Origin of the sequence: Ferrovum myxofaciens, assembly GCF_000735045.1 — a bacterium.
Taxonomy (GTDB): Bacteria; Pseudomonadota; Gammaproteobacteria; order Burkholderiales; family Ferrovaceae; genus Ferrovum; species Ferrovum myxofaciens.
In genome coordinates, this window is record NZ_JPOQ01000035.1 from 1 (window position 1) to 57,671 (window position 57,671).

44 protein-coding genes (1 of these 44 running past the window's edge) are annotated in these 57,671 nt (G+C 53.2%); 16 read left to right on the forward strand and 28 right to left on the reverse strand.

Features of this window, described 5'->3' with window-relative positions; all coding sequences use genetic code 11:
- Positions 1-186: hypothetical protein (locus IV91_RS19105; protein WP_233418408.1), on the forward strand; the 186-nt coding region annotated here is incomplete at its 5' end.
- 134 nt (positions 187-320) lie between these two features.
- Here the strand turns inward: IV91_RS19105 and IV91_RS0106380 are convergent.
- Entirely contained in the window at positions 321-3,281 is a 2,961-nt protein-coding gene (locus IV91_RS0106380) for a transglycosylase domain-containing protein (protein WP_160171533.1), read from the reverse strand.
- Between the two features lie 220 nt (positions 3,282-3,501).
- Here IV91_RS0106380 and IV91_RS0106385 point away from each other — a divergent pair, with 220 nt between their 5' ends.
- Genes IV91_RS0106385 through IV91_RS0106395 form a run of 3 tightly spaced genes read left to right on the forward strand, consistent with a single transcriptional unit; the run spans position 3,502 to position 7,925 of the window.
- Positions 3,502-4,320 carry a polysaccharide deacetylase family protein gene (locus IV91_RS0106385; RefSeq protein WP_233418409.1) on the forward strand — a complete coding sequence of 273 codons (819 nt, stop codon included), beginning with the start codon at positions 3,502-3,504 and terminating at the stop codon, positions 4,318-4,320.
- Positions 4,321-4,376: 56 nt separating this feature from the next.
- Complete coding sequence (locus IV91_RS0106390) at positions 4,377-5,567, forward strand: putative glycoside hydrolase (RefSeq protein WP_200874339.1); 1,191 nt, start codon at positions 4,377-4,379, stop codon at positions 5,565-5,567.
- 3 nt (positions 5,568-5,570) lie between these two features.
- On the forward strand, positions 5,571-7,925 hold the full coding sequence (locus IV91_RS0106395) for an exo-beta-N-acetylmuramidase NamZ domain-containing protein (protein ID WP_051862207.1): 2,355 nt from the start codon (positions 5,571-5,573) through the stop codon (positions 7,923-7,925).
- Here the strand turns inward: IV91_RS0106395 and IV91_RS0106400 are convergent.
- The 3 genes from IV91_RS0106400 to IV91_RS0106410 are packed head-to-tail and all read right to left on the reverse strand — an operon-like array spanning position 7,922 to position 10,930.
- Positions 7,922-9,136: an NAD(P)/FAD-dependent oxidoreductase gene (locus IV91_RS0106400; protein ID WP_031596943.1), complete on the reverse strand. Its 1,215-nt coding sequence runs from the start codon at positions 9,134-9,136 to the stop codon at positions 7,922-7,924. The genes IV91_RS0106395 and IV91_RS0106400 overlap by 4 nt on opposite strands.
- A complete protein-coding gene (locus IV91_RS0106405; RefSeq protein WP_200874340.1) occupies positions 9,137-9,847 on the reverse strand; it encodes a class I SAM-dependent methyltransferase in 711 nt (236 codons plus the stop codon).
- Between the two features lie 24 nt (positions 9,848-9,871).
- Positions 9,872-10,930 carry a type III polyketide synthase gene (locus IV91_RS0106410; RefSeq protein WP_031596946.1) on the reverse strand — a complete coding sequence of 353 codons (1,059 nt, stop codon included), beginning with the start codon at positions 10,928-10,930 and terminating at the stop codon, positions 9,872-9,874.
- A gap of 176 nt (positions 10,931-11,106) precedes the next feature.
- Between IV91_RS0106410 and IV91_RS0106415 the strand changes: the two genes are divergently transcribed.
- Positions 11,107-11,298, forward strand: coding sequence for a Thivi_2564 family membrane protein (locus tag IV91_RS0106415; RefSeq protein ID WP_031596947.1), 192 nt, complete (start codon positions 11,107-11,109; stop codon positions 11,296-11,298).
- Positions 11,299-11,408: 110 nt separating this feature from the next.
- Positions 11,409-11,906 (forward strand): Spy/CpxP family protein refolding chaperone, encoded by a 498-nt coding sequence (locus IV91_RS0106420; RefSeq protein WP_031596949.1) that lies wholly within the window; start codon positions 11,409-11,411, stop codon positions 11,904-11,906.
- A gap of 58 nt (positions 11,907-11,964) precedes the next feature.
- Here IV91_RS0106420 and IV91_RS0106425 read toward each other — a convergent pair whose 3' ends face one another.
- The 3 genes from IV91_RS0106425 to IV91_RS0106435 all read right to left on the reverse strand — a co-directional run bounded on the left by IV91_RS0106425 (position 11,965) and on the right by IV91_RS0106435 (position 15,641).
- Positions 11,965-12,156: a hypothetical protein gene (locus tag IV91_RS0106425; RefSeq protein ID WP_062187270.1), complete on the reverse strand. Its 192-nt coding sequence runs from the start codon at positions 12,154-12,156 to the stop codon at positions 11,965-11,967.
- Between the two features lie 17 nt (positions 12,157-12,173).
- Positions 12,174-12,467: a plasmid mobilization protein gene (locus IV91_RS0106430; RefSeq protein WP_031596955.1), complete on the reverse strand. Its 294-nt coding sequence runs from the start codon at positions 12,465-12,467 to the stop codon at positions 12,174-12,176.
- A 93-nt stretch (positions 12,468-12,560) separates the two neighbouring features.
- Entirely contained in the window at positions 12,561-15,641 is a 3,081-nt protein-coding gene (locus IV91_RS0106435) for an EAL domain-containing protein (RefSeq protein WP_051862208.1), read from the reverse strand.
- Here IV91_RS0106435 and IV91_RS19110 point away from each other — a divergent pair.
- Together IV91_RS19110 and IV91_RS0106440 are read left to right on the forward strand one after the other, a co-directional pair.
- Complete coding sequence (locus IV91_RS19110; RefSeq protein ID WP_233418415.1) at positions 15,598-15,735, forward strand: hypothetical protein; 138 nt, start codon at positions 15,598-15,600, stop codon at positions 15,733-15,735. The genes IV91_RS0106435 and IV91_RS19110 overlap by 44 nt on opposite strands.
- Positions 15,736-15,774: 39 nt before the next feature.
- Positions 15,775-16,113: a rhodanese-like domain-containing protein gene (locus IV91_RS0106440; RefSeq protein WP_197456296.1), complete on the forward strand. Its 339-nt coding sequence runs from the start codon at positions 15,775-15,777 to the stop codon at positions 16,111-16,113.
- Positions 16,114-16,217: 104 nt separating this feature from the next.
- Here the strand turns inward: IV91_RS0106440 and IV91_RS0106445 are convergent, their stop codons facing one another.
- The gene (locus IV91_RS0106445; RefSeq protein WP_031596964.1) at positions 16,218-16,814 is read right to left on the reverse strand and encodes a superoxide dismutase; all 597 of its coding nucleotides are present in this window, start codon (positions 16,812-16,814) and stop codon (positions 16,218-16,220) included.
- Between the two features lie 87 nt (positions 16,815-16,901).
- Entirely contained in the window at positions 16,902-18,125 is a 1,224-nt protein-coding gene (locus tag IV91_RS0106450) for an amino acid aminotransferase (protein ID WP_031596965.1), read from the reverse strand.
- A gap of 108 nt (positions 18,126-18,233) precedes the next feature.
- Here IV91_RS0106450 and uvrB point away from each other — a divergent pair, with 108 nt between their 5' ends.
- A complete protein-coding gene (uvrB, locus tag IV91_RS0106455) occupies positions 18,234-20,258 on the forward strand; it encodes an excinuclease ABC subunit UvrB (RefSeq protein ID WP_197456297.1) in 2,025 nt (674 codons plus the stop codon).
- On the opposite strand, the gene IV91_RS0106460 is transcribed toward uvrB, so the two are convergent.
- The 7 genes from IV91_RS0106460 to IV91_RS0106490 all read right to left on the reverse strand — a co-directional run bounded on the left by IV91_RS0106460 (position 20,255) and on the right by IV91_RS0106490 (position 33,474).
- Positions 20,255-21,670: an FAD-binding oxidoreductase gene (locus IV91_RS0106460; RefSeq protein WP_035417327.1), complete on the reverse strand. Its 1,416-nt coding sequence runs from the start codon at positions 21,668-21,670 to the stop codon at positions 20,255-20,257. The two genes, uvrB and IV91_RS0106460, sit on opposite strands and share 4 nt — an antisense overlap.
- A gap of 2 nt (positions 21,671-21,672) precedes the next feature.
- Positions 21,673-23,718, reverse strand: a complete 2,046-nt coding sequence (locus IV91_RS0106465) for an NAD(+) synthase (protein ID WP_031596971.1) — start codon at positions 23,716-23,718, stop codon at positions 21,673-21,675.
- Between the two features lie 4 nt (positions 23,719-23,722).
- Positions 23,723-25,183 carry an efflux transporter outer membrane subunit gene (locus IV91_RS0106470; protein ID WP_051862209.1) on the reverse strand — a complete coding sequence of 487 codons (1,461 nt, stop codon included), beginning with the start codon at positions 25,181-25,183 and terminating at the stop codon, positions 23,723-23,725.
- Complete coding sequence (locus tag IV91_RS0106475; protein WP_031596974.1) at positions 25,180-28,305, reverse strand: multidrug efflux RND transporter permease subunit; 3,126 nt, start codon at positions 28,303-28,305, stop codon at positions 25,180-25,182. The genes IV91_RS0106470 and IV91_RS0106475 overlap by 4 nt, the downstream gene beginning before the upstream one ends.
- Complete coding sequence (locus IV91_RS0106480) at positions 28,302-31,394, reverse strand: efflux RND transporter permease subunit (RefSeq protein WP_051862210.1); 3,093 nt, start codon at positions 31,392-31,394, stop codon at positions 28,302-28,304. Before IV91_RS0106480 ends, IV91_RS0106475 begins: the two co-directional genes overlap by 4 nt.
- Complete coding sequence (locus IV91_RS0106485; RefSeq protein WP_051862211.1) at positions 31,391-32,590, reverse strand: MdtA/MuxA family multidrug efflux RND transporter periplasmic adaptor subunit; 1,200 nt, start codon at positions 32,588-32,590, stop codon at positions 31,391-31,393. Before IV91_RS0106485 ends, IV91_RS0106480 begins: the two co-directional genes overlap by 4 nt.
- 77 nt (positions 32,591-32,667) lie before the next feature.
- Positions 32,668-33,474, reverse strand: a complete 807-nt coding sequence (locus IV91_RS0106490; protein WP_031596978.1) for an ABC transporter ATP-binding protein — start codon at positions 33,472-33,474, stop codon at positions 32,668-32,670.
- Between the two features lie 153 nt (positions 33,475-33,627).
- Here IV91_RS0106490 and IV91_RS0106495 point away from each other — a divergent pair, with 153 nt between their 5' ends.
- Positions 33,628-37,779, forward strand: a complete 4,152-nt coding sequence (locus IV91_RS0106495; protein ID WP_051862213.1) for a DEAD/DEAH box helicase — start codon at positions 33,628-33,630, stop codon at positions 37,777-37,779.
- Here IV91_RS0106495 and ettA read toward each other — a convergent pair.
- A complete protein-coding gene (gene ettA / locus IV91_RS0106500; protein ID WP_031596982.1) occupies positions 37,758-39,425 on the reverse strand; it encodes an energy-dependent translational throttle protein EttA in 1,668 nt (555 codons plus the stop codon). The two genes, IV91_RS0106495 and ettA, sit on opposite strands and share 22 nt — an antisense overlap.
- Before the next feature lie 134 nt (positions 39,426-39,559).
- On the opposite strand from ettA, the gene IV91_RS0106505 reads away from it, so the two are divergent.
- The 3 genes from IV91_RS0106505 to rfbA all read left to right on the forward strand — a co-directional run bounded on the left by IV91_RS0106505 (position 39,560) and on the right by rfbA (position 42,313).
- The gene (locus IV91_RS0106505) at positions 39,560-40,189 is read left to right on the forward strand and encodes an outer membrane lipoprotein (protein ID WP_051862215.1); all 630 of its coding nucleotides are present in this window, start codon (positions 39,560-39,562) and stop codon (positions 40,187-40,189) included.
- A 178-nt stretch (positions 40,190-40,367) separates the two neighbouring features.
- The gene (gene rfbB / locus IV91_RS0106510) at positions 40,368-41,438 is read left to right on the forward strand and encodes a dTDP-glucose 4,6-dehydratase (RefSeq protein WP_031596984.1); all 1,071 of its coding nucleotides are present in this window, start codon (positions 40,368-40,370) and stop codon (positions 41,436-41,438) included.
- Positions 41,435-42,313 (forward strand): glucose-1-phosphate thymidylyltransferase RfbA, encoded by an 879-nt coding sequence (rfbA, locus tag IV91_RS0106515; protein ID WP_031596986.1) that lies wholly within the window; start codon positions 41,435-41,437, stop codon positions 42,311-42,313. The genes rfbB and rfbA overlap by 4 nt, the downstream gene beginning before the upstream one ends.
- On the opposite strand, the gene IV91_RS0106520 is transcribed toward rfbA, so the two are convergent.
- Positions 42,314-43,018, reverse strand: a complete 705-nt coding sequence (locus IV91_RS0106520) for a response regulator transcription factor (RefSeq protein ID WP_082783066.1) — start codon at positions 43,016-43,018, stop codon at positions 42,314-42,316.
- A gap of 165 nt (positions 43,019-43,183) precedes the next feature.
- Here IV91_RS0106520 and nadB point away from each other — a divergent pair, with 165 nt between their 5' ends.
- Positions 43,184-44,770 carry an L-aspartate oxidase gene (gene nadB, locus IV91_RS0106525; protein ID WP_233418411.1) on the forward strand — a complete coding sequence of 529 codons (1,587 nt, stop codon included), beginning with the start codon at positions 43,184-43,186 and terminating at the stop codon, positions 44,768-44,770.
- A 7-nt stretch (positions 44,771-44,777) separates the two neighbouring features.
- Here nadB and nadA read toward each other — a convergent pair whose 3' ends face one another.
- Positions 44,778-45,869, reverse strand: coding sequence for a quinolinate synthase NadA (gene nadA / locus IV91_RS0106530; protein WP_031596990.1), 1,092 nt, complete (start codon positions 45,867-45,869; stop codon positions 44,778-44,780).
- A complete protein-coding gene (gene nadC, locus IV91_RS0106535; RefSeq protein ID WP_150112407.1) occupies positions 45,856-46,728 on the reverse strand; it encodes a carboxylating nicotinate-nucleotide diphosphorylase in 873 nt (290 codons plus the stop codon). Before nadC ends, nadA begins: the two co-directional genes overlap by 14 nt.
- Positions 46,729-46,884: 156 nt before the next feature.
- Here nadC and panD point away from each other — a divergent pair, with 156 nt between their 5' ends.
- Positions 46,885-47,265: an aspartate 1-decarboxylase gene (panD, locus tag IV91_RS0106540; RefSeq protein WP_031596994.1), complete on the forward strand. Its 381-nt coding sequence runs from the start codon at positions 46,885-46,887 to the stop codon at positions 47,263-47,265.
- Positions 47,266-47,277: 12 nt separating this feature from the next.
- Here the strand turns inward: panD and IV91_RS19600 are convergent, their stop codons facing one another.
- From IV91_RS19600 to IV91_RS0106560, 4 genes are read right to left on the reverse strand one after another with little or no spacing between them, the layout of a single operon-like run.
- A complete protein-coding gene (locus tag IV91_RS19600) occupies positions 47,278-48,231 on the reverse strand; it encodes an electron transfer flavoprotein subunit alpha/FixB family protein (RefSeq protein ID WP_051862217.1) in 954 nt (317 codons plus the stop codon).
- Positions 48,232-48,234: 3 nt separating this feature from the next.
- On the reverse strand, positions 48,235-48,984 hold the full coding sequence (locus IV91_RS0106550; RefSeq protein ID WP_031596996.1) for an electron transfer flavoprotein subunit beta/FixA family protein: 750 nt from the start codon (positions 48,982-48,984) through the stop codon (positions 48,235-48,237).
- Positions 48,985-49,018: 34 nt separating this feature from the next.
- Positions 49,019-50,203, reverse strand: coding sequence for an acetyl-CoA C-acyltransferase (locus IV91_RS0106555; RefSeq protein ID WP_031596999.1), 1,185 nt, complete (start codon positions 50,201-50,203; stop codon positions 49,019-49,021).
- Between the two features lie 13 nt (positions 50,204-50,216).
- The gene (locus IV91_RS0106560) at positions 50,217-52,598 is read right to left on the reverse strand and encodes a 3-hydroxyacyl-CoA dehydrogenase/enoyl-CoA hydratase family protein (RefSeq protein WP_031597000.1); all 2,382 of its coding nucleotides are present in this window, start codon (positions 52,596-52,598) and stop codon (positions 50,217-50,219) included.
- 83 nt (positions 52,599-52,681) lie between these two features.
- Between IV91_RS0106560 and pabB the strand changes: the two genes are divergently transcribed.
- Positions 52,682-54,415, forward strand: a complete 1,734-nt coding sequence (gene pabB / locus IV91_RS0106565; RefSeq protein WP_031597002.1) for an aminodeoxychorismate synthase component I — start codon at positions 52,682-52,684, stop codon at positions 54,413-54,415.
- Here pabB and IV91_RS16730 read toward each other — a convergent pair.
- The 4 genes from IV91_RS16730 to IV91_RS15680 all read right to left on the reverse strand — a co-directional run.
- Entirely contained in the window at positions 54,396-55,313 is a 918-nt protein-coding gene (locus IV91_RS16730) for a copper chaperone PCu(A)C (protein WP_051862219.1), read from the reverse strand. The two genes, pabB and IV91_RS16730, sit on opposite strands and share 20 nt — an antisense overlap.
- Before the next feature lie 62 nt (positions 55,314-55,375).
- Positions 55,376-56,164 (reverse strand): hypothetical protein, encoded by a 789-nt coding sequence (locus IV91_RS0106575; protein ID WP_160171534.1) that lies wholly within the window; start codon positions 56,162-56,164, stop codon positions 55,376-55,378.
- Between the two features lie 327 nt (positions 56,165-56,491).
- Entirely contained in the window at positions 56,492-56,890 is a 399-nt protein-coding gene (locus IV91_RS0106580) for a DUF2946 family protein (protein WP_031597007.1), read from the reverse strand.
- An 18-nt stretch (positions 56,891-56,908) separates the two neighbouring features.
- Positions 56,909-57,671 carry the 3' portion of a tetratricopeptide repeat protein gene (locus IV91_RS15680; protein WP_051862221.1) on the reverse strand. Its footprint extends 119 nt past the window's final position, so the window shows 763 of its 882 coding nt (coding positions 120-882); its start codon lies beyond the right edge, outside the window; the stop codon is at positions 56,909-56,911.

Below are 57,671 nucleotides of genomic sequence, written 5' to 3' on the forward strand. Positions count from 1 at the left end.
GTAGCGCAGCGACCTCGCAAATCGGATTTCATGTCAAGTGTTTTTTGCATTTTTTTGAAAATATTTATCGCGCAGATGGGTGCCTTCGGTATTTGGAAAAACCCGCGAATGTCTAAAGTTCAGTTAAGCCAATTCCAAGGCTTTCTACCAAGAGCGCGCCACGCTCCTTTGAACTCATCTATTTAAGTCAGCAACGCCAGCAATTCCGGCGTTATCTGTATGGTGTCTATTCCCAACATTTACCTTACCCACATTGCCACCCGATACGCCCGATTACACACACGTAAATTCACCTGATTACACCTGATTGTTGTTTTTCATCAGGAAGCAGGCATCCCCAACACCGGGAGCAAGGACTTTAATAACTGTACCGTCATGGCGCTGGTGAATTTGTAGTCTGCCGCATAGGGTTCATGAACATAGGCCGTGACGGTACCAAAGAAGCGGTCACCGATCAAAAATACGAAAGTGGCGGAACGATTCACGGCGCGCGAGGCGATCAACTTTCCATTGGGCGCATAGGAGACAAAACGCTGATCTCCGGTGCCGGTTTTCCCTCCTATCTCGATGACCTGACCATTTTTTTGCACCAATCCGTCTTTCAGACGGATTCCCGTTCCGCCCTGCACCACATCGATCAAGGAGCGCCGCACCACTTCGGTTACTTCCACAGGGAGCATCCGGACTCCGGCGGCGGGTTGACTGACAAAGTGGGTCTCATAGGGGGTCCCCTTCGCAAACTGCAATTCTTGCAATTCCACCATCGGCATCAACAGACCCTTATTGACGACGATCCCCATCAATTTCGCCAGAGAATCCGGGCGATCACCAGAGGCCCCCAATGCGGTGGCATAGGAAGGTGTCAGGGATTCGAAAGGATAACCCAAACGGCGCCAATCGGCGGCGATCATCTGAAAAGCTTCCAGTTCCAACATCTGACGAATGCGCGACTCCTGAACTTTTTTATTATGACTCTTGAACAACCACTGATAGACTTCCTGGCGTTGCTGGGCACTGGTTTCAACCAACTGCGTCAGGGTCGCTTTAGGGTGATGAAAAAGATAGCCAACCAACCATAATTCCAGGGGATGGATTCCAGCCAGATAACCCCTATCCATAAGGGAATATTTTTCAACAGCGAACTTGTCATAAAGAATCTGCAGGGATTTTTCATCGAGTTCCGCTTCGGGCAGTTGATGGTGCATGAAGGCCGTAAACTGTAAAAAACTGGCTTCAGGTTCAACACTTCGAAATATCAGGGCCAAATTCTTCGGTTTGGCATGGATCCCATCGACCAGGGTTTGTAGCATTTCGTCGGGGGATTTTCCCTTGTACTTCTTGTAAAAGCGAAACAGGAATTCGCGCCCTTCGCGGTCCGCAAAAAGCGACAGTTGGATTTGTTGGGATGGATTCACTGAAACTTCGGCTGTTCCTGTTGTACTTCCCGTGATGGGATTGTAATTTGAAGGAGTGGTCTTGACCAGGCCCACGACCCCAACACTCAAAGTCTGCGCTTCGTAATGATGCACGATGTCGCGCATCAGGCGTACAAATACCAGATTGACGGAGTGTTGAAAACCTTCTCGCACTGTCATGATGCCATCGTCTTTTTCTGGCTCAAAATTCTTGAACTTCTGTAATCCGCCGCCAGTAAAAAACGCTTCCGCTGGATTCCCGGAATAGGTCCTTGTCATGGCGGCCTCGAGCATGTCCTGCAAACGGCTATGGGGGTTTTCGACAAAATAGGTCAGCGCCCAGCGGGTCAGCGTATCCTGCGATCCCGCCTGAATTTTCTGCAAATCTTTTTGATTCATGTCTGCATAGGATTGATGCAGGCGGGTCATGATTTCCAGGTAAGTAATCAGGGTGCGTAGTTTGGAGGTCGATCCCAGGTTCAGGCGTGCCCCACTGTTGATATCAAAGGGCTGGTCCAGATCATCGGTTTGCACTCGCAACAGATTCGAATTGGAGCTGCGCTCGAACAGGGTAAAACTGAAGGACAAACGCTGGGGATTGTCATTTTCTCCCAGCATATTATGGCCATACAGTCCGGCGGCTCGTGCTCCGGCAGGGCTTTGCACCTGTCGCAACAAATTCGTGACAGCACGCTGCGCATCGCCATCAAGGGTTGTTTTGACGTTCAGATCGATCCTGTCCAGGGCATACAGATTTGTTATGTGAAGCAGTGAGAGAAGATCATTGCGTAGCAAATTTACCGCCTTGTGGGATACAAAGGAATTTGCCTGCGGGATCAGCGGACCATGGTTCAAGTGAAGCGGAAGGGAGAGTGCTGCCCTTTGTAATGCAGGAGAGATGATATGGGCTGACCCCAATAATTTCAAATAATGGTTAGTCATCTGCATCAGTACCGGTGAACCCTCCCGTAAAAAGTAAGAAGGCCGACGCTGGGCAATGATGAGAGACAACGCCTGCTTATAGGCTTCGGCTCTCTGCTGCAAGGATTCGTCACCGTGCAACTGCAACAGATGATTGACTTCCTGAAAATCGCGACCGTACCACATCCACATGCCATCGCCTAATCCGTTGACTTCACCATAGCCCATCCTTGCCGTCAGGGGCACCGTATTCAAATAGGCCAGCACGATTTGGTGGCGGTTTGCCATGTTGTCCATGCCCTGCAGGTAGGAGCGGATCGAGGCCGAATCCATTTGCAAAAATTTTTCATGAATGGATAAAGTACGGCCTTCAGGGGAGTGTCGGTATTTCTCTATCTGGGTGGCCAAGGTACTGGCACCGGGCGTGTCATGTTGACGATGAATGACATGAAGGGCCTGATCGAATAGCGCCCGGTCAAGCCGACTCCAGTTGACTGCAGGATTGCGCATCGGATAGTGGCTATTCAGTAATTCCTTATCTTCAATGAACAACAGGGTGTCGATCAAGATCTTTGGAATGCTGTCGAAACTCGCATAGGTCCGGGTCGGAGACAAGAGCGCATAGAGCAATCGTTGGTTGTGATCCAACAGCATCAATCCGGCCTGATCTTTCTCTGCATAAATCGGCGCCAGTGGCGATTCAAGCAACGCGGGCGACATGCGGACCTGTTCGGTGACAACAAACCCACGAGTGGTCAATGACTTGGTGTATTCCGGAATTTGACCATACCCTAGGCGCTCGTCATAGGGACCTGATTTCGGAAAACGAATCGAAGGACTGGGGCCCTTCTCCAGTTTATAGTCGAGCCGGCTTGCAAGCCTGAAAAAATAATGGGCTTGAAGCCAGGAGGAGCGTAGTTCATTGATGACAATCCAGCCGCTCATTGCTATCAGTATCAGCAAGATGAGCAGAGATCGGCTTTTCAGGGCATGGAAAAGGGACACCGTATATTCCCTTGAGTGGACATGATGGCACGCATGAGAGGATGAACCTTACATTGTAGTGTAACCAGAAATGGCTGCATAATACAGGCCGTAGGCGAGGATCGTTCTGTCTATGACAAAACGGAAATTGGTCACTTAATCAATGCGCAAGCAGGTGTGTGTGAAGAAAAAACGGTATGTGCGCGCGCTCCTGATAGTACTTTTACTTTTTCCACTCGTTGATTTTGCTTGGGGGGGAGGGACGGAAGACGGTAGGGTTGCCGTTCCCATTCTGTTGTATCATCGCTTTGGTCCCGTGGTTGCGGATTCGATGACGATCAAAACTTCGGTTTTGGCCTCTCAACTCGAATATCTTCATACCCATGGGTACACGGTGATTCCTTTGCGCCAGTTGATTGCCTCTCTGGCAGGGAAGGCCCCGCGGCTACCCGACCGCTCCGTCGTGATTACCGCCGACGATGGTCATGAATCCGTATTCACCGACCTGTTTCCGCTGATCCGTCGTTACCACATGCCCATCACTTTGTTCATCTACCCTTCGGCCATCTCCAACGCCAGTTATGCCCTGACCTGGTCACAATTACAGGAAATGAAGGACAGCGGCTTCGTGGATATCCAATCCCATACTTATTGGCATCCCAACTTCAAAAAAGAAAAAAAACGCCTGAGTGCACAGGAATATGAGAATTTTGTTCACCGTCAACTGTTCAAATCCAGGGAAGTTTTGCAACAGAAACTGGGGGGGACGGTGGATATGCTGGCTTGGCCCTTTGGTATTTATGATGACGAACTGATCAATGATGCCAGACAAGCCGGTTATATTGTGGCTTTTTCCATGGCCAGACATCCGGTTACCCGTTCCGATTCCATGATGGCCTTGCCCCGTTATCTGATGATCAACCCGGTCCAAGGTGTTGTGTTTGAAAAATTGCTCGCAGAATCCTCCCTTTCCCGGGAGAAAAGAGAAAACCATCCGTGAAGAATATCAAATCCCTTGTTTCCCTCCCACTTCTTCTTTGGGTTGTACTGAACCCGGTGTCCGCGATTGCGGCCGTCTATGCAGGCACAGTGCTTGATGCCAAGACCCGGAAACCCCTTGAAAATGCCTTTGTCACTTTGGGAACCACGGTGGTACGCACCGACTTCAAGGGAAAATTTATCATCAACGGCAGCGGCGACAAACTGGGCATCCGGGCCTATGGGCATACCCGTGTGGATGCTCCGTTAAGCCGTGATTCCGCCCCGATTATCTTGGCACCTTTCATTCCCAAGGCTATTTATCTTTCGTTTTACGGGATCGGAGATAAATCGTTGCGCCATGCTGCCCTCGATGTCATTCAGCGGACTGAAGTGAACGCACTGGTGATTGACCTCAAAGGCGACAGGGGAGGGGTCTCGTTCAAAAGTTCCATCCCTCTGGCCACTCAAATCGGCGCACAAAAAATCACCACCATCAAGGACGTGAGCGGACTGGTGAGCGAACTCCACGCCAAGGGCCTTTATGTCATCGGGAGAATCGTGGTGTTCAAGGATAACCCACTGGCTTCCGCACACCCTGAACTGGCACTCAAAACCAAGGGCGGAGTCACCTGGAAGGATCGGGAAGGGTTATCCTGGCCAGATCCCTTCAGCACAACGGTGTGGAACTACAATATCGATCTGGCGGTGGAGGCCGCGCGTGCCGGGTTTGATGAAATTCAGTTTGACTATGTTCGTTTCCCGGATTCCCCAGAACCGGTCTATTCGAAGCCGAACACCGAAGAAAACCGAGTCGGAGCGATTTCAGGATTTTTGGGTGAAGCCAGAAAACGGCTCATTCCTTATAATGTTTTTCTGGCCGCTGATATTTTTGGATATGTGGCATGGAATACCGACGACACCCATATTGGCCAAAAACTGCAAAATCTGAGCGAGGTTCTGGACTATCTGTGCTTCATGCTCTACCCCTCGGGATTCAAGTTCGGAATTCCGGGTTACCTCAATCCCGTACAGCACCCCCGTGAAATCGTCCTGCTTTCTTTGGAGAAAGCGCAACAGCGCAGCAGTTTGCCCGCCATTCGCTTCAGGCCTTGGCTTCAGGCGTTCAGGGACTATGCCTTCGACCGAAGGTGGTTTAAGAACGATCAAATCAGGGCGCAAATTGAGGCTTCTGACCACTTCGGCAGCGATGGATGGATGTTGTGGAACCCCCATAACCTCTATGGTGATGGTCTCCGGAGCAAATAGTCGATGAGGTTAGTTTTTCGTATTTGGCCATGGCTCTTCCTCACCTTGTGGAACATGGCCTTGGCCCAGAATTCCGCGTCATTCCCTGTAGCCGATCTGGCGCCCATCGATGGGTTGACGAACAGGGAAATCCAGCACGGGCACATCCCCGGTGCCGTTATCATGGTAGGTACCCCCAAGGAAATTTTATACCGCAAGGCATTCGGCCAGCGTTCCCTGATACCGACCCTTCTGCCGATGACGGTGGACACCCGTTTCGATCTTGCTTCTCTGACCAAAGTCGTTGCTACCACTACTGCCATTATGCAGTTGGTGGAGCGACAACGACTCCGTCTGGATGATCCGGTGGCGAACTACTGGCCGGAGTTTGGCGCGAACCACAAGGAAGCCATTACCATCCGGCAGTTGTTGACCCATTATTCCGGCTTGCGACCAGATCTGGATTTAAGCCCCCAGTGGTTCGGTTATTCCACCGCCATTAAACGAATCCTTGCGGAGAAACCTCGTTTCCCACCAGGCAGCCAATACCTCTATAGCGACATCAACTTCGAGATCCTGGGGGAATTGGTTTATCGGGTGTCCGGCTTACCCCTGGATGTCTATTGTGCTCAACATATTTTTAAGCCCCTGGGCATGATGCACACCGGGTTTAAACCCCCTTTGGAGTCAACTTCAGACATTGCCCCCACCGAGTATCTGAACGGTCAACTCCGCTGGGGTGAAGTGCATGACCCCACAGCTCACCGCATGGAAGGTGTGGCAGGGCATGCAGGACTATTTTCCACGGCAGGGGACCTGGCCATTTTTGCTCAAATGCTGCTCAACGGAGGAAATGGGAACGGGGTTCGAATTCTGAATCCGGGCACCGTGGAACAAATGACCATCCCCCAGTCACCGCCCGGCATGACCGAATTGCGCGGGCTGGGTTGGCAGTTGGCGGCACCCCTGGCCACCAATCGAGATCAACTTATTCCCTTGGGTGCCTATGGGCACCTGGGCTATACCGGTACGCTCCTATGGCTGGATCCCATCACCCATACCTTTGTCATTGTCCTGACCAACCGTGTGCACCCCCATGGACAGGGCAACGCCAACCCTTTACGCCGAGGGGTATTGGCCATTGTCTCCAATGCGCTGGGACCACAATCTAATGAAAATATCCTGATTGCCCGTCCTGCCATTGCCGCTTATACCGAACTGGCCTCCTCTAAGCCGGTAATTCACCCGGCAACCCAGGTGGCTACCGGGCTTGATGTTCTTGAGACCCAAAATTTCGCTCCTCTGAAGGGGCAACGGATCGGGATCATAACCAATCAAACTGGAGTGGATGCTGATGGAAATCGGGGAATAGACCGGTTGAACCACGCGCCCGGCATCCGTCTTACAGCGATCTTCAGTCCGGAACATGGACTTCAGGGCACTCTGGATGAGAAAATTTCCTCAGGCACGGATGCAACCACGGGGTTGCCGGTTTATAGCCTGTATGGTGAAACCAGAATACCCACGGATCAAATGCTCCAGAACATCGATGCCTTGGTCTTCGATATGCAGGATGCCGGGGTACGTTTCTACACCTATCCCACTACCCTGGCCTATGCCATGGAAGCCGCTGCCCGCAAGGGCATCGATTTCTATGTTCTGGATCGCCCGGACCCCATCGATGCCAAGGTGGTGCAAGGTCCGATGCTGGACCCGACCCTGACCTCCTTCACCGGCTATTTTCCTCTCCCGGTGCGGCATGGCATGACCATGGGCGAATTGGCCGAACTTTTCAACACAGAAAATCACATCGGCGTCAGGCTGCATGTCATCAAAATGCGGGGATACCGACGCCACGACTGGTTCGATGATACCGGGATCCAATGGGTCAATCCTTCTCCCAATCTACGTACCCTTACCGAAACCACCCTCTATCCCGGAGTCGCGCTGGTGGAAAGCGCCAATGTCAGTGTCGGACGGGGCACCGATACCCCCTTTGAATTGCTGGGGGCGCCCTGGATTCACAGTCAGGAACTGGCGGATGAACTGAATCGACGGGAGATCGCCGGCGTATTTTTTATTCCCACAGAGTTTACGCCCGATACTAGCCGCTACGCGCATCAACTCTGTCATGGCGTTCGCATTCTGTTAACCGATCGCTATGCTCTGGATTCTCCGTTACTGGGGATAGAATTGGCCAGCGTCCTGCATCAGCTTTATTCGAAGCAGTTTCACCTCCGAAAAATCCTGGGTATGCTAGGGTCACGCTTCCTATTGCAGGCGATCACCGAAGGGCAGGACCCCAAAAGCATGGCGGCCCAATGGCAACCGGGACTCAAAGAATTTTCTGCCGTACGACACCGATACCTGCTTTACTAAAAAGAAAGTAACGGCTCCGCCTTGCCGCTCCAGCGAGCTCCCTCGGTCAAAAGTCGCGGGAAGCGCTCCAACCCTCCCGTCACAATACGAGAGGTTAACGGGCGCATGAATAAATGCGCGAATAGTGTGGCCACCCTGATGCGCCGTGAAAAATTGTTGCGCCAGGCAACTTCATAATTATGCCGCAGGCTTTCGAGGACCTGATTTGAAAATGTCGGATTGATGCGGGCGCGCCACGCATTTAATTGTTCGCTCAACAGAAAGGCAGATTGAATGGCCATGCTGATGCCTTCAGCCACTATGGGATGAATTTCGGCCGTTGCATTGCCGACAGTGAAGATGCCATCGCGACCAAACGTATGAACGCCGGTATGTAGCGGCCCTGATGACAACCATGCGCCGTCCACACAGGCTAAAGACAGCGCTTCAGATACGCCCTTGCACGAAGACTTGATATGTGCGAAAACTGCCGTCCCGGCACTCACCTTCGGATAGTGTTGCCGACATTTTTCAAGTTGATCGCGCCGTATGCAGCACGACAGGCTGACCCGGTCGCCATCGCTGTGCACCATTCCGCCATATCCTCCTGGAAACGCGAGCAGGGGCATTAGATCGGAGGGAAGTGTGCTATTGAGAAAATGCGCCTTGAATCCAAATAAATCCGAGGTGCGTTGCGGGCGCCGAAAGTTCTGCGTTGGCATTGCACCTGACTCGCAGGAACCATGTGCAGCGATAAGCAGCCTGGAACTCAATGCACGTTCCTCGCGCGAGCACTTGTTGATGATGTTGCATATGTAGCCATTGCCGTTCTCGACAAATGATGCGAGTGCAAATGGCTGCCATACGTCGGCCCCAACTTCAGCCGCACGCTTGAGCAGTTGCGTGTCCAAATGCTCGCGTCCGATTGCTCTACCGCCATCCTCGGCTTTATCAGTTGGCGCAACAAGTTGAGCAGTTACCATCGCATCGCCAGAGTAAACACCAACGCGACGCACGATAGGTCCGGCAATTTCCATCAATGGATCAGCAACGCCCAACTTCCGCAGTAATGGCCATGTCGTGCCCGAAATGAATTCACCGCAAACCTTGCGACGTGGAAACTGAGCTTTCTCGACGATGGCTACTTTCCATCCCGCCTGTGCCAGGAGTATGGCGGCGGTAGCGCCGGACGGGCCTCCGCCCAATATGACGACATCATGGCTGGTATCCATTTACGCTCCTTTCCAGATGGCGAGGAAACAATGGGTGAACAAGCCCGCTGAATATTCGTGCAAGACCCAGTTCTGCGGATTCGGCCACAGTTCCGACAACTCTTGCGCCCGAAACCCTGCGTGCACGCTCGATACTGCATCGTGCCGTGTCACCGGACCTGCCCCTAGCAAGCCGATGCAGTGGGCTCCCACCAGAGACAGGATGGAGCGCCTTGGTTCGCAGCAAAGAAAAACTTGACTGCGCGCCGCTATGCCCGCTAGAAGCCGCGCAAGTTCCTTTGACGAAAAATGATGCATGAAAAGGTTGGCGATGACTATATCCGTGCGCGAGTTGTTGTATCCTTCTAGCCAGTGGAATATATCCAATGTCACGACGCGGGGTGTCCAACCAAGTTTGTGGATTTCTTCGAGAGTCTGTGGTTCTACCAGATTCAATCTGTCGAGTAAGGTAACCTCCATTGCTGGCCAGCAATCTGTTTGCTTCCGTGCCATGCGTAACATCAGTGAACCATCCCCAGCGCCAAGTTCAAGCAGAGTGCGCGGAACGAATCCTGCCGTACCTCGATTCAACGCTCGTTGCATGATCACCAATGTCGCCATTGCACGGTGAATCCAACGCAAGTCTTTCCGTGATCTTAGAGCCTGGGGATCTTCCGCGGCAAGGCCATCGAGCAACTCCGGTTCAACTTGTCGCCGCAGATTAAAGTCCACGATGGGCACTCTCTCATCACCAGGTTACGCCACTTTGAGCAAGGCACCGTGGCAGTTGAATCCGGCACCGAACGATGACATCCACCACCATCCAGGCTTCGCGTTGTCATTGAGCGCGGCCTGCAATACAAAATAGACAAAAGCACTGCTCATGTTACCATGAAGGTGTAGCATGGTTGCGCTGTAACGGAGATCTTCAGCGGAGATCTTCAGGCGATTCTGCAAGGCAATCAGCACATCGCGTCCGCCCGCGTGCATGATCCAGGTGCTGACGTCTTCAGGCACTAGGCCGATTTCACTCAATGCCTTGTGCAGCACCTGCTCGGCGTAATCGGCAGCCAGACCGGGAACGGTCCGTGTCAGGACGTTACGAAGCATTCCACCCCGCATTTGGAACAACAGGGCATTGCGCTCAGCCGGATTAACGAGTGAAGCATATTCTTTCCATTCGATGCTGCGCCGCAACGGATTAGTCTGCCTGGAAAGCACCGCGGCTCCGGCTCCGTCACCAAACAGACACGCGCTGATCAATACGCCGGGATCATTATCAAGATACATCGCGGCACTGCTGACTTCCACGCAAATTGACAATACGTTGTGGCAAAAATCGGCAGACAGCAATGCTTCGGCGAGGCGCCAATTCGGCAGTGCTGCGGCACAACCTTGTCCAACCAGATCAAAAGCCTGGACATCAGCCCGCAGGCCCAGTCGTTCCACGATATAACTGGTTAGGCCAGGACAAAGATAACCCGTGCAGGTACTGACCACCAAGCCGTCAATTGCATCGGCATCGATGCCTGCATCTTCCAGTGCCGCTTGACCTGCTTCTGTTCCCAGCGTTGGCGCATTGTCCAGAAACCGCCTGTGCAGGGTATCGGGATCAATATTGAACACTTCATCCAGGGAGGTGACAGCGAGAGATCTGAATTCGATCCCGTTTTCCTTATTAAGAACGGCTTCAGCAATCATGCGTGAACGTAGACCAAGTTTGCCAAACCATTCAGAGGACCTGAAAGCTTCCCAGCATTCGGTTTTGTTATAACTGCGCGGTGGATTTGCCGTTCCCAGTCCATTGATGAACATTCAGCCTCCCGTTGCCATTTCTGATTGTATATCTTTTCCTGTGCGGTACTTTATACCATGGATGCCGCCGTAGAAATGTTTGATACCGTACAGACTGCATTTAGATTTTCGCCTAGATTTAAAATGGCAGTAATGGTTCAGTTCGTATGCAAATTGATGCAATACAAGGAGGCGATATGCCACTAGTTCAGTTGGTGATTATATTGATTGTTGTGGGGGTGGTTCTCTGGCTGATCAACACCTACATACCAATGGAAGTCACAATCAAGAAAATTTTGAATGCTGTGGTTATTATTGCGGTGATTCTTTGGCTATTGAGTGTATTTGGATTATTGAATTCTCTTTCCGGGATTCGTGTTGGACGGTAAATGGTGCAACATCCTGACCGGGTGGATGAGTTACGGTTTGAATGCCCAGTTCAACAGGTCAGTGAATTTCAGAGAGAGCGTTTTTTATTCATATTTAAAGGAAATTTCACATGAAATTGCATAGAAAACTGGCCACTGGATTGATCTGTTTGGTTTTTTCATCGGGTATGGCCACAGCCGCCGACTATAACGGAAATGTGAATGAACAAACCCATGAAATGGGCTGTGACGAAATGGGCATGAAACAGGGCGCTATGATGACTGATCTGGTTGCCACCGTCCACAAACATCTTGGTGAATTAAAAGAAAAACTTAATCTCACAAAAGATCAAGAACCCGCATGGAAAGCGTTCTCAGACAAGGTGATCGAGCAAGCCGAAAAGATGGTATCGATGCACCGCAAGATGAAAGGGGGCACGCAGAGCATACCTATGACCGCACCTGAGAGTATGACGATGAAAGCAGACGTGATGAAAGACCTTGCGCAGAACATGGCCTTGATGGCAAACGCGGTAAAAACCTTCTATGTGACCCTTACGCCTGAACAAAAAAGTATTTTTGACAAAAGTCACATGAACTACATGAAATCCATGGATTACATGAAATAGCCCTTGTCATCATTCAGGTAAAGTGGTTGGATCCTACGCGATGTGCTTGTTCTTTCCGTCATTCCTCAGGTTCGATCCGTGGAGGAACTTTTCCACTACGGTTACGGGCCAAGCCGATTTCCAACGCGGTTTCAAGGCGAATAACCCGCTCCGTCAGACCTTCGATCTTCTGCTGTTGGGTAATGATGGTCGCCGCCATGCGCTCCACCTTGTCATTCATTTTGATAACGGTGGTGATTGCATCCCACATCTTGTCAGTGACTCCCATCAGGCAACTTTTCGTTCAATTGCCACTTTCTTCTCCATCGCGGCGATACGCTGGTTAGAGGCTTCGATGAACGCCAGTGCATCGTCAATAGCAGCATTTGCCTGAGCAGTGGTTTTGTTCATCTGGTCCATCATGCCAATCAACATTGAATCTTCTTCGGACGGACGATAGGACGACGCTGCACGGCGCAGAAATTCACCCATTGAAACTCCCGCGTCTTTCGCCATTTTGGCGATTTGCCCTTTTTCCGTGGCAGTTACAAGCACCGGGATTCGTTCGGTAGCGGTTGCCATTGCATTACTCCTTTATGAACATGGACAGCACATGTGCAGTATAGTACGCAACCAACCTTGAATCAAGCGTTGGCTACGATGGAATTCGATTCATTAACGATGAAATAGCCATGTGTCAAATTGACTTACTGGAAGAGGTTGACTGAAATAATATCCTTGACCCTCATTACATCCCTGTTCACGCAGGAAAATCAATTGCTCCCGAGTCTCTACTCCTTCGGCAATGGTTTTCAGGCCCAGGCTTTTGGCCATGCTTATAATGGCTGCGATGATGGCTCGATCTTCCTCGGCCGTGCTGATATTTTGTACAAAGGACTGGTCAATTTTTAGCTTGTTTACATTGAACTTTTTCAGGTAATTTAATGAGGAGTAGCCCGTTCCAAAATCATCGATGGACAAACGGATGCCCTGCTCAAATAAACTGGTCAAGATGGCAATGGCACCTTGAGGATCATGCATGGCCACGCCTTCGGTGAGTTCCAATTCAAACAAGTGGGAGGGGACCGAGGCCTCCTGCAGAAGTCGAGGGATCAAAACAGATAGGTTGGAAAACAGAAACTGAACTGCCGATAGGTTGACGGCTATGACGATGGGAGAGATACCACGGTCCAGCCATTGTCTGAGTTGCTGAATCGCCCTGCGAATCACCCATTCACCGATGGGAATGATCAACCCCGTGTCCTCGGCAACGGGAACAAACTCCGCTGGCGATACCTGGCCAAGTTCAGGATGATTCCAGCGCAACAGCGCTTCTGCGCCGATTATTCGGTTGGTAACCAGAGAAATTTGCGGCTGGTAATACAAGTCAAATTGATCACATTCCAGTGCATGGCGTAACGCATTGACCAATTGCATGTTGCGTGTTGTGCGGGCTTGCATTTCGGGTGTAAAGAAACGATAACTGTTGCGTCCTTCATTCTTGGCGCGATACATGGCAGTATCGGCGCTTTTGGATAGCGATTCCAGATTGATGCCGTCCCCGGGATAAACCGCAATGCCGATGGAAATCGTTACAGAAAGTTCATATTGCTCGATCTGATAGGGCGCGGCCACGATATCCAATATTTTTTGTGCCACTTGCGCGGCCCCTTGAGCATCACTGCCCGGGAGCATGACGATGAACTCATCTCCGCCCAACCGTGAAATGGTATCTTCCTCTCGTAATAAACTTTGCAGGCGCTTGGCAACCATGATCAACAAATCATCCCCAATGCCATGCCCCAGTGAGTCATTGATTTCCTTGAAGCGATCGAGATCGAGAAACATCAACGCCAGATACCCGTTGCTACGTTTGGCCAGACTCAGGGCATAGCGAAGGTGTTCATCCAGTTGTGTACGGTTTGGCAATCCGGTCAACGCATCGTAATTGGCCAAATATTGAATCCGTGCCTCGTTGCGTCGGCGTTCGGTGATGTCTCGGGTGATACTCAAGAGGGCCGTAATGTTTCCTTTGGCATCTCTCAATGGGGCTGCATGGACCTCCACTTGCCGCCGGGTCCCCTGTAATCCGATTATTTCAAATTCCGCAATGGTGTTTACTCCCTGCGTTACCTGTTGGTACAGGGTATCAAAGTTTTTATGAAATTCAGGAAGAATGAAATCTCTCAGGTAATGTTGTTTGGCCTCCTCAAGGGTGGAGACCTCCAGAATTTTCAAGCCAGTGGCGTTGATATCCATCAGTTCCCCCTGAAGGCCGATGACCGTTATACATTCTGGCTCGGTCTCGATGATGGTTCTCAAGCGTTGCTCGCTCTCACGCAAGTTGTCTTCTGCCTTCTGGCGTCGGTTTTCGCGGTCGAAACTGGTTAGAGCATAGTCTATGTCCAGTGTCATTTCGAGAAGAAGAGACTGAATACTCTCATCAAAAGCATGGGCGGTATCAGCATACAGGGTGAAAGTTCCAATGGTCTGACCATTGCGGTGCAAGGGAAGTGCGGCGGAGGCTGCCCAACCATACTGGATGGCGATTTCTTGCCAGGGAATGGTCATGGGATCCTTTCGAAAATCCTGGCACCAGACCGCGCGATTTTCCCGTAGGGCCGTACCAGTGGGCCCACACCCCGAAGGTTTGTCTGCTTCCACAGAGATGTCGAGTGTTTTCAGATAATCTTGCCCAGCACCGAAAAACGCAACCGGGATGATCTGATTCGTCGCGCTGTCCAACATGCCGATCCAGGCCATTTTCAAGCCACCAAATTTAACTACATCGCGACACACTTGGGGGAGTAGTTCCGCCTCAGAGGGGCAACGCACGATTGCCTGATTACATTGACTGAGTGCTACGTAGAGTTGTGTGATGCGCTGTAATTTCATCTCCGCAGACTTGCGCTCGCTGATATCCCGCACAGTGGCCTGGATCAGACTATTGGGGCCAGAATTCATGCGGGTAAGCAGAACATCCGCATAAAATTCTGTTCCATCGGTTCGTTTATGCATCCATTCAAAAAAATGCGAACCCTTGTCGAGGGCCAACTGCATCATTTCTCGTGCTTTTTCATCCGAACGACGACCATCTGGTTGAAGTTCGGGAGATACGGCAGCGGGAGAAAGAGAGATGAATTCCGCTTCATCCGCGCACCTGAACAGTGCGATGGTTGCCGGATTTCCGCTGAGAAAACCTTTATCGATGTTCGTGGTCATAATGGCATCTCGTGAAGATTCAAACAACCGTCGAAAGGCTGTTTCACTTTGCCGCAGGGCATCCTCTTCATGTTCACGACTGATGGCGATGGATGCAATGTGTGTCACGATGTCTATCAGACGGAGGTGTTCGGGGGTTGAGAGTCTGGGTTGGGCGTAATACAGGGCCAAGGTACCCAGTACGCGTTTTTTTGCATCGATTATTGGAATGGACCAGCAGGCGTGTAATCCATTTTCCAAGGCAATATTTTCAACGAAGACCGGTTCACTGCGGAAAATCTCGGTACCGTCCGAACTTGCCTGAGACCTGAGGGACTGGTCGTTCATGGTGGCAATCAAGGCGGGGGCGGGGGGTAAAGGAAAGGATGATGCGCCATGGTAAACACGAACACCCTCTTGGTCGAGCAACAAAACGGACCCTCGCAATCCAGGGCCCCGAGATTCAAGAAATTTCACCAAGGCCCTCAGGGATTCTGACAAGGGAGCGCCTGTGGCCACCATTTCCAAAATTCTTTCGGTTTCGTTAGGTAACATGTCAGATCACGTTAAAATGGTTCATGGGGCAGTTTATCACTCTGGTTTTCCAGATTTTTTGATTGATGACAGTGAGGGTGTTAAAAAGTACTGAAACACAACAGAACCCGTCAAATAATTCAGAGGAATCCGTATGGGAATATTTTCACACTTCATGGCCGCTATCAGTGATAGCAAGATCAGTACCGAACTTCCTGTCGATGCTCGATTGATCGATGTACGGACCCATTCGGAGTATATTTCGGGACATATCGAAGGGGCCATCAATCTGCCATTGGATCGATTCAATCATGATGTTCATCAGGTAATTCAAGATAAAAGCACCCCTGTTATCCTGTACTGTCGTTCAGGCGCGCGCTCGGGTCATGCCTTGTCTGTCATGCACCAGTTAGGTTACACCCAAGTATTCAATGGGGGCGGTGTGGGAAGTTTGGCTTTGCGTATGAAAAAAGATATAAAACGAGGAGTTTGATATCATAGAACGGTCTCAACCACCAAAGCAACCCTTTATTTCGGGGTGCGCCGGTGGTTGAGGGGCCTTAAGGCTTTTCAGAATTGGGGAAACATCCTGTTTTATTAGAAGGTGATTCCCTCTCCCTCCAGATTGCGCGCCACGAAATCCCAGTCCACCAGTGCCCAGAAAGTTTCGATATAACGGGGTCGCTCGTTGCGATAATCAATGTAGTAAGCATGCTCCCAGACATCGCAGGTCAGGAGAGGAATCTGGTTCCATTGCAGTGGGTTTTCCGCATCATTGCTATTGCGAATGGCCAACTGTCCGTCTTCGGTCTTCACGAGCCAAGTCCATCCCGCACCAAACTTTGTGGCGGCAGCCGTTTTGAACTGCGCAGCAAATTGATCGAAGGATCCGAAATTTTTGTTGATGGCGGCGGCGAGTTCTCCTGTGGGTTTGTCACTTCCCCGAGGATTGAGACCATACCAATAAAAGTTATGATTCCACACCTGGGCCGCATTGTTGAAAGTCGGTCCCGTGGTTTTTCTGACCAGATCGGACAACGATAATCCTTCAAATTCTGTCCCCTTGATCAGTTCATTGAGCTTGTTGACATAGGCTCGATGATGCTTCCCATAATGATATTCCAGAGTTTCCTTGGAAATATGGGGTGCGAGCGCATCCATGGCAAAGGGCAGGGTCATGAGTTCGTGTGTCACTTGAATACCTCCAGAGTTAGTTTGGGATGCCAGTAGCATACAACAATTTTAGAATGAGTATAGACATTGAGAATGTCTATTGTGAATTTACATTCCCGGTGCTTCTCTGATCACTTGAGTGAGGGCCTCTACCACCCGCTCAAGGTTCTGTTCATTGAGTGCAGCAATACAGATTCGCCCCGAGTCCACAGCATAAATAGAGAAATCTTGACGTAGACGACGAACTTGCGCCAAATTCAGTCCCGAGAAAGAAAACATTCCCTGTTGTTCTGCCACAAACCCAAAATCCTGATCTGGAATAGCCTCTTTGAGGCACGAAACCAATGCTTGGCGCATGAATCGAATGCGGTTTCGCATGGCCCCCAACTCATCTTCCCAGAGTTGGTGCAGGTTGGAATCTTCCAGCACCGTTGCTACGATGGATGCTCCATGGGTAGGCGGGTTGGAATAATTAGTGCGGATCACCCGTTTCAACTGTGACTGCACCCGCTGAGCTTCTTCCCGACTGGCGCAAATCAGGGTCAAGGCACCCACCCGCTCTCCATAAAGGGAGAAGGATTTGGAAAAGGAATTGGCCACCAGAACGGGAATGGGGAGTTCCGAAAAATATCGGACACTGACCGCATCTTTTTCTGTCCCCTGGGAAAATCCCTGATAGGCCAGATCAAGAAAGGGGATCAACCCGCGCTCCACCACCACGGCACGAATGGCTTGCCACTGCGCCTCATTCAAATCCACACCGCTGGGATTATGGCAACAGGCGTGAAGAACGACGATGGTGCCACGGGGCGCCCCTTCCAAGGTACGAATTAGTTTGTCAAAATCTACCCCGTGGGTTTCTGGATCGTAGTAAGGGTAGGATTTGACGACAAATCCTGCGGCCTCGAACAGTGCACGATGATTCTCCCAACTGGGGTCAGAAATCCAGACTTCGGCAGCCGGATGAAACCAGCGCAGAAAATCAGCACCCAACTTGAGGCCGCCTGTTCCCCCCAGGGACTGCACGGTAACCAGGCGACCTTCCTGGAGAACGGGTGAGTTTTCCCCAAAGACCAGGGTCTGGACCTGCCGGACATAACGTCCCAATCCCTCGATGGGTAAATAGCCACGGGCAGTTTTGAGAGTATTGATCTGGTCCTCTGCCAAGGCAACAGAGCGAAGGAGAGGCAACTTTCCTTGTTCGTCCGTGTAGACGCCCACCCCAAGATTGACCTTATAGGGGTTGGAATCCGCCTGGAAGGCTTCAGTTACGCCCAAAATGGGATCTTTCGGAGCCAAAGGAAGATGCGTAAGAAAAGAGGGAGTGATCATGGTGCCAAGAGAAGAAATTAAAGGTTCCATTGTAGAGGTTTTTTACCAACCAAGGGTACAATGCGACACTCAGGGTGGTCTGGTCTCCATGCCCTTGTCTTTCAGGAAATGCCAGTGCTTGTTACTTTTGAAAACAGCCCCTTTCGTCTGGTTCAGCCCTTTGCCCCGGCCGGTGATCAACCCAAGGCCATTGCGCAACTCACCGAAGGAGTGAATCTCGGTTTGCAATATCAAACCTTGCTGGGGGTAACCGGATCAGGCAAGACTTATACCATGGCTCAGGTCATCGCCCGTTTGGGACGTCCCGCTCTGGTTCTGGCCCATAACAAAACCCTGGCCGCCCAACTCTATGCAGAATTTCGCGAGTTTTTCCCTGAAAATGCGGTGGAATACTTCGTTTCTTATTACGACTATTATCAACCGGAAGCCTATGTCCCAGCCCGGGATCTTTACATCGAGAAAGATTCCAGCATCAACGAAGCCATTGAACAAATGCGCCTGTCTGCGACCAAGTCCCTGCTGGAGCGACCCGATTGCATCATTGTGGCCTCTGTATCTTCCATTTATGGCATTGGTGATCTGGCCGATTACCACAAGATGGTTTTACACCTGAAGGAAGGGGAAAAAATTGATCAGCGTGCCATTGTGGGGCGCCTCGCCGTCATGCAGTACACGCGCAATGAAGTGGAATTCAAGCGTGGGGGGTTTCGGGTGCGGGGGGACGTCATTGATGTGTACCCTGCAGAACATAGCGAATCAGCCTTACGCATCACGCTCTTTGACGACGAAGTGGAACGACTGACCCTGTTTGATCCGCTTACAGGGCGTTTGCAGAAACGCCTGGGGCGTTTTACCGTGTTTCCCTCCAGCCATTATGTGACTCCCCGTGACACTGTGGTGCGGGCCATTGAAACCATCAAGATCGAATTACAGGAACGGATCGAATTTTATGCCCGGGAACAACGCTTGGTGGAATTGCAACGTATCGAGCAGCGCACCCGCTTTGATTTGGAGTTGTTGCACACCCTTGGTTTCTGCAAAGGTATCGAAAACTACTCACGGCACCTGTCAAAACGTCCGGCAGGTTCACCTCCCCCCACCTTGATCGAATATCTCCCTTCCCATGCCTTGCTCTTCATTGATGAATCCCATGCCACCCTGCCGCAGGTCGGGGGAATGTATAAAGGAGATCGGGCCCGCAAGGAAAATCTGGTCAATTATGGTTTTCGTCTGCCCTCTGCCTTGGATAACCGGCCCTTGAGATTTGATGAATTCGAGGGACTCATGCCCCAGTCCATCTTTGTGTCGGCCACGCCGGGGGCCTATGAGCAGAAACATGCAGGGCAAGTGGTCGAGCAAATCATTCGCCCCACCGGCCTGGTAGACCCGCCCGTGGAAGTTCGTCCTGCCCTGTCTCAAGTGGATGACTTGCTGGGAGAAATTCGCATCTCTGCGGCGCGCCAACAGCGCGTTCTGGTCACCACCCTGACCAAACGCATGGCGGAAACCCTGACTGAATTTCTGCATGAGCAGGGCATCCGCGTTCGCTATCTGCATTCGGACATCGACACGGTGGAACGGGTGGAGATCATCCGCGATCTGCGCCAGGGGAAATTTGATGTACTGGTGGGGATCAACCTGTTACGCGAAGGACTGGATATTCCGGAAGTAGCTCTGGTGGCCATTCTGGATGCAGACAAGGAAGGTTTTTTGCGCTCGGAGCGTTCCCTGATTCAGACCATTGGACGGGCTGCCCGACATCTTGAAGGACGCGCCATCCTTTATGCCGATCGGACCACGGATTCCATGCGGCGGGCCATGGATGAAATGGCGCGCCGTCGTACCTTGCAGGAAGCGCACAATCAGGCACAGGGCATCATTCCCCGCGGCGTGGTCAAACCCATTGTGGATATTCTCGAAGGTATCTATGCACAGGTTGAGGTGTCACCTCCCCTGAAAGTGGCAGAACCGGAAAAAGGCAGCGAAGCTCTGACGGAAAAACAGCGTCAGGCCTTGCTTCAGCGTCTGGAAAAAGAGATGCACAGCGCTGCCGGTCAACTGGAATTTGAAAAGGCGGCGGCTCTGCGCGACCAGATCAAGAAACTACAGATGTTATGGTTGGCGCTGGGTTAGGCCAGAATTTTTCCGGGATTGAGCAGTCCCTGAGGGTCCAGAAGCATTTTGAGTTTTTTCATCAGATCGAGGGCCACGGGGTCTTTGTAATGAACCAACTCCTGTACTTTCAACTGACCAATTCCATGTTCTGCGCTGATACTTCCGTTTAGAGCGCTGACCACGTCGTGCACGATCCGGTTGACAGCAGGCGTTTGAGGAACCAGGGTACGATTACGTTCGGGATTCGCAAAGGACAGGTTGTAATGCAAGTTGCCATCTCCCACATGACCAAAACACACCACTCGAATGCCCGGAAAGGCAGTTTCAAGATTTTTTCCTGCGAGTTCGATGAATTCAGGGATCCGGCTGACGGGGACACTGATGTCGTGTTTGATACTGATTCCTTCCCGTTTCTGCGCCTCGGAGATCTGTTCCCGCAAGGCCCAAAGGGCCTGGGCTTCAGTCAAACTCTGTGCCAGTACAGCATTGTCCAACAGACGTTCTTCCAGTGCCAGGACCAAGGCCTTTTCCAGTAACCCCTGCAGGGGAGCCTGGGCATCAAATTCTTCCAATTCCACCAGAACCGACCAAGCGGGGAGGGGATCGAGGGGGGCCTGGAATTGAGGAAGATGGTGCAAAACCAGGGACAAGGCGGAATGGGAAACCAGTTCGAAAGCCGAGATCCGGTCTCCACATTGAGCCCGCAGAAAGCGCAATAGGCGTACGGCCAGCGTGGGTGAGGGTACGGATAGCCAGGCCGTCACCCGCTGACGGGGAAGGGGATAGAGGCGCAGGACAGCGCGCGTAATGATCCCCAGGGTTCCTTCCGCCCCGATAAAACATTGTTTTAGATCGTATCCGGTATTGTCCTTGCGTAGTCCCTTCAATCCATTCCAGCAGCGCCCATCCGCCAATACCACTTCCAAGCCGAGAACCTGGGCACGCATATTGCCGTAACGCAGAACCGCCGTTCCCCCTGCGTTGGTAGAAATCACTCCCCCGATTTGGGCGCTTCCTTCAGAGGCCAGACTGAGAGGAAAGAGAAAACCCGACGCCTCGGCATGTTTTTGTACTTGGGCGAGGATCGCACCGGCCTCACAGACTAAAGTTGCATTTTCCGCATCCAGTTCGAGAATTCGATTCATGCGGGACAAACTGAGAATGATTTCCGGATGGCCCGAGCGCGGCGTGGCCGCACCACACTGGCTAGTATTTCCTCCTTGCGGAACGAGGGGGACCCCTGCTTTGGCACAGGCTTTGATTACTTCCATGACCTGCGCCGTGGAGGTTGGTTGAACTACCCAGGGAGCCGTCCCCCGATAGCGTCCACGCCAATCCGTATTATGGGCGGCGACTACCTGAGGATCGGTCAAGAGCCCCGATTCCCCCAACAAAGCATGCAAGTCCGCATAAAGTGCAAAATGATCCAAACTCAGTCTTCCTTCTGAGATAGGGGAGGGGAGTTTGTGGGCAGGGTCCGGACTTCCTCCTCCCACACGGTAGCGGATGCATCGCTGGGTGCGCGCCAATCTCCGCGCGGCGAGAGCGATCCACCTGAACCCACTTTGGGACCGTTGGCCAGACAGGAACGTTTAAATTGGCTACCCTGAAAGAAGCGGGTGACGAAGATGCCCAACCAATGACGGATTTCAGTAAAGGTATAGGTGTCGGACCCCTGGCCCCAAGTACACCAAGCCATGTAAGCCAGTCGGTGGGGAGGGAAACCGAAACGCAGCGTATAGTACAGAAAAAAATCCTGCAGTTCGTAGGGACCCACGGTACTCTCGCTGCTCTGTATCTGTCCCCTCTGGGCCGGAATCAGTTCGGGCGAGATTTCCAGAGCCAATACTTCCTCCAGCAAGGGTCCCAGGGCCGGGGTCAGTAAGGAGCGCTCCTGAGCCCAGCGCAATAAATGCTGAATCAGGGTCTTTGGGACGCTGGCATTGACATGGTAATGCGCCATGTGGTCTCCCACTCCGTAGGTAGACCAACCCAGCGCCAATTCACTCAAGTCACTGGTACCTACTACCAATCCCCCGTGGTGATTGGCCAAACGGAAGAGATGGCTGGTCCGTTCGCCCGCTTGCACATTTTCGAAGGTGATATCATAAAGCGCTTCTCCTCGCGCATAGGGATGGTCGAGGTCTTTCAACATCTGCAGGCAACTGGGTCGAATGTCGATTTCCTCAGCCGTAACCTCCAATACATTCATGAGATGGTGGGCCAACGCCAGGGAGGTTGATCCGGTGGCAAAGCCAGGCAGGGTATAAGCCCGCAAACACTGACGCGACAGCCCCAGTTGATCCAACACGGCACAACATACCAGCAGGGCGTGGGTCGAGTCCAGTCCCCCGGAAACGCCCAATACCAAGGTTTTCAAACCCGTAGCCCGCAAACGGGTGGCCAAGCCTTGGACCTGGATATTAAAAACTTCGGCACACCGTTCGTCCCGTTGATCAGAGGCACCGGGAACATAAGGAAAACGGGTTGGAACAGGTTGCACCCTGGGGCAGGGGCGGGGGTCTTTCAGCGGAGCCATGCGCACGGTATCGAAAGTTTCGAGTTCCCTCTGATGATGGAAACAGGCCTGGGCAAAGGTATTCTGGCGCATGCGTTCCTGATGCAGACGCAACAGATCCAGGTCGGCAGTGATCAACTGATCCGTGGGGGTATAGCGGGTACTTTCGGCCAAAATATTCCCGTAATCCACGATCAAACCATGACCATCCCAAGCCAGATCGGTGGTGGATTCACCACACCCCGCTGCACTGTACAGGTAAGCGCTCAAACAGCGGGCAGATTGGTTGGTCACCAGTTGACGCCGGTAGTCCGCCTTGCCTACCGTGGCATTGGAAGCCGAAGCATTGAGCAAGACCGTGGCACCAGCCAGTGCTGCCAAACTGGAGGGGGGGATGGGAACCCACAAGTCCTCACAAATTTCTACCGCCAGCGTTGCCAGGGGTTGTTCTTCCCACTGAAAAAGCAGACGCGGACCAAAGGGGATAGGCGGATGAGACCTCCATTCCAGCCATTCCGTACGAAACGAGAGCGCGGGCGTGAACTGACGGGCCTCATAAAACTCTCGGTAATTCGGCAAATAGGATTTGGGGACGATGCCGTGAATCGTCCCGCCTCCGATCAATGCCGCACAATTGAACAGATGACTGCGGTGCCGCAAGGGGAACCCCACCAGTGCGAAGACCGGCAGTTCCCTGCTGGCCTGGCGCACCTGTTCCAGCCCGTGGAGTGCGGATTTGAGCAAGGCCTCCTGATGAAACAAGTCGTCACAGGAATAGCCGGTCAGGCCCAATTCCGGAAACACCACGATCCGTGCCCCCTGCTCTACGGCCTTGGACATGAGCGCCACGGTCCGCTGTGCATTGTCCAGAGGTCGTGCCAGAGCCACAATGGGGACGGCTACGGCGACCCGCAGATAGTCCTGAGCATGGAGATCAAAAAAAGGGGAAGTCGTACTCATCCCCTCAGTGTACCCCATCCTGTTGGGTTTGTTGAACTGGGGGTTCACCCCCATCCCAGCCCCCTCCGAGGGCTGCTATGAGTTGGGCGGCCGCCACGAAGGCTCTTCCGCGCAAGGTGACTTCGCTGACTTGCCCGGTGAGCAAGGCAGTTTGAGTGATAACGACATTGAGATAATCCACGGTCCCCGAGCGGTATTGCTGGTCCGTCAGAACGACAGTGCGCGCAGCTGCCTTGACCGCACGTTGTTGCACCACGATTTCCCGGGTCAGGATTTCCTCTGCCGCCAGATTGTCTTCGACATTCTGGAAAGCCGTCAGGACGACCTGGCGGTAGTTGGCCACGGTCTGATCAAAACCGGCACGGGCCTGATCCAGATTGGCCAGACGCAATCCGGCATCGTACAGAGGCTGAAAGAGTTGAGAACCGATAGACCAGTTTTGATTGGGCAGAGCAAAAAGATTACTGTAAGCAGCGTTTTGGTATCCATAATTTCCTGACAAGGTCAGATTGGGATAAAAAGCGGCCTGAGCCACTCCAATATTGGCACTGGCAGAAGCGGCCTGACGTTCGGCCACGGCAATGTCTGGACGTCGCTCCAGAAGAACCGATGGAATGGTCAAGGGAGGCTTGGGATACCCTTCGCCAAGGGGAAGCGGAGGAAGTCTGAACTGTGAAGGCACTTTTCCTATCAACACGGCAATGGCATGTTCCATCTGACTGCGTTGAACCTCCACGTCGATGAGTTGAGCCCTGGCCGTTTCCAACTGGTTTTCGGCAAGAAGAATATCCGTATCCGCAGCCACTCCGAATTTTTTACGGTTGATGGTCAGATCCAGGGATTTCTTATAAGCCTTGACCGCCTCCATCAGGAGGGCCGATTCGGCATCATCGGTGCGTAGTTGATAATAGTCCACCGCCAACAGACTTTGCAAACTCAGCAACGTAGCGGCCACCTGGTTGGCATCGGCCTGCGCCGAGGCCTGGTTGGCCTCGATGCTCCGTCGCACCGATCCCCACAGATCCGGCACCCAGTTGGCTTGCAGGGCCGCCATGTCATTGTTGTAAATCAGGCCATTGCCCAGAACCACCCCATTGGCCGAAGCCCGGTTACGGGATTCGGCTGCGAACAGGCCCAGCGTGGGGAACAACCCGGCTTGAGTACTGCGCACCAATGCCTGGGATTGGCGCCAGGCTGCTTCTTGCTGGGCCACCGTCTGATTGGCCTGGGCCACCTGGATCTCCAATTGATCCAGAGTGGTGTCCTGAAACAGGGTCCACCAGCGCGCAGGAATGGGTGTCCCCTGCGTAGAGGCGACTTTCCAGCCCACCGGCACCCGAAAACTATTGGCCGTGGGTGAGGTGGGTTTGACGTAATCGGGTCCCACTTCACATCCCGACAATGCCAGAACCAGAAGTGAAACCAAGGAAGACAGCGACCAGGACCATCGATACGGATTTTTCATACATCACTCGCGATGGAATTGGCCGGAATGATGCGTTTCCAGGTGAAACGCTTTCCCCAGCGCTGACGAAAACGATCCAGATATAGGTAGACCACGGGGGTGGTATACAGGGTCAGTAATTGACTCAATGCCAGTCCGCCCAGAATGGCAATACCCAGAGGTCGACGTAATTCTCCGCCACTTCCCCAGTCCAGGGCAAGGGGCAAAGCTCCGAACATGGCAGCCAAAGTGGTCATTAAAATGGGACGAAATCGTTTGACACAGGCCTTCAGAATAGCTTCTTCCGGAGACAGTCCTTCGCTCCGTTCAGCCTGCAGGGCAAAGTCGATCATTAAAATGGCATTTTTCTTGACGATTCCAATCAACAGGATGATCCCGATCAGAGTCATCAAATTGAACTCCTGCCCCGTGATCAGCAGGGCCACGACAACTCCGACCCCCGCAGAAGGAAGGGTGGAAAGAATGGTCAGGGGGTGAATCAAACTTTCGTAGAGAATACCCAATACGATGTAAACCACCACCAATGCCCCCAAGATCAGCAGGGGTTCACTGGACAGAGAGTCCTTGAAGACTTTGGCGGTGCCTTCGAAAGAACCTTGAATGGAAGGAGGAACGCCCAGTTGTTTGAAAGTACGATGGATGGCATCCGTGGCTTGTCCCAGGGAAACTCCGGGAGGAAGATTGAAGGTAATGGTGGTGGCAGGAAATTGTCCCTGGTGGTTGACGGTCAGGGAATCATTGCCCGGACGAATCTTGACCACGGCAGCCAATGGCACCATGTCGCCATGAGTTCCATAAATATAGGTTTGTTCGAGCATGGAAGGAGATTGCCAATAAGGGGGGGCGGCTTCCATTACCACACGGTATTGGTTGAGTGGATTAAAGATGGTTGAAATGATGCGCTGCCCATACAGGTCATTGAGGACCTGATCCAGCGAGCGTGGATCAACACCCAGACGTGCCGCGGTATCCCGATCGATCTCGAGCCAGGATTCCAGACCCAGTTCCTGCTGGTCACTGTTGACATCAGCCAATTCGGGTAATTTGGCCAATGCGATGCGGATACGTCGTGACCATGTCCGCAATTCTTCCAGATGATTTCCCTGAAGGGTGTACTGATATTGGGCATTACCCACGCGACCACCAAAGCGCAGGTCCTGGATGGGTTGAAAGTAAAGGCTGGCCCCGGTCACCGCTTTAAACCGAGTGCGCAGACGGGCAATGACTTCATCCGAGGTGGCATGGCGTTCTCCTTCCGGCTTCAGAACCACGAAAACGTTACCGGCATTGCGCGCTTCGCCGCCGGTAAAACCAATGACATCCTGGGCATCCGGATCACTATTGCAGATCCGGATGAAGTGTGTCATTTTGTCGCGCATGGCCTGAAAGGAAATATTCTGATCGGCCTGAACCCGACCGATCAGGCGCCCCGTATCCTGTTGCGGCATGAACCCCTTGGGCACGATGGAAAAGAGATAAAAATTCAGACCGATGGTTAAGAACAGCAAAAACAGAACCAGACGCTTATGGTGAAGTGCGGTATCCAGAGTGCGTTGGTACCCATTTTCGAGTCGTTCGAACAACCGGACTCCCCAGTGTAATCGACGCTGCCAGGCTGAGGAGGGAATTCGATGCTGCGGATCTACGGGACGTAACCAACGTCCGCACAGCATAGGCGTGGTAGTCAGGGATACCACCAGGGAAACCAGCACAGCCGCGGATAAAACCACGGCAAATTCGCGAAACATGCGTCCCACCATACCCCCCATCAGGAGCAGGGGGATGAATACGGCCACCAGGGAAACACTCATGGACACAACGGTAAAAGCCACTTCCCTGGCGCCGATCAGAGCGGCCTGCAGAGGAGGAAGCCCGCGTTCGATATGGCGAGTGATATTCTCCAGCATGACGATGGCGTCATCCACCACAAACCCCGTGGCGACCGTCAGGGCCATGAGGGAAAGATTGTCGAGACTGTAGTGCCCTAGATAGAGGATACCAAAGGTCCCGATCAGGGAAACCGGAATGGCAATACTGGGTATGAGCGCCGCACGTACCTCCCCCAGAAACAGGAATACCACCAAAATCACCAGTACCGTGGCAATCACCAGAGAACGTTCCACGTCATGCAACGAGGCACGAATGGAGGGTGTGCGGTCCATAACCACCTTGAGATCGATGGAAGTCGGGATGGAGGCTTGCAGGCGTGGCAGAATGGCACGAATACGATCCACCGTTTCGATGATGTTGGCACTGGGTTGACGACTGACGATAAGCAGGATGGCCCGTTGCCCGTTGGCCAGTCCGAGCGTGCGCAGATCCTGTACGCTGTCCTCCACTTCGGCAATGTCCTGTAAACGGATAGGATTTCCATGGCGGTAGGCCAGAACGAGGGGACGATATTCTTTGGCTGTCTTCGCCTGATCGTTGTCATCGACTTGCCACCGATTCTCGGTATTTTCTATTATCCCTTTAGGAATATTGACATTATTGTTTGATATTGCGGTTCTGATATTCTCCACGGAGAGGCCATAACTTTGCAAGGCAGGCGCATTTAGTTCAACGCGTACCGCTGGCAGGGAACCGCCACCCACCAGAACCTGCCCAACTCCGTCGACTTGAGACAAACGTTGGGCGACAATGGTGGAGGCCGCATCATAGATCTCTCCGGGGGGCTTGGTCGGCGAGGTCATGGTCATGACCAGGATCGGGGCATCTGCCGGATTGATCTTGCGATAAACCGGATTGAAGGGCAGAGCAGGGGGTAACAAGCTGCGCGCCGCATCCAGGGCAGCCATGACGTCGCGGGCCGCCCCGTTGATATCCCGGTCGAGGTCGAAGAGCAAACTAAGGGAGGCCATCCCGGTGGCACTGGAGGAAGTCATTTCCGTTAACCCGGCGATTCGTCCTACCGTTCGTTCCAGGGGAGTGACCATGATGGCGGCCATGGTTTCTGGACTGGCACCGGGCAGCGCTACCTGAACGTTGATGGCCGGGAAGTCGATTTGCGGCAAAGGAGCAATGGGCATGAGGGTAAAGCCTACCCATCCCGCCAGGGTGATGGCTGCCGTCAACAGGGTTGTCGCAATGGGGCGAGCAATGAACACTCCGGTCAGGTTCATGCCTGCCGGCCCGTTAGTACGCGCAAACGTCCCACCAGTCGTTCCATAGCCAGATAGATCACCGGGGTGGTAAAGAGAGTCAGTAACTGACTGACCAAAAGCCCGCCTACCAAAGTCAAACCCAGGGGTTGTCGCAACTCGGCTCCGATTCCTGAACCGAAGAGGAAGGGGAAAGCCGCAAAAAACGCCGACAAGGTGGTCATCAAGATGGGACGGAAACGCAACAGACAAGCTTCCCGGATGGCCTGTTCCGGAGATAGCCCTTGGTGCCGTTGGGCTTCCAGAGCAAAGTCGATCATCATGATGGCATTCTTCTTGACGATACCGATCAGGAGTACGATGCCGATCACGCCCAGAATATCAAGATCATGGCCCGTCAAAAACAGGGCCAGCAATGCGCCCACGGCTGCCGAAGGAAGGGTGGACAGGATGGTGATGGGATGTATATAACTTTCATAAAGGACCCCCAACACGATGTACATGGTCACCACTGCTGCCAGCAGGAGTAGCAGCGTGGAAGAGAGCGACTTCTGGTAGGCACGGGCAGCGCCCTGAAATTGGAGTTCCATACTCTGAGGCAAGTTCAACTTGTTGACCGCTTGGTCGATAGCTTCCACGGCTTGCCCAAGGGATTGATGGGGGGCCAGATTGAAGGAGAGGGTGGCCGCAGGGAATTGTCCCAGATGATGGATCGATAAAGGACCGGTTGTTTCCCGGATATGGGCCAATTGATCCAGAGGAACCTGTGCACCGTTGGCACCGGGGACATAGAACAGGTGCAACTGATTGGGGGTTTGACTGAATTGCGGCCCGCTTTCGAGAATTACGCGGTACTGGTTGGATTGAGTAAAAATGGTCGACACGATTCGTTGGGAAAACGCATCGTAGAGCAGGTTATCCAATGCGGCGACAGAAACCCCCAAGCGTAGAGCGTTGTCCCGGTCGATGTCCAGAAAGATCCGTTTTCCTTGATCTTGCTGGTCGCTGGCGACATTACGAAGCGACGGAATATGGCGCATTTTTTCAAGAAGAAGGGGAACCCAACGCTGGATCTCGGCTATTTTTGGACTTTCCAGTGTCAATTGATATTGGGTTCGACTCAGGGTATCTTCCAGCGTCATGTCCTGAACGGGCTGGAAATAGACTTCCAGAGCACTATGGCTTTGGACCATGGTTTCGTGCAGGCGGCGCATGATTGCCTGGATGGACTTTTCCTCTCCCCGTTGGGCAAAAGGTTTGAGATTGATCATCATACGGCCCGAATTGATCGTGGTATTTGATCCATCCACTCCGATGAAGGAAGACAGGCTTTCCACAGCGGGATCCTTCAGAATTTTTTGTGCCAATGAAAACTGTTCCCGACGCATGGCGCCAAAGGAAATAGTTTGAGGACCCTGAGTAATGGCCTGCAGGATACCCGTGTCTTGAATAGGAAAAAATCCTTTGGGAAGATAAAGGTAGAGGGCTGCGGTGAGAATCAGGGTGAGTAAGGCCGTGAACAATACCAGTCCCTGATGATGCAGGGCGATGTCCAGCCAACGCGCGTAGGACTGGATCAGGCGGTCAAGAAATTGTTTCCAATGAAGGCGCCACCCTGTTTCCGGTGCTTCCTTGCCTCCGAGCATATGGGCACAGAGCATGGGCGTGAGTGTCAGGGAGACAAACGCCGAAATCAGGATGGTGACGGCCAGGGTGATGGCAAACTCCCGGAACAGCCGCCCGATGACATCCGACATGAACAGCAGCGGGATGAGTACGGCGATCAGGGAGAAGGTCAGGGAAAGGATGGTAAAACCGATCTGACGAGATCCGGTAAAGGCAGCCGTGCGGGCATCTTCACCCATTTCTCGATAACGGCTGATATTTTCAATCATGACAATGGCATCATCCACGACAAATCCGGTGGCAATGGTCAGGGACATCAGCGTGAGATTATTGATACTGAAATTGGCCAGGTACATGACGCCCAGAGTACCGATCAGAGAAACTGGCACGGCAAAGGCAGGGATCAGGGTAGCCGGCAAACTGCGCAGAAACAGAAAAATCACCATGACCACCAGGGCAATGGCCAACATCAACTCAAACTGAATCTCGTGGACGGAAGCGCGAATGGTGGTGGTGCGGTCAGACAATAATTCAACTTTGACACTTTCAGGCAAGGAATTCTGTAACTTGGGGAGAAGTGCCTTGATCCGATCGGATACCTGAATAACATTGGCTCCGGGTTGGCGTTGAATGTTAACGATGATGGCCGGTGTATCATTTTTCCAGGCAGCCAGATGTACATCTTCGGCGTCATCCACGACTTCGGCCACATCTCCAATCCGGACCGGTGCGCCGTTCAGATAGGTGATGACGACTTGACGATAGGACGCGGCATCATGCAATTGGTCATTGGCATCCACCGTCACCGAGTGGTTGGGGCCATCGAAACTCCCCTTGGGGAGGTCCACATTGTTGTTGATGATCGCAATGCGCAAATCTTCGAATCCAAGGCGGCGCAAGGCCAGGGCCGTGGGATTGCCCCGAATTCGCACGGCCGGACGTAATCCCCCTCCCATACTGACCATGCCCACACCTGAAACTTGAGAAAGTTTGCCCACCAGGCGCGTCTCGACCCAATCCTGAAGATGCGGCAAGGTCATATGCGGGGAGGTCACCGCCAAGGTCAAAATAGGCGCATCGGCAGGATTGACCTTGTTATACAGGGGTGGCATGGGCAGGTCTGTGGGCAGAAAGGTACCGGCAGCGTTAATCGCTTCCTGAACTTGTTGCTCCGCCACATCGATGGACTGGGACAATGAAAACTGGAGGGTAATGACGGAGGCGCCTCCGGAACTGGTGGAGGCCATTTGGGTCAAGCCCGCCATTTGTCCGAACTGACGTTCCAAAGGGGCAGTTACGGTTCCGGCCATCACTTCGGGCCCTGCCCCAGGATAAAGTGTCGTGACCTCGATGGTGGGATAATCCACTTCGGGTAACGCAGACAAGGGAAGTTGACGCCAGGCAATCAATCCCAACAGCAGGATCGCCACCATCACAAGGGAAGTGGCGATCGGACGATCGATAAAAGGGCTGGAAAAATTCACTGGGAAACGGCAGGAATGGAAGACGCGCGTTGAGCGAGGGTGACGGTCATTCCTGAACGCAAGTTATCGACCCCTTCGGTCACGACCCGTTCTCCCGGACGAACGCCACTCAGTATGGCAATTTCATCTCCATTGGCTGGACCGGCTTTGACCTTGCGAAGAGATACCTTCATGTTATTGTCTACCACGAACACGAAGGGACCTTGATCCCCCTGTTGTACCCCGGCCACCGGAATGACGGTAACCTGAGGCAAGACCGCCACGCGGACCCTGGCGTTGACGAACTCGTTGGGAAAGAGTACGTCATGATGATTGACGAACAGGGCACGCAATTTGACCATTCCCGTGGTGATGTCAACCTGATTGTCCAGGGTTTGCAACTCGCCCGTGGCCAATAAATGCTGGTTGGAACGATCCCAAGCCTCTACCTTGAGGGGAGCCAGGGGACTGTTCATCCCCTGTTGAATGTCGCTCAGATAATCTTGAGGAAGGGGGAAAATCACGGTAATCGGATCCAGTTGGGTCAACACCACCAAACCCATGTTGCCAGCGGCCAGGATCATGTTGCCCTGATCCACCAGTCGAATGCCGAGACGCCCGTTCACAGGGGCTGTGATATGGCAATAAATCAATTGGAGTTTGGCGTTGTCCACCTGAGATTGATCCGAGGTGACCGTACCCTCGTATTGGTGCACCAGCGCTTGCTGTGTGACCAATATCTGATCCGGAATGGCGCCCGTTTTGATCAGTTCCTCGTATCGTTTGAGATCGATTCGCGCATTCTCCAGCAAGGCCTGATCATGGATCAGTTGACCCTGGGCCTGAGCCAACTGGACTTGATAGGGGCGGGGATCGATTTCAACGATGGGATCCCCTTGGTGAACCCGGTCTCCCTCCTTGAAATAAACCTTCATCAACTCGCCATCCACGCGACTTTTCAGAGTGACGGTATACACGGGCGTGACCGTTCCCAGTCCGGTCAGCCAGACCGGAAAGTCGGCCTGATGGGCAGTAGCCAGTGAAACGGGGGTGGGCGCAGGTTGCCTGAGGGTTTTCGGGTCATGAGCATTCTGGCGAAAGTGACGGAACAGGCCTAACATCAGTAAGAAAACGACGATGCCGATCAGCCATAACCATTTCTTTCCTTTGGCGAATTTAGGTGGCAAAGAAGGGGGAGGGGCAGCAACAGTGGCCATCGTGGTCGGAATCTCAATTGTAAAGTGAAGCGTGACGAAAAGAAGGACGCAATGTCACCCGATAACGAGAAGGGAGATCAAAACAATGACGGTCGAAAATCCTGTTCCAGCGGAGGCGCGGGCCATTGAAAAGGCACGGGGCCATCGGCCTCGGCATGGATGAACTGATAGGCATAAGCATCTTGAGTATTCTGACTGAGTGAAGAAGGCGTACCCTGACTGACAACGACGCCCTCTGAAAGTAAAAATATATCATCCACCACCTTCAGAGACTCGCTGACGTCGTAAGTGACCACGATCGATGTGATTCCGGTACTGTCATTTAGTTCCCGAATCAAGCGGGCCACGGCGTTGAGGGAAATGGGATCCAGACCGGCAAAGGGTTCGTCATAGATGGCCAGGGTGGGATCCAGTGCCACGGCACGGGCCAGGCAAACCCGCCGAACCATTCCTCCCGAGAGTTCGGCCGGCATGAGATCCCGGGCGCCGCGCAGTCCCACGGCTTGTAATTTCATGAGGACCAGATCCCGAATTTGACGGGGTGCAAGGCGAGTATGTTCCCGTAGGGGAAAAGCAATGTTTTCAAATACGGACAGGTCACTGAATAGCCCCCCCATCTGAAACATCATCCCCAGTTCACGGCGCATGGTGTAAAGTTCCCGGTCAGACATCTCGTGCACCACCTGCCCGCGATAGCGCACGGCTCCCCGCTGTGGACGCAGTTGCCCTCCCACAAGGCGCAGAAGAGTGGACTTGCCCGAACCACTGGTGCCTAGAATGGCAGAAATTTTCCCCTCCTGAATTGAGAAACTGATTCCTTTCAGGAGGGGTCTTGCACCATAACTGAAGTGCAGGTCTTCGATTTCAATCAAGGCTTGGGACATCTATCACTCCAAAAAAACCTTACCATGCTACCCTTCGTTCATTCTTCTCGCAACCTTCCCGGAGGATACTTGGCACCAGATTGAATTTCATCATAGAATTGCAAGAATGAGTTACAGGATCATGACACGCTGGCCTCCTTCAGGATTTCTCATTTGAACTCGACTTCCTCTGCCTCTGCCCCTTTTTTGGACGCCCCGATTCTGGAGGTTTCTGATCCCGCGCGCTGTTTATTGCGTTTGGTTTCTCTATCCTATCTCTCTCTGACCAGAAACCAGATCCATACCCTCTGGGAAGTATTTTGCCAGCGCAGCGATTTACCGGTCTCGGATACTACTCCCTTGATCGAATATCTCCTGGAAAAAAATGAACTGATCCTGAATCAGGGTAGATTAGCCTGTGTTCCGACGCTGAGCGAAGTCATCCTCCGCATGCCGGAAGATGAAACTCAAATCCTCTTGGCGCTGGATACAGTGCGCCAGGTCTTCAAGATTGCCGATTACCGCTTTGGTTATTTTGTGCGCCAGTTCAACGAAGGGGTACGAGATTTACGCTTGGCATTGTACGCCCGTCGATTTGAGGATTTCTCCAAGTTGGCTCAAACGCTGCAAAGTTACTTTGCCTCTGAATGGCGCTTGCGCAATCCCTATCTGACTCTATTTGACGCACCTTTTTCGGCTCAGCAATTCGATTCTTTGCCCCATGAAATTGCTCTCACCATTGCCGCCACCATTCTTGCATTGAGAACCAATCGTCTGGAACCCTGCAAAGGCCCCCTTACCTGGTTACGAGAACAGGCGCGTCTGGCTCCCGAAGAACAACGGCAATGGTTTGCCAGTGTACTCTGCGAACCCATGATTTTGCGTGGACACCTGGAGGAATCACTGACTTTGGTGCGGGGACGCCCTTTTCCCCTGGCGCACTGCATCGAAGGATTGGTTCTGGTTTTGCGAGGACAAACCGAGCCTGCCATTCCACTGTTCGAAAAAGTATTGAAAGATTGCCGGAAACCTCAGGATCTGCGCAAACAGGGCATGAGTGGACTGGGAGGAATTGCCTATGTAGTTTCCCTGATTTCCAGCGGTGATCCAAAAGCATTGGAACGAGCCTCCCAGCATATTGCCCTGGTGATTCGCAATGGAACCGGTATGAGTTCCATTTATGCCTGTCTGGGTCAGGTCGCCCACGCAACTCAGTCTGTTCAGGCAACGCTTGGAGAGGATCGCGCGGAAATTGGCGAGAAGGAGTCTCTGGCGCAATTGTTCCGGGCCTTGGCCTGTTGGTGGGTGGATGGGGATGGAGAACGGATCGACACGATACGTTTGACTGAACTGGCACGCCGTGCAGAATCCCACGGATACCGATGGATTGCGGCGGAAGCCTGGGAACTTCTGGAGCGCATGCAAATGGGAAGTCCTGCGCTCCATGCTACCCATCTGCACCAGGAAATGGGCTCTCTTACTCTGGTTTCCGCCATTCGTCGTCAACCTCTGTGGGAGCGGGCACTAGGTGCGCTGGAGCGACTGGGGGAAGAGTTGGGCGAAACGTTCATACCGGTCCGTCAACAGCGCTTTTACTGGACGCTCCATCGCCATCCCGATACAGGCAATCTTCTCCTTGAAGCGCGGGAACAGAAACGTCAGATCCATGGATCATGGGGAGCCAGCAAAGCCATTACCTTTCAGCGACTCATTAACATCACCCAGGAATTAGAAAGCGTCACAGAGCAGGATAAAACCGTGATTGCGTATCTGAGAAATACACTGGTGGATCAAAAGCCCCACGACAAACGTTTTTTTGTTCCGCAGGCTCTGCGCTTGCTGATGGGACACCCCTTGATATTTTGGGGACATGACCTCCAAAAAACCGTTGAACTTGTGGCAGGGCGTTTCGTTTTGATCAGCGGACGTGACCGTCACCATTGGCATCTACAGTTGGAACCACAGATTCCCATGGGTGAAGATTTGTGGATCGAACAAGAGTCTTCCCACCGTTTGCGTCTTTATGGACTGAGCGATGAAGAAATCCGTCTACGTGATATTTTAGGGGAAATTGGGCAACAGATCCCTCTTCCTCAGGAGGAACGGGTCGTTGCCTTGCTCAAGACCCTGACTCCCCGTTTTCTTGTACATGGGGTTCCTCCCGTCCCGGCCAATCTATCACTGACAGAGGCTTCTCCGTGCTTTTATGCACTCCTGTCTCCTCATCCCGAAGGGATTCGTCTTGCTTTGGTGGTTTACCCTCTGGGAGAGGCCCGGGAATCCTTTATTCCTGGAGCAGGGCATACTATTTGTATCGAGGGTGAAAGTGATGCCATGCTGCACGGTGTGAAGCGCGCGCTGGAACTGGAAAGAACTCGCGCCCAACAGATCTTCGAAGCCTGTCTTCCCTGGTTGGTCCCTGCCGACCTTCCCTTTACAGGAACCAGTCGCCACCCTGCCGCTGCCTGTGAAATCCTGACATTGCTCAAGGCCATGGGGGAGTCCACCGTGTACCTGCGTTGGCCGGCAGGAGAAAGTTTACGTATCCGTGGAGAAGCCCAACTTCCTCAAATGGCGCTTCAGATCAATTCTCAGGGAGATTGGCTCAAGGTTTCTGGAGGCGTGCGTGTGGATGCCCATACCGTATTGGAACTCAAAACCCTCATGGCAGCGGCAAAACATGCGGATTGTCGTTTCGTGGCTTTGTCGGATGGGCAATTCATTGCTTTGAGTGAAGGATTGCTGAATCGAATTCGGGGACTGGCCAGTCTGGCCCAGGAAGAAGCAGGAGAACTTCAAATTCATGCACTTTCAGCGCCCCATCTATCTGAACTGATCGAGCAGGAAAATTCCGCAATCACCGATCAGCGTTGGATTGATTTACTGTCGCGACATGAATCCCTGAGTCAATGGGAACCCCAGATCCCCCCCACGCTTCAAGCAGAATTGCGGGATTATCAACGGTCAGGGTTTGCCTGGATGGTACGCCACGCCGAAGTTGGGGCAGGGGCCTGCTTGGCAGATGACATGGGGTTGGGCAAAACACTTCAAACATTGGCCTTGCTTCTTTACCGAGCCCCTCTGGGTGCGGCTTTGGTGGTTGCGCCCACCTCAGTCTGCGGCAACTGGGTACAGGAAGCCCAACGTTTTTCTCCCACGCTGAACCTTCAGTGGCTCTGCGTAGGTGGAAAAAACCAACTGGCGGACTTGGGCCCGAATTCCCTGGTCATTCTGAGTTACACCCTGTTTCAGCAAGAAACGGAGATGATTGGAAGCCATCATTGGGCCACTTGCGTGCTGGATGAAGCCCAGGCCATCAAGAATCCAGGCACCAAGCGCTCACAGGCGGCCATGAAGATTCATGCGGATTTTCGTTTGTTGACCACGGGAACTCCCATCGAAAACCACCTCGGAGAATTATGGAATCTGTTTCGTTTCATCAATCCCGGCCTGTTGGGGTCCCTGGATACGTTTACGGAAAAGTTTTCCTACCCCATCGAACGCCATGGGGATGTGGAAGCACGGGAACAATTGCGCCGCCTGATTCAACCTTTCATCCTGAGGCGTACCAAGTCTCAGGTGTTGACTGAATTACCACAACGTACGGAAGTCACGCTACAACTGGAGGCCACCCCAGAGGAACAGGCCATGTACGAAGCAGTCCGTCTCGAAGCACTGGAGAACACAACCTTGCCGGGTGACGAACAGCCCAATCGAATCAAGGTATTAGCAGGAATTATGAAGTTGCGTCGGGCCTGTTGCCATGGTGCTCTAATTCTCCCTGCCCGACCCTGGATTTCCACCAAGATTACCGCACTCATGGAAATTCTGGAAGAGTTGAAGGAAAGTGGGCACCGGGCTCTGGTCTTCAGTCAGTTCGTGGATTATCTAACCCTGATTCGACAATCCCTAGAAGAACATCATATTACCTATCAGTATCTGGATGGATCCACTCCCTCCGCTGAACGATCCAAACGTGTCAGATCCTTTCAGGAAGGAACGGATGATATCTTTCTCATCAGTCTCAAGGCCGGTGGGGTAGGGCTCAACCTCACCGCAGCGGATTATGTCATTCATATGGATCCCTGGTGGAATCCTGCGGTAGAGGATCAGGCTTCGGACCGCGCCCATCGCATGGGGCAGACTCGCCCCGTGACGGTTTATCGATTGATCATCAAGGATTCCATCGAAGAAAAGATCGTCGCACTGCATGAACGTAAACGCAACCTCGCAGATAGTCTGCTGGAGGGCGCTGGAGAAACCAGCACCCTCAGCACCGAGGAATTGATCGGTCTCCTGCAGGATCAACCGTGCAAGGGTTTATAGCGCAAGCGACGGGGCCGTGCCCCATCTTCCCCCAGACGTTTCTTTTTATCCGCTTCGTATTCCTGATAGTTGCCGGTAAAGAAGGTTACTTGCGAATCTCCCTCAAAGGCCAGGATATGGGTGGCAATTCGATCCAGAAACCAGCGATCATGGGAGATGACCAACACGGCTCCGGCAAATTCCAGCAGGGCATCTTCCAGGGCACGCAGGGTTTCCACATCGAGATCGTTGGAAGGTTCGTCCAGAAGCAGCACATTCCCCCCACGAATCAGGGTCTTAGCCAGGTGCAGGCGACCCCGTTCCCCTCCCGACAGATTCCCTACAATCTTTTGCTGATCCGCTCCCTTGAAATTGAAACGTCCAATATAAGCACGAGACGGAGTTTCATACTTGCCCACAGTGAGCAGATCTGAACCTCCGGAAATGAATTCCCAGACGGTTTTGTCACTGTCCAGAGTTTCCCGTGACTGATCCACATAGGAAAGATTGACAGTAGAACCCAATTTGATCGTACCGGAGTCCGGGGTTTCCTGACCGACGATCATGCGGAAGAATGTGGATTTGCCGGCTCCATTGGGACCAATGATGCCAACGATGGCACCGGGCGGAATGGTCAGACTGATGTTATCCAGAAGCAGACGGTCACCAAAGGATTTCGTGACTCCATCAAGTTCTATGACGGAATCTCCCAAACGTTCACCCACAGGAATAAAAATTTCCTGGGTCTCGTTACGCTTCTGATACTCCTGCGAATTCAGTTCTTCGAAGCGGGCCAGGCGGGCCTTGGATTTGGCCTGACGACCCTTGGGGTTCTGACGAACCCATTCCAGTTCCTTGTGAATTGCTTTCTGACGGGCAGATTCCTGAGACTCTTCCTGCTTCAGACGGTCTTCTTTCTGACTAAGCCATGAACTGTAGTTACCCTTCCAGGGAATACCGTGGCCACGATCCAGTTCCAAAATCCACTCGGCGGCATTGTCCAGAAAATACCGATCGTGGGTCACTGCCACCACGGTTCCTGGAAAACGCTGCAAAAACTGTTCCAGCCAATCGACGCTTTCTGCATCCAGATGGTTCGTGGGTTCATCCAGCAACAGCATGTCAGGTTTGGAGATCAGTAACTGACACAGAGCCACACGACGTTTTTCCCCGCCAGACAGGTTGCCAATCAGGGCATCCCAGGGAGGAAGGCGCAGAGCATCGGCAGCAATGTCCATTTGTAACTCTGTACTATGCCCATCAGTTGCGCTAAGAATGGCTTCAAGACGAGCCTGCTCGGTAGCCAAATGATCGAAATCCGCGTCAGGCTCAGCATAAGCCGCATAGACAGCCTCCAGAGCTGCACGCGCTTCGATGATCGAACCCAGACCCTGTTCCACCGCCTGACGGACGGTGAGTTCGGGATCCAGTTGGGGTTCCTGGGGGAGATAACCGATTTTAAGCCCTGGTTGGGGCGTAGCCTCACCTTCGATATCCCGATCGATACCCGCCATGATTCTGAGAATTGTGGACTTTCCTGAACCATTCAGTCCAAGCACCCCGATTTTTGCCCCCGGAAAAAAACTCAGAGAGATATCCTTGAGAATCTGCCGTTTTGGTGGGACAATCTTTCCCACTCGGTTCATGCTATAGACATACTGAGCCATGGATTTAAGGTACCCTTCAGAAAAGACTGACAGATTACCATAGACGGGATGTGCGGAACCATTTCTCGCGGTTAAACTCCATACTGGCAAGTTACAATGATGAATGTACAAATTCGCAAGAGAGATCACTCAACATGACGCACAAAAAATATTTGACGCTCGCCCTTTGTTCCTTGACCTTGGCGCTGTCCTCTGGTTGTTCATCCCCCGGTTTGGGGGGCAGCGACTACACCAGCACAGAAGTGCGCGGGGAACAATCGGTTCGTCTGGGAACGGTGGAAAGCGTGCACAAGGTTCGCATCCAAAGCAATGATCCCGGCATTCTGGGTGCTTTGGGCGGTGGTGTGGCCGGAGCTGCGCTGGGAAGTACCGTTGGGGCGGGGAATGGCAATGCGGCAGCAACAATTTTAGGTGCACTGGCCGCCGGTGCAGCGGGCAATGCGGCTCAAAATGCCTTATCCACCGAAAACGGAGTGGAAATTACGATTCGACTAGACAGTGGTTATGTTATTGCCGTCACTCAAGGGGCTGATGAAGTTTTTCATGTGGGTGATCGAGTTCAGGTATTGGGAGGAGGAGGGGCCACCCGGGTGACCAAATTGGACCCCAATGCCAATCTGGGGCCTGCCGGAAAAAATTTGTCGACTCCCAGCGGTATGACACCAAGCAATGGACAACAGATCCATTATTATTGTCCAGACAGCAACGCTTATTATCCCGCTGTCCCCAATTGCAAGTCTCCCTGGATGAAAGTGGTGCGCTGATTATCAATGTTCTTTAGAGACGGATCTTCTTGGCCCCATCCCTGGATGGGGCTTCGTTACTCCGCTTAATTTAACATAATATACATTATACGCAATGTTTGTTTATGGGTTACGCAAAACCATTTGTCATTGGTACAATTGATCCCCGTGTGCGAGAATCCCATAAAAAGGAGCCAATATGATTTTTGTAACAGGCGGTGCTGGTTTTATAGGTGCTAATTTCGTTTTGGACTGGTTGGATCTCCAAGATGAACCCGTGCTGACTCTCGACAAACTGACCTACGCCGGAAACCGGGATAACCTGGCCAGCCTCGATCAGGATCCGCGTCATACGCTGGTGGTGGGCGATATTGGAGATACGGCATTGGTCCGCGCTCTGTTAAAATTGCACCGTCCGCGCGCCATTCTCAATTTCGCTGCCGAAAGTCATGTGGACCGCTCCATTTATGGTCCGGCAGACTTTATTCAAACCAATATCGTCGGCACCTTTCATCTGCTGGAATCGGTGCGTGCGTACTGGAATGAATTGGGGGGGAAAGAACGCGAAAATTTCCGTTTTCTGCATGTCTCCACCGATGAGGTCTATGGTTCACTGGCTCCCCAGGACCCTGCTTTTTCTGAATCCACTCCCTATGCGCCAAACAGCCCCTACTCCGCCTCCAAGGCCGCTTCCGATCATCTGGTGCGTGCCTGGCACCATACCTATGGATTGCCGGTTCTGACCACCAACTGTTCCAACAACTATGGACCCTACCAGTTCCCGGAAAAATTGATTCCTCTTATATTGCATCAAGCCCTGGCTGACAAACCTCTGCCGGTTTATGGGGATGGTCAAAACGTACGGGACTGGCTCCATGTCAGTGATCATGCCAGCGGCATTCGCCGAGTCCTCGAAGCCGGCCGTGTGGGAGAAACCTATAATATCGGTGGAAATAGCGAATTAGCTAATCTGACGGTGGTCGAAGCCCTCTGTGATGCGCTGGATCGACATCGCCCCACGGCACAGGGTTCCCGCCGTCGACTCATACAATTCGTCACAGACCGTCCGGGGCATGACCGGCGCTATGCCATTGATGCCAGAAAAATTAGCAAGGAATTGGATTGGCAGCCCGCGCATAGCTTTGCCTCCGGTTTGGAACAGACTGTACGCTGGTACCTGGATCATCAGGAGTGGAGCGAACGCGTGTTGTCCGGTGCCTATCGTTCCTGGCTGGAACAAAATTATGCGGAACGGAGGCAGGAAGCATGAGAAAAGGCATCATCCTGGCGGGAGGTTCAGGGACCCGCCTCTATCCCGCTACCCAGGTCATTTCCAAACAATTGCTGCCCGTGTACGACAAGCCCATGATTTATTATCCGCTGGGTACCCTGATGTTGGCAGAAATTCGTGACATCCTGATTATTTCTACCCCCCAAGATACCCCACGATTCCAACAATTACTGGGCGATGGCAACCACTGGGGAATAAATCTCGAATATGCCGTCCAACCGGAACCCGGTGGATTGGCACAGGCTTTTCTGATCGGGAAAAATTTTATCAAACATCAACCCAGTGCCCTGGTACTGGGAGACAATCTTTTCTACGGTCATGATTTCTCCATCAAACTCAGACAAGCAGGCAACCATCTCGAAGGTGCCACGGTTTTTGTTTATCCCGTCAGTGATCCTGAACGTTATGGAGTGGCTGAATTTGACGAAACTGGTCGTGTCATTGGACTGGAAGAAAAACCCCTTCAACCCCGTTCACGTTATGCCGTCACCGGTCTCTATTTCTATGACGCACAGGTTTGTGATCTGGCAAGTACCCTGGCCCCCTCGGCGCGTGGCGAATTGGAAATCACGGATCTCAATCGTCTTTACCTCGAACAGCAACGATTGCGCGTGGAAGTGCTGGGACGAGGATTTGCCTGGCTGGATACCGGGACCCACGATTCCCTTCTGGAGGCTGCCCAATATATCCAGACTGTGGAAAAACGACAGGGACTCAAGGTATCCTGCCCCGAAGAAATTGCCTATCGCCAAGGCTGGATCGATGCAGCCCAGTTGGAAAAACTGGCTCTTCCCTTGAGCAAAAATGGTTATGGCGTCTATTTGCGTCAGATCCTGAACGAACGAGTTTTTTGATCATTCATGACGAATGATCAAACTGTACCCCGTTCCTCGAATGGAGCGGATCAGTGTATCGGCAGGATTGTGTTGACGTAGTTTGCAGCGGATGCTCGAAATGGTGACGTCCACCGAACGATCCTCGGCATGCCAGGATCGTCCACAAACCACCTGGGCCAACGTGTTGCGCCCCACCACCCGATTAGCGTTTTCCAGCAGACAGAGCAGCATATCGTACTCACGGTTGGTGAAATGGATTTTTTTCCCCGAAGTGATCCATGTGACTTCCCGCTTTTGACGATCAAGACCAAAGCCGGAAAAATTTATTCCACTGTTCAGATGAAAGGAAGAAATATTCAGACGCTCCAATAAGCGCCGAATTCGTGCCATAAGTTCCCGCATGTCCACAGGCCTGACCAGATAATCATCGGCGCCCATTTCGATTCCCAGAATTCGATCCATGGGCGATGAATTGTCACTCAGAACGATAATTCCTATATCAGGATAATGTTCGCGCATAAAACGAATGTATTCATATCCATTGCCATTGATTCCATGATCCTGATTGATGATCGCCAATTTAATGGGATGCCCGCGCAACAGTGATTTTGCATCATCCACCTGAGCTACGCGCATGGTATGAAAGGAAGTATGAATAAAAAAGGATTCCAGGGCAATGGAGCGTCGGTAATCAGAATCAAGGATCATGATAAGTGAATTCATGCCGGTCTCGTTTTTTCAAGTATGGGATAAAATACCTTGTTCTTATGTTTAAGGCAATTCTAATGGATAATTTTTTTCATGACAACTCCGGTCATGCACCAACTGCCAGATCCTCAGGGGATTCTGCTATGCTTGTCCTCCGTCTCACACATAGATTGATGGACCATGATGGAAGACGTAAAATCCTTTGAAGCAATTATCGTAGGCAGTGGCCTGGCTGGGGGTGTCACTGCCCTCGAGTTGGCAGATCGTGGACTCAGAGTTGCCCTCATTACCAAACGTTTCCTGGAAGATGGCGCCAGCCCCCGCGCTCAAGGAGGCATTGCTGCTGCATTGTCGAGTTTGGACAGCATCGATACCCACATGCAGGATACCCTGATTGCCGGTGCCGGACTGTGCGATACCGAAGCCACTCATTTCATTCTCGAGCGGGGTGAAATGGCCATTCACTGGCTGACACAGCGCGGGGTTCGCTTTACTCAGGAAAATGGTACGCTGCACCTCACCCGTGAAGGTGGACACAGCCAACGGCGGGTAGCCCACGTGGCCGATGCCACCGGTGCTGCCATTCAGAACACGCTGCATCCTCAACTGCGTCAACATCCGCGCATCCAGATATTTGAACAACATATGCTGGTCGATCTGATCACCAGCGAAAAACTTGGACTGCCGGGGCAACGGCGTTGTGTGGGTCTGTATGCGCTGGAAGAAACCACTGGTAAAGTGCATGCCTTCACTGCGCCTCACACCCTGCTGGCCACCGGCGGTGCAGGCAAGGTCTATCTTTACACCACCAATCCGGATACGGCAACGGGAGATGGCATCGCCGCAGGATGGAGGGCGGGTTGTACTGTCGCCAACATGGAATTTATCCAGTTTCACCCGACCTGTCTGTATCACCCCCATGCCAAGTCTTTCCTTATTTCAGAAGCCGTACGGGGAGAAGGCGGCATTTTGCGTCTGCCCAATGGGCATCGTTTCATGCCTGAACACGATGACCGGGCAGAATTGGCTCCGCGCGATATCGTGGCACGCGCCATCGACTATGAAATGAAGCGTCTTGGTTTGGATTGCGTGTACCTGGATATTACCCATCTATCCTCTGAGTTCATTCGCACGCATTTCCCCACCATCCATGAAAAATGTCTGTCCCTGGGCATCGACATGACCACCCAACCCATTCCGGTGGTTCCAGCGGCGCACTATACCTGCGGGGGATTACGCACCGATCTGCAAGGACGTACCGATCTGGCCGGATTGTATGCTATTGGCGAAACGGCCTATACAGGTTTGCATGGTGCCAACCGTTTGGCCAGCAATTCACTGCTGGAATGCGTGGTGATGGCCCGTGAAGCCAGTTCAGCCATTCTTTCCCAGCCACCCTTCGCACCTTTGACCTTCATCCCGCCTTGGGACAGTAGCCAGGTCACCGACCCTGATGAGGAAGTGGTTATTTCTCATAATTGGGAAGAATTACGCCGTTTCATGTGGGATTACGTCGGAATCGTGCGTACAGACAAACGGTTAGAGCGGGCGGCGCATCGTTTGAAACTATTGCATGAGGAAATTCTGGAGTTCTATACTAATTTTCATGTCAGTCGAGACTTGCTCGAATTGCGCAATCTTGTGATGGTTTCCCAACTCATCGTCAACTCTGCACGCTTGCGCAAAGAAAGTCGAGGGCTTCACTACAGCCGGGATTATCCGCTGAGTTCCGCATCCTCTTGTCCCACTCTGCTCACTCCCTCCTGAATCTCCTTCAGGCAGCCCCCAAATGAGGTACCAGTCCTGCCGTCCGTAGTGCATCGGCTCGAGTAAAGTCCAGCATCCTCTCGATGGGCAAACGAGCGCGATCGACAAGACCAGGATCGATCGTAACTTCAGGCGTACCCGCAAACAGAATGGCGCGCAGATTTTCCAATCCATTCATGGCCATCCAGGGACAATGGGCGCAACTCTTGCAGGTAGCGCCCGACCCGGCGGTGGGAGCTTCGATAAAGGTTTTATCCGGATAGGTTTGACGCAATTTATGGAACATGCCATTGTCCGTGGCGACGATGAAGGTTTCCACCATCGGGGTGCCTGCAGCTTCCAGAATACCCCGCGTGGAACCGACATAGTCTGCCAGTGCCAAAACGGCCCGGGGCGATTCAGGATGGACCAATACCCTGGCCCAAGGCATTTTCATTTTCAAGTCCGCCAGTTCAGCGGCCTTGAACTCGTCGTGAACGATGCAGGAACCCTGCCAGGAAAGCAGATCAGCGCCCGTTTCCTGAGCCACATAGTCCCCGAGGTGACGGTCTGGTGCCCACAGAATTTTTTCCCCCTGTTCATGCAAGTGGCGAACCACGGCTACCGCACAGCCCGATGTTACCACCCAGTCGGCACGCGCCTTGACCGCAGCACTGGTATTGGAATAGACCACTACGGTACGGTCGGGATGGGCATCGCAAAATGCATGGAAGGCGTCGCTGGGACAGCCCAGATCGAGAGAACATTCGGCTTCACGTTCGGGCATCAGTATGGTTTTTTCGGGTGACAAAATCTTGGCTGTTTCTCCCATGAAACGTACCCCGGCCACCACCAGGGTCGTTGCTGAATGCTGCTTGCCAAACCGGGCCATTTCGAGAGAATCGGCTACCAGACCACCGGTTCCCTCGGCCAGATCCTGTAGATCGGGATGAACATAGTAATGGGCTACCAATACAGCATTCCGCTGTCCCAGAAGATCTTCCAGTTCCTCCAGCAAAACCCGCCGCCGTTCCTGGGAAGGCTCTTCTGGGACACGAGCCCAAGCCGTAGCAAGGCCTTGTGGGTTTTCATAATCTATTTGAATATTACAGGCTGACATCCTTAAACCTCATGGAAAAATCAATGGATTTGATGTCCTTGGTCAAAGTTCCGATGGAAATTCGATCCACCCCCAATTCTGCAATCTGGCGTACCGATTCCAAGTTCACTCCCCCGGACACTTCGACTCGCGCCCGTCCGGCAACCTGCATCACGGCCTGTCGTTGCATCTCGAGGGACATGTTATCCAGCATGACCATATTTGCTCCGGCGATGAGCGCTTCCTCCAATTGCTCCAGAGTTTCCACCTCTACCTGAATGAACTTATAGGTTCCCTTGATGCTCTGTGCCAAGGTAACCGCCTGAGTGATGGAACCCGTGGCAGCAATATGATTTTCCTTGATCAGGATGGCATCGTAAAGTCCCATTCGATGATTGGTCCCCCCCCCGATCCGCACGGCGTACTTTTCTGCCAGACGTAGCCCAGGAATGGTTTTTCTGGTATCGACGATCACCGCCCGTGTACCAGCCACGGTACGCACGAACTGGCGTGTTTGAGTAGCAACACCCGACAGTGTTTGCAGAAAATTCAGGGCAGCCCGTTCACCGGTCAGCAATGCCCGTGCCGGACCTTTCAACGTAGCCACTCTCTGTCCGGGAAATACTTCCGCGCCTTCGGCCACCTGCCACTCCACCTGCAGACGAGAGTCCAGTTGCCGAAAAACTTCATTCACCCAAGGTTGCCCGCACAGAACCGCACTTTCACGAACCAGGATCAGTGCTTCAGAAACCACGGGTTCCGGAATCAGGAATGCGGTCAGATCCCCTGCGCCCACATCTTCAGCCAGAGTTCTTTGCACCTGTTTTTCGAGGTGCAAGCGTTGCGCCATACCCTCCTGTTGCGTTTGATGGGGTTCCATCCATGCCCTTTCTTCCACCTCGCCTCCCTGATCAAATGTACAGTGAAAAACTGCTATTGTCCCAAGGACTGCAGGGGCTTGCAATATGAATCCAGAGAATTGGAGTAAAATGCGACTTTTATTAATTTGAGAAGGCCTGTCTGCTTGCCATTGCCTATGTTCCAAACCATGCTCAAGGCCAAACTGCACCGCGTCTCGGTGACCCAGTCAGAACTGGGTTATGAAGGGTCCTGCGCCATCGATGAAAATTTGCTGGAAGCGGCGGACATTCATGAATATCAGCAGATCGATATCTACAATGTCAATAATGGAGAACGCTTCACGACCTATGCCATTAGAGGTGCGCGCAACACTGGCATGATTTCCGTCAATGGCGCCGCTGCCCGAAAAGCTCAAGTGGGAGACATATTGATCATTGCCACCTATGCCAGTTATGCCCCGGAGGAATTGAAAAACTTCTCGCCACGCCTGGTTTATGTGGACGAACGTAACCAGGTCAAACGCATGGAACACGAGATTCCGCTACAAAAAGTTTGAAATCCAGAACACTCATTTTTGAAGTGCTGCGGTCAATTCAGGAACCAGTAGGTTCAGATCCCCCACCAATCCATAATCTGCCACAGCGAAGATGGGCGCATCCGGGTCCTTATTGATGGCCACAATAACCCGGGAAGTCTGCATGCCAGCCAGATGCTGGATGGCTCCTGAAATACCGATTGCAATATACAGGTCCGGAGCGACCACCTTGCCCGTCTGACCCACCTGAACGTCATTGGGGGCATAGCCCAGGTCCACGGCGGCTCGGGACGCCCCAAGCGCAGCGTTCAACTCCTCTGCCAAAGGCCCCAGCAAAGCCTCATAATGTTCTGCGCTACCCAGTCCGCGCCCACCGGACACTACGACTCGGGCATTCTCCAGGGAGGGACGACCTTCCTGCGCATGCGTGTGCACAGAAATCCGGGTGGACAACGGCATCGCTGCAGGACAAGGCAGATTTTCCACCGGTACCGGTTCAGTCCTTTCTCCCTCTACCCCCGGAAAAGCCGTGGTGCGCACCGTCATCAGTTTGAGGGATTCGGGGCAGCATACCGTTGCCCAGATGCTCCCGGCGTAAATCGGTCGGATAAAGGTATCGGAAGATTCCACGCCCACGACATCGCTGATCATGGCCACATCTTCCAATGCAGCCAAGCGGGGCATCCAGTTCTTGCCAATGGCCGTCGCGGCGGTCAGGATATGCGTATATTGACGCGCCAGAGGTCGCACCAGGGCGCAGAGCATTTCCGCCAGTCCCTCCGCAAGGGTCGCTCCTGATCCATTCAGAACCCGATGGATCCCCGGCAAATGTTGAGCCTCCACCAGGGCGGAAGTCGTATCTCCTCCCCAGATCAGCACATCCGTATCCCCTTTCAAGGCCTTGGCAGCCGCGAGTAGGGAACGAATGGAGGACTTCAAATGACCGTCAGGGCCCAACTCAGTGACCAGTAAAATTCGGTTTTCCATCGTTCAAATCACCTTGGCTTCATTTTTGAGACGCGCCAGCAACGTGGCCACGGAGTCCACCTTGATACCGGCAGGACGTTGGGGCGGTTCCTGGACCCGCAGAGTCTTCAAACGGGGTTCCACCGTTACCCCTAACTCCTCGGGGGTCAGGGTTTCGATAGGTTTCTTGCGGGCCTTCATGATATTGGGCAACGTGGCGTAGCGCGGTTCATTCAGGCGCAAGTCCGTCGTAATCACGGCAGGCAAAAGCAGACGCAGAGTTTCAGTACCTCCGTCGGTTTCCCGCACCACGTCTACCCTTCCCTCTCCCATCTGTATTTCAGCGGCATTGGTGGCCTGCCCCCAATTCAGCAGGGCAGCCAACATTTGTCCAGTCTGGTTTGCATCATCATCGATGGCCTGTTTACCACAGATCACCAAGGTTGGCATTTCACGCAGGACCACTGCTTGCAATAATTTAGCCACGGCCAGGGGTTGTAATTCCGTGGTCGAAGATACCCAGAGCGCTCGGTCAGCGCCCAGAGCAAGGGCTGTACGCAATCCCTCCTGAACCATTGCATCTCCACAGGAAAGAGCCACCACTTCTGTGGCCAGCCCTGCTTCCTTCAAGCGAATCGCCGCTTCCAGAGCAATCTCGTCAAAGGGATTGAGGGACATCTTGAGCCCGGCCAACGCCACACCGCTGCCGTCTGCCTTGGCTCGAGCCTTGATGTTGTAGTCCAGAACACGCTTCACAGGGACCAGTATTTTCATGGGGTTTCCTTGTACATGACAGGGCAGGATTCTATCATACCCGTTCGAACAGCCCGGCAATCCCCTGTCCCATACCCACACATAGGGTCACCAAACCGTAACGCCCGTTAGTGCGGCGTAAACCATGAATCAACGTAGTCGTGCGTATGGCGCCACTGGCCCCCAGGGGGTGACCAAGTGCAATCGCCCCCCCCAGGGGGTTGAGCCGAACTGGGTCGAAGGCCAGATTCTTCTGAACCGCCAATACCTGTGCCGCAAAAGCTTCGTTGAGCTCGATCCAGTCCAGTTGAGCAAGACTGATCCCATGCCGTGACAGCAGAGGGGGTACAGCCTTGACCGGGCCAATCCCCATGATCTCCGGCGGCACCCCTTTGACAGAAAAACCCAGGACCCGCGCCAGAGGGGTCAATCCATGATGGTGCACTGCTTCTTCGCTGGCCAGAATGAGGGCGGCGGCTCCGTCAGAAATCTGACTGCTGTTGCCGGCCGTGACGCTTCCCTTGACGTGGAAGGCTGGCTTGAGCCGAGCCAGAATCTCCAGACTGGTATCAGCACGAGGGCCCTCGTCTTGGTGCCAGGTTCTCTCCTGTGGTGTTGTCAGTCCTGTGTTCAGATCCAAAAAGTGCTGAAGTAGGGTGACAGGGGTGATTTCTGCTTCAAAAAACCCCTGGTGTTGTGCTTCCAGTGCACGTTGGTGCGATTCCAGAGCCACCGTATCCTGTTCCAAACGACTGATGTTCCACTGATGGGCCAGATTTTCCGCAGTCGCCCCCATTCCCCAAGCCAACGGCGTGTGAAAAGGCGTCTCAAAAATCAGGGGACTGGGCGCAGGATGCCGGCCCATCATGGGGATGCGGCTCATGGATTCTACGCCACCGGCAATCATGAGGTCTGCGCTGCCCAACTGAATGCGTTCTGCCGCCATCTGGATGGCAGACAATCCGGAGGCACAGAATCGATTGACCGTCATCGCTCCTGCGGAGAGAGGCAATCCCGCCAGAACTGCCGCACTGCGCGCAATGTTGAGCCCCTGTTCTCCTTCCGGCATGGCACACCCGATCACCACATCTTCAATCGCTTCCGGATCCAGCATGGGGACCTGTGCCAAGGCTCCCCGCAAGGCTGTAATGAGCAAGGTATCTGCCCGTACCTGGGCAAACTGTCCACGCCCCTTCCCTACAGGGGTACGGGTAGCCGCCACGATATACGCTGTTTTCATGTCACTCTCCTGACTAATTACGCACAGCCTTGCCGGTTTCCAGAAAAGACTGAATGCGTTCCCGACTTTTTTGGGTGGCCAGCAAGGGACCGAAATGCGTCCGTTCCAGGCCAAGCAGGTAGTCCACATTGACCAAGGTTCCCGCAGGCAATTCTCCACCGCAGGCGACCGTGGCCAAGATACGTCCGATCTCGAAATCATGCGCCGAAATTTGCCCTCCCTGTAGCGCATTGACCAACCCCGCAAGCATTTGGGCCCGTCCTTCCACTCCACCCACCGGAAAGAGTCGAGGCAAAGCAGGCGCATAACCGGACTCCGCCAATGCCAGAGCTTGTGTCAGGGCCACATGGAGCAATTCTTCACGGTGCGGAACGAGAACGTCACCGCTTTCGAGCCAGCCCCAGGAACGAGCTTCCTGAGCACTTTGGCTGACTGTGCAGCGCAGGATGCGCGTCAAATCCTCCTGCAGGTAGTCAGCTACCTGCAGGGGCGATTGGGCGGCCAAGGCGCGCAATCCTGCGCGCCGGGCGACTTCCGTCAGCCCCCCGGCACCGGGAAAGATCCCTACATTGACTTCCACCATGCCAAGATTGGTTTCTGTATAAGCGACCCGGCGGGTACAGTGCAGCGAGACTTCACACCCACCGCCCAGTGCATAGCCTTGCAAGGCTGCCACGGTGGGCACTGCACTGCAGCGCAAACGCTGAACCACGCGCTGGAACCGTTCCTGAGCCAGTGCCAACCCCGTCAAACCATGACGGGTATAGGTTTCGATGAACCCCTTGAGATCTCCGCCCGCTGAAAAGTGCGGGTCTGGACTCCACAGGACCAGGGCACGGTAATGCCCTTCAGCCTCGGTCAGCGCCTGATCCAGCGCTTCCAACGCAACTTCGCCCAGGATATTCATCTTGGTACGAAGGGTCAGAATCAAAATATCTTCATCCAGTGTCCAGAGTCGCGCGGCTTCGGATTCAGCCACCGTCCGTCCCGCGCTGGCTGCAGTACTCCCCCCCTCACCCAACAAGCGCAGGGGGAAGTGCTGACGTTTCAACCAGGGTGGGGAGAGACGGGGACTGAGGGTGGCACGAGCCGCTGACCAGGAGCCCTGTGGCGTATGAACGACCTGACGTTGTGGATCCATGGCCCAATCGGGCAGAGGGAGGTCCACCAAGGTTTTTCCTGCCCGTCGATCTTCCTCGATCCACGCCGCCACCTCTGACCAACCCGACAGTTGCCACTGTTCGAAGGGGCCGAGGGACCAACCAAAGCCCAGGCGCAGTGCCATATCCACCTCACGGGCTGAAGGCGCCATGTATGCCAGGTTCAGGGCGCAGTAGTGAAACAGATCGCGGTGAATGGCCCACAAAAACTGGGCCTGGGGGTGGGTGCTGGCACGCAGACAGGCCAGTCTTTGGGACAGCGAAACCTCCAGACAAGCCTTCACCCCTGCCTCCGCCTTGGCTCCGCTGGGCACATAGGAACGGGTCATGGGGTCCAGACGAAGAATCGTCTTGCCTTCCTTTCGGTAAAAACCAGCGCCAGTTTTGGCACCCAGCGCCCCTGCCGAGATGAGTCCCTCGAGGAGGGGGAAAGGGGCAAACAGGGCACGAAAAGGATCATCCGGTGCCTGGGTATAGGTTGTACTGATAACATGGGACAGAATGTCCAATCCAACCACATCGGCAGTGCGATAAGTGGCAGAACGGGGCCGTCCCAAAAGAGGCCCGGTCAAGTCATCCACCAGATCGCAGGACAAGCCAAAATTCTGAGCCTGATGAAAGGTAATTACTGTTGCAGCAACCCCAATACGGTTGGCTACAAAGTTCGGCGTATCCAGAGCATGGATAACGGTCTTGCCCAGACGGGTAGTAATGAAGGATTCCAGAACGGTAATACTGTCCCGATCCGTCCGTGTCGTGGGAATCAATTCCACCAATGCCATGTAACGGGGGGGGTTGAAAAAATGCATGCCACAGAAACGCGTTTGAAGATCTTCCGGCAAAGCGGCACTGAGTTCCTCCAAAGACAGACCGGAAGTATTGGACACCAACCAGCCCTGAGGAGCCAAGTGGGGTAAAATGCGCGCATAGAGTGCTTGTTTCCAGGCCAACTGTTCGCCGATAGCCTCGATTACCAGATCACAGGTGGAAAGTCGGGGCAAATGATCGTCATAATTGGCCACTTCGATCAAACCTGCCCGTTCGAGTTCGACCAGGGGAGGCGGGCTCATTTTTTTTAATCCATGAATGGCCTGCAGAACCCGTCCATTCGTGGGTCCTTTGTCGAGGGGCAAATCATAGAGTAAAACAGGAATGTCCAGGTTGACGAGGTGCGCTGCCAGTTGCGCCCCCATGACCCCGGCCCCCAATACGGCCACGCGCTGAATCTGAGCCATCTCTCCTCCCATGCAGATCTATTTGTTTCATTCTAACCGAATCTTTCTTTCAGACTGTATCCCTTGAGTTTAAAATTCGAAACATGAACATCATTCTCGATTTTGCCGAATGTTCAGGGCTGCGCATCCGGCGCGTATTTCGTGAACCCCGTCAATGTCTGATCGCCCGTTCGTTGGCGGAGGTGCGTCCCGTATTACGCCAGGTTGCCCAAGCGTGTCAGACAGGTGCCTATGCTGCAGGCTTCGTGGCCTATGAAGCTGCGGCCGCTTTCGATACAGCCGCCCTCACCCATTCTCCCCTGAACGATTTTCCTTTGGTCTGCTTTGGACTATACGACGCCCCTCTACCAGGATGGGAAGAAGAAAGCGCCTCCATCCCGGAGGCATCCAAAGGGCCTTGGCAACTCAGCCTGACGCAGGGAGCCTATACTCAGGCAGTGGATACCTTGCGTCAGGCCATTGCGCAGGGTGAAGCTTATCAGATGAACCTGACGTTACGCCTGGAGAGTACGTTCTCTGGCTCATCCCTGCGGTTATACGAGCAACTGCGCCAAGTTCAGGATGCTGATTTCAGTGCCTGGCTGTCCTGGACCGGCGGTGCCCTTCTCTCCCTTTCACCGGAACTGTTCTTTGAAACCCATGGCAATCGTATCCTGACTCGTCCCATGAAAGGCACCGCATCCCCGGAAAACGCCTGGAACTTGGCCCAGTGCCCAAAAAATCGGGCCGAAAACATCATGATCGTCGATCTTCTGCGCAATGATCTGGCCCGCATCGCTCTGTCCGGATCAGTCGCCGTCACCGATCTCTGTCGGGTAGAAGCTTACCCCACCGTACATCAAATGACGTCCACGGTGACCGCCTCCTTAAAACCCGATACCGACCTCGAAGCGATTTTCTCTGCCCTTTTTCCCTGCGGATCCATCACCGGCGCCCCCAAATGGCAAGCCATGCGCTGGATCAAACAGTTGGAAAATGGTCCGCGCGGAGCCTATTGCGGGGCCATTGGCTGGATTCGCCCAGGCGGGGATGCGCAATTTAATGTGCCCATCCGTACCCTCTGGCACGACGTACCTCATGATCGCCTTCGCTGTGGCGTGGGCAGCGGTATCACGTGGGAGTCGCAGGCCCCCGCCGAATGGGCTGAAATTGCCACCAAAACTCGTTTTCTGGAAGGGTACGCATCCGTCGATCTGCTCGAAACCCTGCGTCTCGATCTGGGTCTCTGGGAACTCCCCCATTATCACTGCCGTCGTCTGCTCCACTCCGTTCAGGCACTGGGCTTTCCTGCTTTGACAGCGGAGCGTTTTACCGAGGCTCTGGATCGTTTTGCGCAACAGTACCCCACCGGATCTTATCGGGTACGCTTGCGTTACAACCGGCAGGGAAACTTTCATCTCGAAGGCTTTGCCCTGTCCCTTACTCTTCAGAAAACCCCTCAACCCGTCTGGCTATCTGCTCATCCCTTTCCCTTCGATCCCCAGACAATGAGGCATAAGACCACCGAGCGCAGCCTTTACGATGCTGTCTTCTCTTCTCAGCCCACCCGGTGCTTCGATGTGCTGTTATGGAACGAGCGGGGAGAATTAACGGAATTCACGCGCGGCAATCTGGTGCTTGAAAAAAAGGGTAAAAAACTGACCCCCCCACTGTCCTGCGGACTACTGGCCGGCACGCTCCGTCAGTTTCTCTGTGATCAGGGAGAACTCGAAGAACACATCCTGACTCGTGAGGATCTGGTTCAAGCCGATCGACTTTGGTTCATCAACAGCGTGCGCGGCTGGGTTCCAGTGGTTCTCAAGGTACCAGAGGAGTGATCGGCACATCTACATGCACGGGGGCGCTGTGCTGGAAATGGAGATCCAGGGGCACGGTCTGACCGGCCACCAGAGGATGATCCAGGTCCTCCAGCATCAAGTGGTGTCCTCCGGGTGCCAAGGTCACTTGACCATGAGCGGGGATCACCAGATGATATTCATGTTCCATGTGTGCCATGTCACCTTCCATTTCCATAGTTTGATGCAGCATGATGTGTCCAGCCACTGCACTGTCTGCGCCTTCCAGGGCATCTTCCCGATCACCCGGATTGACCAGGGTCAGATACACCACCCCCTCCTCCTGCCCAGGAGCCGTGGCGCGGGCCATCGGGTGCAGAATCTGGATGATAGGGGTATGCGTCGCCTGCACGGCAGATTCCGAAACGGGAGCAGACGTAGGACTGAGCAAAGGTTCAATCCCGGCCAGCAAAACAGATTCAGGCAATCCATGATCGTCATCGGCCGCCCAGGCATTCTGGCGCACGATTCCTTTCCGGTCCACCAGGATGGATAAAGGCATACGCCAAATCCTTCCAAATTCATCCACCTCAGCATGGTTCTTCAGAACCCACGGGAAGTGATAATTTTTCATCATGTCGCGAGCCATGGGCTGGTCCTCGCTACTGTCCATGTCGATGGCTATGATATCCAGACCTCGGGCATGATATTTCTGATACAACTTTTCCAGACGAGGCATCTCCTCCCGACAGGGAACACACCAGGAAGCCCAGAAGTGCAACAGGGTGACATGACCCCGCTCGCTTTGTGCCGTCACCCTTCCTCCGCCCTCCAGGTTCAAGGTATAGGCCGGTACGGGGGCGTTCATCTCGAGGGCCTGCACAAGAGGTGCAGAACCCAATAGAGAAGCGACAATGAACCAAAATATAGAACGCTGCATGCAAATTCTCCTTTTTTCAGAAAAGTACGATAAAACCCCAATAACGGGGAAAATTCTTCAGACTAGAACAGGTAAGTAATGCCTGCGTTCACCATCCAGTGGGGCACCAGTTGATCCCCGTTGGCGTAGCGATACAAGGGCAGGTAAATCGAGGTATTGGCCTGCCAGTGACGAGACAGGTCGATTAGCGCACCGGGGGCCAGAAAAACATTGGTATAACCACTATTCAGGTTACCATACAAGGCATCACCGCCTCCTTGATCCGGGGCTCGCCACAGGGCATTTACCTGTATCATGGGGATGATATGAGTACTGGTTTCGATGGCATTCCAGGTAACCCCTGCGACCGTATTGAGACTGTCTCCTGGTTTGTATCCCTGATAATGATTTAGGGCATGACGCCAGGTACCTTGAGAAAACCACCCCCAGTTGGCACTGAAATTTCCCATGCTGTAGTACCCCAGCAATAAATCGGTGGTACCGGTTCCCGGCGCCGTGTCCCGATCGATCAAAGGTGCTGGATTGACGGGGCCGGTAGGTAATTTCAGACCGAAGGTCAACCCACTGGATTTATCCTTGGAGAATCCCGTATACATCCCCATCACCCGTAAATCAGAAAGACTGCTGATGTTGGCCGAGCGGGTGGTGGGTGAAGGATTGATCTGCCCTGGTACCCCGCTCGTATCCGTGGTGAAAGAGCGCATCCAGTAGGGAAGCATGGCCTCGACTCCCCAATTGTCATTGAACATATGCTGACCATAGAGGGTGTAAAAGTTGGTTCCGATCTGTTTGTCGGGGTTGAGTGCACCGGCTTGCCCGCTGGCCCCACTATGGTTCCAGTTCTGGTTCATGAAGGAATATTGAAGGCTCACCTGGTCATTCATGCCACTTACGGGCAACCCGGGCAAACCTACATCGAAGACCCCGCACCCACAAGCACAGGCCCATCCCTGTGTGGCGACTCCAAAACCCAATATCAATCCGGCTAGCCTGTGACAGAGCGCTGGATTTAAAAATAAACTTTGTTTGTAAACCGAATGATACATTGTAAAGTTCTCCTGAAAAGATAACTCTGACCAACGCGCAGACTGCTCGAAAAATGAGCAAGCGCATCAGAAAGAAAATTACTTTCCGGGTATCCCCCTGATTTTGGGGAATATCATCCCGAAAAGAACGATTCAGGCTTGAACGGGAGGGGCGTTGGGATAAGGGAGAAAGAAGTTGCGGAAGGCGATGAAGCGATGAATTTCACGGGATGCCAGAGGCTGTCCGCGAAACAGTGTGAGACCCAATCCCGGGTTGGACAGATCCAGAGGTAAAGCCAGAGCCAGAGAACTGCAAAGGGAACAGTGGCTATGTCCAGAATCAGAAGGAGAGGAGTGGTGGTGATCTGAAGAGGATGCTGTCTTGACCCACTGTTGACCTGAAACCGTACAGACTTGAAGCGCGGGACCTATTTCAGTGCCACGGTCAAGAAGTGGATCCAGTGCCCCGACCACCAGAAACATCTGAAACAACAGCGGCCATAAAAGCCAGCCAGCCAGCCGTTGAATCCGTTGGGGGTGCAAAGGATTCATGATTTCAAGTCAACCGGCTCAGGGCTTGACCAAACCGGTGGAATACAGAACTCCCAGATTCTTCTGTGCTTCGGTGTTCCCCTGTTCGGAGGCTTTATGAAACCAATCCGCAGCCTTGGCGTAGTCCTGGGGCACCCCTTGACCATTATCATAGAGCATTCCCAGGTTGTTCTGGGCGCGGGCATAACCCTGCATGGCTGCCTTGCGGTACCATTCCGCAGCCATGATGTAATCCTTGGGAACTCCACGCCCATTTTCATAAAGCGCGCCCAAGTTATTCTGGGCCTTTGAATTTCCTTGCTCCGCAGAGCGTCGGTACCAGTCGGCAGCTTCGGCCGGGTCTTGAGGGACCCCCCGCCCTGACTCGTAAAAAACGCCCATGTTGTTCTGGGCCATGGCATTGCCTTGATTTGCGGCCTTACGGAAGAAATCAACGGCGATAGCATAATCCCGAGTTACCCCCAAACCATCGGCATACAGTAATCCCAACTGAAACTGGGCTTCAGCCACATTCTGTTCGGCGGCTTTTTTCAACCACTCTGCCGCTTTGGCATAATCACGGGGCACCCCTTGACCGGAGATATACAGCATCCCTAATTTGTACTGGGCCCAGGCAACGTTTTGATTGGCCGCCTTGGTGTACCAATCCGCTGCCTGAACGTGATCACCGGTCATGTACAGATAGGCTCCCAGATAGGTCTGGGCCTTGGGATCGTTGTTTCGCGCCGAATCAAGCAACTTCTGCACGGCCACAGCATCCCCGCTCTTGGCGTTGGAAACC

Excerpts from the sequence above, each read along its gene's own strand:
- IV91_RS0106380 (WP_160171533.1), bottom strand. The coding sequence starts at position 3,281 with ATGAGCGGCTGGATTGTCATCAATGAACTACGCTCCTCCTGGCTTCAA.
- IV91_RS0106395 (WP_051862207.1), top strand. The coding sequence starts at position 5,571 with ATGAGGTTAGTTTTTCGTATTTGGCCATGGCTCTTCCTCACCTTGTGG.
- IV91_RS0106400 (WP_031596943.1), bottom strand. The coding sequence starts at position 9,136 with ATGGATACCAGCCATGATGTCGTCATATTGGGCGGAGGCCCGTCCGGC.
- IV91_RS0106410 (WP_031596946.1), bottom strand. The coding sequence starts at position 10,930 with ATGTTCATCAATGGACTGGGAACGGCAAATCCACCGCGCAGTTATAAC.
- IV91_RS0106415 (WP_031596947.1), top strand. The coding sequence starts at position 11,107 with ATGCCACTAGTTCAGTTGGTGATTATATTGATTGTTGTGGGGGTGGTT.
- IV91_RS0106420 (WP_031596949.1), top strand. The coding sequence starts at position 11,409 with ATGAAATTGCATAGAAAACTGGCCACTGGATTGATCTGTTTGGTTTTT.
- IV91_RS0106425 (WP_062187270.1), bottom strand. The coding sequence starts at position 12,156 with ATGTGGGATGCAATCACCACCGTTATCAAAATGAATGACAAGGTGGAG.
- IV91_RS0106430 (WP_031596955.1), bottom strand. The coding sequence starts at position 12,467 with ATGGCAACCGCTACCGAACGAATCCCGGTGCTTGTAACTGCCACGGAA.
- IV91_RS0106435 (WP_051862208.1), bottom strand. The coding sequence starts at position 15,641 with ATGTTACCTAACGAAACCGAAAGAATTTTGGAAATGGTGGCCACAGGC.
- IV91_RS0106440 (WP_197456296.1), top strand. The coding sequence starts at position 15,775 with ATGGGAATATTTTCACACTTCATGGCCGCTATCAGTGATAGCAAGATC.
- IV91_RS0106450 (WP_031596965.1), bottom strand. The coding sequence starts at position 18,125 with ATGATCACTCCCTCTTTTCTTACGCATCTTCCTTTGGCTCCGAAAGAT.
- uvrB (WP_197456297.1), top strand. The coding sequence starts at position 18,234 with ATGCCAGTGCTTGTTACTTTTGAAAACAGCCCCTTTCGTCTGGTTCAG.
- IV91_RS0106465 (WP_031596971.1), bottom strand. The coding sequence starts at position 23,718 with ATGAGTACGACTTCCCCTTTTTTTGATCTCCATGCTCAGGACTATCTG.
- IV91_RS0106470 (WP_051862209.1), bottom strand. The coding sequence starts at position 25,183 with ATGAAAAATCCGTATCGATGGTCCTGGTCGCTGTCTTCCTTGGTTTCA.
- IV91_RS0106475 (WP_031596974.1), bottom strand. The coding sequence starts at position 28,305 with ATGAACCTGACCGGAGTGTTCATTGCTCGCCCCATTGCGACAACCCTG.
- IV91_RS0106485 (WP_051862211.1), bottom strand. The coding sequence starts at position 32,590 with ATGGCCACTGTTGCTGCCCCTCCCCCTTCTTTGCCACCTAAATTCGCC.
- IV91_RS0106490 (WP_031596978.1), bottom strand. The coding sequence starts at position 33,474 with ATGTCCCAAGCCTTGATTGAAATCGAAGACCTGCACTTCAGTTATGGT.
- ettA (WP_031596982.1), bottom strand. The coding sequence starts at position 39,425 with ATGGCTCAGTATGTCTATAGCATGAACCGAGTGGGAAAGATTGTCCCA.
- IV91_RS0106505 (WP_051862215.1), top strand. The coding sequence starts at position 39,560 with ATGACGCACAAAAAATATTTGACGCTCGCCCTTTGTTCCTTGACCTTG.
- rfbB (WP_031596984.1), top strand. The coding sequence starts at position 40,368 with ATGATTTTTGTAACAGGCGGTGCTGGTTTTATAGGTGCTAATTTCGTT.
- rfbA (WP_031596986.1), top strand. The coding sequence starts at position 41,435 with ATGAGAAAAGGCATCATCCTGGCGGGAGGTTCAGGGACCCGCCTCTAT.
- IV91_RS0106520 (WP_082783066.1), bottom strand. The coding sequence starts at position 43,018 with ATGAATTCACTTATCATGATCCTTGATTCTGATTACCGACGCTCCATT.
- nadB (WP_233418411.1), top strand. The coding sequence starts at position 43,184 with ATGATGGAAGACGTAAAATCCTTTGAAGCAATTATCGTAGGCAGTGGC.
- nadA (WP_031596990.1), bottom strand. The coding sequence starts at position 45,869 with ATGTCAGCCTGTAATATTCAAATAGATTATGAAAACCCACAAGGCCTT.
- nadC (WP_150112407.1), bottom strand. The coding sequence starts at position 46,728 with ATGGAACCCCATCAAACGCAACAGGAGGGTATGGCGCAACGCTTGCAC.
- panD (WP_031596994.1), top strand. The coding sequence starts at position 46,885 with ATGTTCCAAACCATGCTCAAGGCCAAACTGCACCGCGTCTCGGTGACC.
- IV91_RS19600 (WP_051862217.1), bottom strand. The coding sequence starts at position 48,231 with ATGGAAAACCGAATTTTACTGGTCACTGAGTTGGGCCCTGACGGTCAT.
- IV91_RS0106550 (WP_031596996.1), bottom strand. The coding sequence starts at position 48,984 with ATGAAAATACTGGTCCCTGTGAAGCGTGTTCTGGACTACAACATCAAG.
- IV91_RS0106555 (WP_031596999.1), bottom strand. The coding sequence starts at position 50,203 with ATGAAAACAGCGTATATCGTGGCGGCTACCCGTACCCCTGTAGGGAAG.
- IV91_RS0106560 (WP_031597000.1), bottom strand. The coding sequence starts at position 52,598 with ATGGCTCAGATTCAGCGCGTGGCCGTATTGGGGGCCGGGGTCATGGGG.
- pabB (WP_031597002.1), top strand. The coding sequence starts at position 52,682 with ATGAACATCATTCTCGATTTTGCCGAATGTTCAGGGCTGCGCATCCGG.
- IV91_RS16730 (WP_051862219.1), bottom strand. The coding sequence starts at position 55,313 with ATGCAGCGTTCTATATTTTGGTTCATTGTCGCTTCTCTATTGGGTTCT.
- IV91_RS0106575 (WP_160171534.1), bottom strand. The coding sequence starts at position 56,164 with ATGAACCAGAACTGGAACCATAGTGGGGCCAGCGGGCAAGCCGGTGCA.
- IV91_RS0106580 (WP_031597007.1), bottom strand. The coding sequence starts at position 56,890 with ATGAATCCTTTGCACCCCCAACGGATTCAACGGCTGGCTGGCTGGCTT.